Origin of the sequence: Flavobacterium micromati, assembly GCF_900129585.1 — a bacterium.
GTDB classification, from domain to species: Bacteria; Bacteroidota; Bacteroidia; order Flavobacteriales; family Flavobacteriaceae; genus Flavobacterium; species Flavobacterium micromati.
Genome location: NZ_FQWF01000012.1, coordinates 57,672 through 115,342, shown reverse-complemented (window position 1 = coordinate 115,342; position 57,671 = coordinate 57,672). Strand labels below are relative to the sequence as shown.

Here is a 57,671-nt window from a genome sequence, read left to right as displayed (position 1 = left end):
TATTGGCAAGGGATTCTTTTGACTTTGCTAACGCATCATTTGCTAAAGATAAAAAATATAAGGCAATGAAAATGAATGCTTTAAAATATTTCACAATGTCTAGAAAGGAATGATGTTTTGCCGCGGTGCAAGTTAAATGGAGAACTTACTATTAAAAAGAATTGAAATTTATCAGGTTGAGCACGTGATCATGATTGTAATGCAATAGGAAATGTTGTTTTTAAGTCTTTCGTAATCTCGACTGCGCTCGATTTGACACAAACATGACTGTAATTTCAAAGACCGTTAGGTATTATTAAGGAGAGAATAACACCAAGGCTTTCTTTATCACTTAAGGGTTTACGGGTTTTTTTATAACGATTATTTTTACAAATACCTGTTATATTTGGTTCTGTAGTAATCCATTATTTTATGATTTTTAAGTTCGAGACTTTTAATATAATAAAGAGTACGCCGGATCTAACGATCAGGTACATTATTGCTCCTATTAAAGTTAAAATGGACACAATCAAAATAGGAAGAACACCGCCAAAGGTATATATCATGCCAACAACAAATCCTAGAAAGCATTCTGCTCGGTAAATTGGTAAGAAAAGTGAAGTAAGGATAAGGCCAATAATCATGTAAAGTGGCAATTCCTCAAATCCAGCTGTAAAAAATATAGAAAGTAGTATTCCAAAAATTAGAGCACTAAGGAATCCATAAAACACATTTGCTGGAATAGTAGTATCAAAACCGCTATTTTTGCTGATTCTACCTTGAATTCGGGAGAATAGGAACCATGTCAGTAATGGAATTAAAAAACCTCCCCACCAATTAGAAAACGCCGGTAAATCTTCACGATGCAATACGTGGTGGCTGGGCACACCTCCATGAAAATGATCCCAAACTAATAATGACCAGATTACAATTGCTATTATTGCTGTACAATACAATCGTGTTTTTAAAAAGTTTTGTCTCGTCATAAAATATAATTTTAAAAATTGAACTTATCCTTTATTGTATTTGTGGATCGACTTAAATAGGTAATTAATTTTCCATTATTGCCGGTAGTAGCTATTGTACTTACTCGTTTCAATAAAGCACACCATCATAAATTTTTTTATAATAGTTATAACGCAAGTTCTTCTTTTTTTTGTGAATTGTCAATTTTTTTAGTTTTATGAATGTTTCACTTTACATTGCAAAAAGATTTTACTTGTTCAAAATTATATGTTTCAAAAGCATTTTTCGCAACAAACGAAGAATCATCCCCGCACTACAAAGAAACAATCAAATCTTGCGGTATATCACTTTCTGGTTGTGCTAAATTTGTCATTTCTAAAAAATCGTTGGAAAACAATTGCGCCAACTCTGCAGAAAGCAATGAGTTTCTGTAGTTTTTCCATATTTTCATTTTGTTTCCAAACATGTGCTCAACAAGCCCAGGAAAGGCCCAATCTGAATTTTTCCCCCAGTGTATGGTAAATAAGATCCCATTTTGCATTAAAACTTCTATGATCCGTTTAGAAAATTCGGTTAAGCTTATTATGTTATTTGTTTTTTCCCATAATACACCATCCATTTCGAGCATGCATGTTATCGTAAACTTAGTAAAAGCTAAAGTAGCCTGTGATTGTTTTACAAAACGCATGGCAAAAATTCCAGGAATTGGCCCTTCGTCATTGACAAGTTTGGATAATAATTCTAGCGCTTTCGGTGAATCTTTATGATCAATACCAACCGAACAAGCAAATGCTGGCCCTTGATGTGGCGCATCCCAAAATATTTCTGCCAGAGTACCAGTGACTTCTTCATCGACTTGAGGCATTATTGTGTTTCTAAGTTGGTCTACTAGCCAAGGAATATTTTTTGGAAATTTCTCTGCTATTTTAGTAAATAATGTAATAAGATCCTTATAAATTGCTGTTTTTATTCTTGGAAATGGATCTGGATAGGGTAGTTTATATTCTTTTTTATACATCAGTTCTACTACATATTCATTGTCATTTCGATAAGGATTTACAAATATTTTGTAATGATAAGGCCGCAAGCCTTTGCCACTAGAATCTACCTCTTGTGGAATTGTAAAAGATGAATTTTCAAAATCCAATGTCTTAGCTAATTCTAAAGCGATGTTCTTATCAATTTTTTTAACATAACGTTTTAGCAAAAATCGATCTTCTGCTTCTATAACAACGCCGTGGATAAATCCGAAGCCTCCTAAACCAACTAAAGCCGCATTAAATAAATCATCATTTCTAATAATTCTGGTATTTATTTTCTGTAAGAATAACTGATTAAGTGCAGGTTTTGAGTGGCGTTCTAAATATACAATATCGTTTTTATTTGGACCAATTATGAGATTAATACCAACAACAAAATCCTGCACTGCTCCTGCATCTAGACCAGCACCATGAACTCCTGTGGAGATGCATCCACCAATGGTTTGACCGTTGCTGGCTCCACTGGCTTTTAATGATTTTCCATGCGCCGATAAAAAATTAGAAATTTCTTTAATTGTATTGCCACATTCTATAAAAAATAGGTTTTTGTGATGATAGTTAGTGTTTGCATGGAGGTCATCTGCATCGATCGTCATTTTTAAATTCATGTTACCATTGTAATGCATTCTGTCTTTATGGTGCGCAATGGCCGATAGAGACCAAGCGGAACCGTAAGCTCTAAATCCCTCATTATTATTGAGCGCTTCTTGAATTAAGCGTTGTATTTCTTGTGCACAATCATTGTAACGATCTGTGCTTGAAGGCATGTTTCCCTTGCCTTCTAACTCGGTAATATGTAGCATTTTTGTTGGAAACGGACCGTTATTATGAAAGGTATCCCACTCACCGATTGTAAACGTTTTTGTACTTGCCATAACATATTATTTAATTGGACTCTTTTAAACACACATATTTTATTTGTACTGTCTTTTTTTTTCCAAACGAAAAAACACTTCTTAATAAACCTCCAAAAGTGTTCCTGTATTCTACCGAGTGAAAACCGCGATCACCGCATTTTTCAAGTAAGGTGAATTCTTTTTCAAGTGTTTTTAATTTAATAACGGTGTCTATTTTAGTTACCGCTTTATGCCGATAAAAGCCTGCTACATTATTCATAGGATCGGGTTGTGGGACACCGCTAGTGTTGACCATTCGAACAGAATAACACGATTGTAAAAATGTTAACAGTAACAAAATGCAGCAAAGTTTAAGATTGTTTTGTATCAATTTCATAGCTAGCGTTTGTTAGTTTCTATTGAGATAATAAATATATTAATTAATCACGCGTGTAGTAAACTACTAAATATAATGTCTTAATATGTTTTTTTTAGATTGGTGATTGCTCTATTTATTGGCCAAAATTATTTTGTTTGTGATCATACTTAGTAATTTGATAACAAGTGAATGCAACTAAACGTATCTTATCAGTAAAAGTGTTGTTTACGCACAACCTAATTCTCAATTTCAAAGTCATTTATCCTTTCAAAATCTTTGGTATTTTCAGTAACTACTTTTAATTTTTTTTAGAGGCGGCAATACCAATTAATACATCAGATTCGTCATTTCAGCGTTGACCAAGATTATTAAGAAGAACTTTTTCTTCAGCGTACTTTTTTTTGGATTTAAAGATTGGAATTGTTACAATTCCTTTTAAGAAAACATCCACAGATTTATATGATTTTACGTTGTCATAATTGTTTCAGCACCAAACCTTTATTTTAAAACTGTTATTTCTAAAATAAAACCGTATTCTGAAGTCTTTTAATTTAAGTGTTTTGTCAACTTCAAATTTTCCATGCAAAATGGATTTAGATATTAGTATCAAATAAATAATATTAGAATTTTAATTTCTTTGTTTCTAAATTTTCTGCTTGATTTGACCTCTTTGTTTATTTCATCAGAACTTTTTTTTCGTTGAGAATTTAATAAAACACTTATAAAATTTATTTTCTTTTCTTTTTGTTTCCGCTTTTAATGATTTTTAAACTAGTTCTAGTTTGCTCATTATGTTCAAGCTTTCGAACAATCCGAAATAATTTTCTATTAAATTTTTATAGTAAAAGGGATCTTGAGTTGTTTGATTCAAATATATGAAATATTTGTTATTTTTCAATTTACTATAAATTTGTAAATGATAAGAATCTAAATATCAAATATTTATCGTTTTATTACTGATAAGTTAGCAGAATGGGAAGCACTACAGCAATATATAAAAGTTTGTTTTTTTGGAACTTTTCGAAAACGGATGATTTCGAAGTACTAAACCTTTAGCCAACATCGAATTTACCACGAAGCACAATCCCGAGTCTCATCGGGATCATTCAACCACTGAATCGCCAATTTTTTCTAGGTAGTTTTAGTGGTTCCGTTGATTTTCATTTTGACCGCTTTTGACAATTAACCAAATAGCAAAAGTTATTTCCCATGACCCTGCATGTCTAAAAAGATTGCTGCTCCATGCTTGTTAAATAGCTCCATCAAAAAACCAAATACAAAAATTGTATAACCGATAATTCCCCAAAGATGTTAAACGATTTTTACAATTCTATTGCTATCAGCGTTGTATTGCCAAAACAACCTGTAATGCTCCATTTGCTGTGACAAATACCACTAATTTTAACTACTTTTGTTAACTTTTAATTTAAGTATTGAAAGGTGTCTACCATTTTAAATTTAGGACTTCTCTGGATAAAATCTTTGAAATATGCGGTATGACTAGCTCCTAAAATAATAAAAACCCTATCATTTTCATTAAGTGGAATCCTATTTAAATTGGAATACATTCTGATATTTCTTTGATAATATTTTGTTGCCTCGTCAGCGCCTTCAAATCCTTTTTCACTACCTACATGTGCAAGCATTTCTGCGTTTACTTCTATCAAAAAGTCTAGAAAAGACTGCTGATTTGTTATTTTTAATTTTTCTAATAAATTCAACTTACTCTGATCGATATTAACATCAGGATAATATTGTAAGGGATTTTTATAATATTTATTGTGCCAAGTAGAGTCAATTGAATTTGTCATTTCGCTGCCAATATTATAATTGTAACTCATTTTATGATCAACCCCATAAATTCTTTTAGTGCCACTAATGCGTCCTAATTCATAAGCTAACAATTCAATTTCCGATGGATCTTTGAATTTCATTTTAGGATTAGAAACATATTCACTGTACTCGGCTTGGAGTCTATTGTCAAAGCTTGGAGGTCTTTCTACAATAATTACTGTTGGACGAAATTCAGATAATTTTTTTGCAATTTCTTTTATAGCCAGTTGATTTTTTCTATCATTTTCATCAAATTCTGTTGTGGTCGCATCATTAGTTAATCCCATGTGAAAAGTCCCAAAATTAAGAACAGGTATTTTTTTTAGGTCTTGATCTTCTTTGTTATTTAAAACAATATTTTGCGTATTTTTTTTCTCATTTAAGACACTTTGTGAATTCTTGCAAGAATAAATTGCAAGAATACTAGTTATTAAAATTGTTTTTTGTGCAGTTGTCATAATTGTAAATCAATATTAGTTGGTAGAGGTTTCGTTTTTAAATGGTCAGTTAATTTAATTGATTTTAAAAATCAAAAAGGTTTATTCAAACCTTTTTGGAGTAAATATAGTTGATTTATTGGTTGTTAAAAAGTAAAAAACACGCTACAAATGACTTTTGTTTCGCTTAAATAAAAAAGAGGCGTACTTGCCTCTTAAAATTCTCTCGCAATACTTTACGATAACTCCAAAGTGTTGACTGCATGTAAGCGGTTCCAGCTTGTCCGCCGCGGAGGATTCAACCGCGGGTTCATTGTTGGTTCGTCGCGGCGAACCCAACAAACGTCTCGCTGTTGTAGGCTGAGTTTATTATTCGTATTTGTATATTTTAGTACTTAGCATATTTTTTTCAAGTGTTAATCCATATGACCTTAAATCAATATTTAATTTTTCAAGTGATTCCTTACTTAAAATTAAATCGTAATTTTCATTAAGTCCAGTTTTGTTTACAATAACAATTTTAAAAGTAGAACTTACTTGTCTTATCAAATTATTAATATTGGAGCCTGATGAAATTAAATGACTTTCACTTTCGCTATTATGTCCTGTATTTTTTTCTGTTTTCCTTGAGATTTTAAGTTTAGATTTATTTGAAATTTTTAAACTGTAAACTGGCTCTTCTTTTCTGTAAATTTTCTCTTTTAGATTTAATCGGTTTAAAATTTTTATTTTTAATTCTTTTGGCAATTCTTTATTAGTTGTATTTTTATAAATTAAATTATAAGTTAAGTCATTAAACTTTTCTGAAATTTTAATTTGTTCTTCGGGAATATCCGTGAAATTAGAAATTATGTTAGAAAGTTTTTTGTTTTGGACAATATATTTTCCATTTGTTAAGCCATTTACAATCATTGATGAATTTTCATTTTTTGCTTTAACCAAGTAAAAAGTTGTGTCAATTTTTTTATTTTTTATAATTGTTATTGCTTTCTCAAAAAAGTCGTTTTTTAACGATATGTTCTTAGTATTAATTTTTGTTTTATTTACATTCAATTTTCCTCCTTTTAAAAATAGGTCAATTTTTTGTTCATTCAAATCTTCGGGTAACCCTTTCCATTTAATTACACCTTTATTATCTATTAGAACTGTTAATGGAATTGCCATTATTCCATTTTTTTCAACTTCTAAATCTCTATGTGTTTTTTTGGTTTGATCGCTTACAACTATCGTTTTGAACTCTATTCTATTTAATGTTGCTAGAACTTTTTCTGCTTTTTCGTCAGTCATTGAAATAAAAACTAGTTCTTTATTTGATTTATATTTTTCTTGTAACTTGTTTATGTGAGGAACTGCACTCAAACATGGACCACACCATGTTGCCCAAAACTCAATGATGATATACTTATCCTCAAAATTTTTGTTTTCCGGAATATTTAGAATGTAATCCGTAATATTTATTTTATGCTTTTTTTCTGAATTATTACAGGAATTTAAAAACATGAAGGCTGATAAAGAAAAAAGGACTATTTTTTTTTTCATTTTTAATTGTTTGGTGTTATTTTGCGACAAGGTCTACAACGTCAGTCTGTGAAAAACTTCCGTTTTGTTTGCATCAAATATAGTATTTTATTTTAGATATAAGCGAGAAAATTTTTACATTAAAAGATGCAACATATATCGGGAACAATTGTCAACAGTTACAAATAAGTAGTTTAGAAGATATAATTGCCGCAGATAATTTCGTGCGTTTTATTAAAGCTTTTGTAGAACACATCTCACTCGAAGCACTTGGTTTTACGGTACAAACTATAAAATCCGAAAGTTGACCCAGTTTTGACACTAAGTTGTTTCTTTGAATCTATTTACACGGTTACTTAAATGGACTTGAAGTTCTAGAAAGTTAGAAAAAGAGTGCGTTCGCATTATTGAATTACAATGGCTCTTAACAGATATTGAGCCGAATTATAACATCATTAACGATTTTAGAAATCAAGGCCTCGCAGTTAGTGAAATCGCTTTAAAAAATCAAGTTTATTGAACTGAAAAAAAAGAGGCATTTTTGCCTCTTATAATCTTTCAAATAATTTTTACGATAACTCCATAGTGTTGACGGAATGTAATCGGTTCCAGCTTGCCCGCCGCGGAGGATTCAACCGCGGGTTCATTGTTCATCTGTCAGACGCAGTGAGTATTTGCTGTTAGCAGATGCTTTTATAGTTCGATAAAGTCATTTGGAATACAGGCATTAGCAAACAGTTCCCCAAATTCCATTAATCTTCTTTCACTATTTATAAATACTCCTATTTGTCTTTTTGTAGCTTTGTCATAAATCACTTCTTGTTGACCAACTTGCCAAGTTCCAGCGAGATTTAAACTATTTAAATGATTCATATTCATCCAAATATTTTGAGGAAAGTCGAGTTTTTCCATGGGGAATTCTTCGCAGAGAGTTTCTTTATTTTTAAATTGATTTTTCTCTTCATTATAATCTGATTTTTGTTTTATTTTATAATTTTTATGTTTAAGATAAAACAAGATTACTGCTTCATCTCTACTTAATTGTTTGATTATACTTGGAAACGCTGGATGAGCCAAATCTTGTTTAGATTTGTCAATAGATATTGCTAAAAGATTTATAAATAATTCACTTAGTAAAGTATTTTCATATGTCAAACTTAAACCTTCTAATGTAGGAATTACAATTTGAGGATGACCTTCGATTAAGTTTTCTTTATCAACTCTTTCTGAAACTTTTTCCAAGTATCTTTCCCATCTGTCGTGCTGTTTTGCTAAGTATTCAAATGGAGCAAGTAAAAATCTAGAAGTTTTCGCAACACTCTCAAGTGATTTACCGATTTGTTTCATTGCAGGACTTAGAGCATCTACATACACTTTGTCAACAGGAATTAAACTTCTTATTTCATCTTTTATCATAATTTTCTGTTTTGTGGGTCAATATATTTGCCAACTTACTTATAGTGCCAATGTCACACAGTTTTGATACCAAAACAAAATGATAAGCGCATACTTTGTTTTTTTTTTCTTCTCCCCAAATATATAATTTAATTCCGAAAAAACTTATATAAGCTTATTTTTCATAAATAAAACCTTTAATTTATAAATGTACGGCAAACCACAAATTCTCTTTTTTCGCACTAATTCCTGAGACCCGCTTGTCTCTAATATTTAAGAGTGAATTCTGCGCGTCGGCGATGGCCACAAACAAAGATTACTTCGTTAGTGTGCTTTGCTCGGGTGTAGCGTTCAGTAGACTCGGGAGCGGGATAAGATTCCATAAAAACTATTCATTTTACTCCAAAAAAAAGACCTACCAGTTTGCACTTGCAGGTCTTAAATTCCCCTTCTGTGCAGGGGTTAGGGTAGAATTATTTAATCCGCTCAAAACTTCTTTCTACAAAAACCTTTACCAATTCTCCTTTTTATTTGGTTTTACAGTAATTTAGCTGAGAATAGTGCTTGTTTAATCGACGTAATTGACAATACTTAGTTTATCCAGCAATTTTTATGATACTATCTAAAATTTCGACCTTAAAATTTACTTTAGCATTTAAAGCACTGAAAACTCTTAAAATTGTTTCAACAGTTACATTAGTTGTATTGTTTTCAAGCTTCGAAATTTGTGCTCGTTGAACACCAATTAACTTTCCGAGTTCTTCTTGGGTCATGTTTCTGTCAAGACGAACTTTTTTTATTAAGTTTCCAAGTATTGCCATTTGAAGTTCTTGCTCGTAAATAGTCCTTTGAGCAGTTCCAGATTCTCCTATAAACTCGTCTTTAATTTGGTCAAAAGAGAACATTTCTAATTCATTTTCTTTATTTTTCATTTCTCTTATTTTTAAGTTCAAAATACCTTAATCTTATGTTATTTGCTTTTTCAATCTCTTTGTCAGGAACTTTGCCAGTTTTTTTAATTATTCCGTGAGTTGCTAAAACTAAAGTTTGCTTTGGCAATTCTTTAATGTTAGATTTAAATTTCTCTGTTTTATCCCAAAATGCAAAAATTCGGTAATGTGTTTTATTATACAATGTTCTAAATTCCCAAATTTATCCACTCAGCTTTTTAAATAACTCATTGTCAATTTTAATTCTCGATTTGTCAATATTGAAAATTATTTTGTTACGACTTTTATCTTCGATTTCTAGAAGAAATTCTCTTGCTTCTGTTAAGAATATTACATCAAACTTATTCATTTGCAATTCCATTTGTTTCCATTCAAAGATACAAGTTAATTTTAAACTTTCGGATACAGATTTATTTATAACATCCATTCTCTAAAGATAAAAATTATGTACTTTAAATTTTATGTGAAATAGGGTGCGGGGAAAAAGTTTGAGCGACTTCTTATTCGGTTTTCTTTTCTTTTAAGTTTTAACAAATTTTAACTTAATTCGTAACATCCTTTCTGATGCACTTATAAAACAAATCGCTCTAAAATAGCCCCGATAGTAGCGGAAATCCTTTGCTTGGGCGATAGCCAAGAGCAAAGATTGCAGCGAATAGCGGGACATAGCGCCTCATGAAAACCAATCATTCTGCTCCAAAAAAAAGACCCGCAAGTTTTCACTTGCAGGTCTTAGTTCCCGAACCATAAAGGGGTTAGGGGAGGACTATTTTATCAGCTCAAAACTTCTTTTTACAAAAGCCGTTAGTGCTTCTCCTTTTAAAAGGTTTTGCGATAATTTAGCTAAGTCAAGCGCTTGTTTGATCAAGCTTTCTTGAGCTGCTGCGTCTTTATTGTTTAAAATGTTAGTCGCTAATTCAGAATTAGTATTCACGACCAAATTGTACATTTCTGGCATATTACCCATTCCAAACATTCCGCCGCCACCGCCAGACTGACTCATTTCTTTCATTCTACGCATGAATTCTGGTTGGGTAATAATGAATGGAGATGCATTGCTGTCTAGCGCTTCTAGTTGGACACTGTATGTTTGTTTAGGAACAATGGCTTCTAGAACGGTTTTCAAGTTGGTTTGCTCTTCTTCGGATAATTTAGAAATCGTAGTTTCGTCTTTCTTAATTAAATTATCAATATGATCTGAATCGACACGTATAAAAGTCATGTTGCTGTTATCGCCTTCAATTTTTTGAATCAGGTGAGAGATAATAGGAGAGTCTAGCAATAAAACTTCATATCCTTTCTCTTTTGCAGTTTCAATGTAAGAGTGTTGCGCTTCCTTATTTCCAGCGTATAAAACGACTAATTTTCCGTCTTTATCAGTTTGATTTGCAGCAAGGTTTTCTTTGATTTCCTCCAGTGTGTAGAATTTGTCATCTACTGTTGGGTATAAAACAAAAGCACCTGCTTTTTCATAGAATTTATCTTCAGATAGCATTCCGTACTCTAGAACGATTTTGATGTCATTCCATTTTTGTTCAAAATCAGCACGATTTTCTGTGAATAATGATTTCAATTTATCCGCTACTTTACGAGTGATATAGTTCGAAATTTTCTTAACCGCAGCATCAGCTTGCAATCCAGAACGAGATACATTTAATGGAATATCTGGAGAATCAACAACACCTTTAAGCATCATTAAAAATTCAGGAACAATTCCCTCTACATTATCCGTTACGTAAACCTGATTTTGATACAACTGGATTTTATCTTTCTGAATTTGTAAGTCGGAACCCAATTTAGGGAAATATAAAATACCGGTTAAGTTGAACGGATAATCAACATTTAAGTGAATATGGAACAATGGCTCCTCAAACTGCATAGGATACAATTCATGGTAGAAATTCTTATAATCTTCTGGAGATAATTCGGTAGGTTGCTTTGTCCAAGCTGGGTTTGGGTTGTTGATGATGTTATCAACTTCTACTTCTGTAAAAGTTTTGTCTTTATCCTCTTCGGCAACTTCTTCGCCCTTTTTTTGTTCAATTTTTTCTGTCTTTGTTCCAAATTTAATTGGAATAGGCATAAACTTATTGTACTTATTCAATAAACCTTTGATTTTAGAATCTTCAAGAAATTCCAAAGAATCTTCGGCTATGTGCAAAATAATTTCGGTTCCACGAGTGGTTTTGTCTGCTGGTTCTAATGTAAATTCTGGGCTTCCATCACAAGTCCAGTGTGCAGCTGGTTCGTCTTTGTAAGATTTAGTGATGATCTCCACTTTTTCAGCAACCATAAAAGCCGAGTAGAAACCAAGTCCAAAATGTCCAATAATTCCAGAATCCTTAGCTGAATCTTTGTATTTGTCTAAGAATTCTTCCGCACCAGAAAAAGCAACTTGGTTGATATATTTCTCTACTTCATCTGCAGTCATTCCTAAACCTTGATCGATTATGTGGAGTTTTTTACCTTCTTTATCGATTTTCACTTCAATCATTGGGTTGCCATATTCTACTTTGGCTTCGCCAATGCTAGTAAGATGCTTTAGTTTTAACGTCGCATCAGTACCATTGGAAATTAACTCTCTCAAGAAAATCTCGTGATCACTGTATAGGAACTTCTTGATTAAGGGAAAGATGTTTTCAACCGAAACATTAATTTTGCCTGTTGTCATATTTTGAATTTTTAAGTTTGTTTTAATGGCTAGTATTCTTTCAAACACAGTACCACTTATATATTAGGTGACAAAATGTCGGAAGTGATAATTTTAATAAAATATAATGTAATTTTGCAACAAAAATCTGTAACCCCCCACTTACCTTTGTGTGAGTATTAATTCATTAAAATTAAGAAAAATGAAAAAAGTTATTCTAATATGTGTAGTAGCCGTATTGATGTTTGCTTGTAAATCACAATCTGCTACAAGCACTAGTACCGACAGAAAAGCACAGATCGCGATCAAAGGAAATTGGGAAATTAGTTCCGTTACTTATCCAGGATCGCAATACATCAAGGTAAATACTTTTCAGTTAGCCGATTCAGAATGTTTTGTAGGAAGTACGTGGAAATTCGTTTCTAATAATAACAAAGGCGTGATGGCGTTGACAAAAGCGGATTGCGCTGCGTTCAGTTCGCCAATCACTTGGTTTGTAAATGACAACGGGCAGTTTGTTCTTAAAGTTTTATCCGCTGGCGAAAAAGCGAAGAAAGTAAGAGATGGATACGTTTTAGGCCTTGCTAATCAAACAGAAACTTCATTCCAATTGATTGATAAAATCGATGTTGGCGGAAAAATGACTGATGTAGTTTACCAGTTTCAAAAAGTTAATTAATAAATAAATTCAGTTATGAAAAAGATTTCAGTAGTTGCGATTGCAACAATAATGGTCATAGGTTCAATATTTACTAGTTGTGAAGCGATAAAAAATACAAATCAAAAACAAAGAGGAGCAGGAATAGGTGCTGTTGCCGGTGCTGTACTTGGTGGAGTTCTTGGAAACAACCTAGGTAAAGGTGGTAAAGGCGCAATGGGAGCTGTGTTAGGTGGAGTCGTAGGTGGAGTTGCCGGTGGCGTGATTGGTAACAAAATGGACAAGCAAGCAAGAGAAATTGATGCGGTGCTTCCTGGTGCTGAAGTTGTACGTGTAGGTGAGGGAATCAAACTTGTTTTAAATGAAAACGCAGTGCGTTTTGATACAAACAAATCCTCTTTGACTGCTGCTGCAAAAGCTAATTTAAATAAATTAGTTCCTGTTTTTGGAGAATATCCTGATACTAATATTACAATCTATGGTTACACTGATAATACTGGTGCGGCAGAATATAATTTGAAACTTTCAGGAGAAAGAGCGTCAGCAGTGAGAAATTATTTAACTGGAAAAGGTGTTTCTTCAAGTAGATTTCAAGTGACTGGTTTAGGAATTGCTGATCCAATTGCATCAAATGAAACACTGCAAGGAAGAAGTCAAAATCGTCGTGTCGAATTTGCTATTACTGCAAATGATAAAATGATCAAAGACTCCGAAGCGGAAAGCAAAAATTAAAAAAAAATATTTTTAAAAAAGAGGTTGTTTCGTCACGAAGCAACCTTTTTTTGTACCCAAATTTTTATGACAGTTTTTTAAAGTGATCTAAGGTAAGAAAGTAGCCTCTAGTTTGTTGCAAAGAATAATTTAAATAAGTTACAATTTCTTTAATTTTGGTACGATCAATCAATTCCATTTATATTTTTAGGAAGGTCTGTTTAATACAATTTGTGTTTTAATTTTACATAAAAAAAGTTTTTATATTTAGCGCTTTATGTGTTGCCTAGTCGAAGGGCGAAACCTAATCTATAATTGATGCGTAATCTCGACTGCGCTCGATTTGACAAAAATAAAATAGTAAGCAAATTAAGGAAAGTTAAGCTTTATGGTAACTTATTAATTTTTGCTGCAAAAAAACTATTCTATATTCATAATTCGGATGCTTATTAAAGTACATTTTTATAACCCTAAAGAGCACGATTTGCGACTCGGAGCCTTGGTGGAAAATGACTCACAAACCCACATAAATCGTGGTGTAAATAAATTAAACATTGTAAATTTGCACTTTTAAATATTGATGATGCTTGAGATAAAAGACATAACGTTTACTTACATTGACAAACCGGTTATTGAAAATATCAGTTTTACAATTACAAAAGGTCAAAACACGGCACTTATTGGCGAAAGCGGTTGCGGTAAAAGCACTTTGCTAAAACTCATATACGGATTGTACAATTTAGACAGCGGTGAAATCACATATAATGGAAATCCTATATTAGGACCAAAATTTAATTTAGTTGCAGGAGAAGATTACATAAAATATTTAGCGCAAGATTTTGATTTGATGCCATACATTACTGTGGAGGAAAATGTGGGTAAGTTTTTGTCTAATATGTATCCTGAAGAAAAAAGTGCTCGTGTGCACGAACTATTAGACATGGTTGAAATGACTGCTTTCGCAAAAGTAAAGGCAAGATTCCTAAGTGGCGGTCAGCAGCAAAGAGTGGCGCTAGCGAGAGTTTTAGCATTAGAACCAGAAATTTTATTGCTTGACGAACCTTTTAGCCAAATTGATTCTTTTAGAAAGAATTCTTTACGTCGTAATTTATTTCGCTACTTGAAAGATAAACGAGTGACTTGCATTATTGCAACGCACGACAGCACAGACGCATTGGCTTTTTCTGATGAAACGATAGTGATTCAAGACGGAAAATTAATGGCAAAAGCCAATTCAAAGACGTTGTATGAAAATCCAGCAAACAAATATATTGCATCACTTTTTGGTGAAGTGAATGAATTAAAATTATCGCAGTTAATTCCTCTTGAAGACGAAGAAGATCAATTACTATTATTGTACCCGCATCAATTAATAGTAGTGGATAACGGGATGATGCACGTAGTTGTAAAACAATGTTATTTTAAAGGAAGTCATTATTTAATCAAAGCAGCTTTTGAAAGAAGAGCTATTTTCTTCGAACATGATTCTGAGTTAGAAGTGAATCAAGAAGTTACTTTGATGATGTCATGAAAAAAGGTTTTTTATAATATTTAAGTAGGCTTTATTATTATTTTAGAAGCTGGATCCGCTAATAGCTTAATTTAAAATATTGATTGTTAGAACATACTTTATTTGCCGTTTTCCTGCAAGGTCTTTTTTTGACCTTGTAGGTATAATTTTATAGATTTTTAGACCATAAATGTTTTTAAAACCTTTTTGTAACAAATAAACTGATCAGCACTAAAAAAACTTATAATCCAATTTCTATCATATTAAAAGCCCTGAAAATCAGTAATTTCAGAGTTTCAATTTATTTTAGTAAGCCTTTCAACTCCATAGGATTTTTCTGTGGCGATAAAAATTTTTTTCGCCACAGATTCACAGATTTTGAATTTGTGATAGTAACACAGAAGTTACTGCACTTTACTTGATCTTTTAAAGCATTTGCCATGAAGACTCTAAGACACCAATTTCATTTAGCTTAGTAGTAAATTCACTTTTGCAAAAATTTTGTGGCTTCGTGACTTTGTGGCAATAAATCCTTTTTTTATTCCTTAGCAGTATATAGCTTACTTAACTTGATTTTGTAAAGCATTTGCCACGAAGACTCTAGGGCACCAATTTCATTTAGCTAGGTAGTAAATCCACTTTTGTTAAAACTTTGTGCCTTCATGACTTTGTGGCAATAAATCCTTTTTTTATTCCTTAGCAGTAAATCGCTTATTTTAAATTTTTTTTAATTAGTTCTTCAAATACTTCTCTAAAAACTGATCTTGTTCCCAAAGCAAATGAAGTATGTTTTCCTTCCCAACATATCCATGAGATTCTTTTGGTAAAATTACCATTCTAGCGGGAGCACCTAATCCTTTCAAAGCTTGGAAATAACGCTCTGTTTGCAATGTAAAAGTCCCAGGATTGTTATCAGCTTCGCCGTGAACTAAAAGCATTGGTGTTTTCATTTTGCCAGCATTCATAAACGGAGACATCGCATTATAGACGTCTGGACTTTCCCAATAGTTACGCTGCTCACTTTGAAAACCAAAAGGAGTTAATGTTCTATTATAAGCACCACTTCTAGCAATTCCGCACGCAAAAAGATTAGAGTGGGTTAATAAATTAGCAGTCATAAAAGCACCATAAGAATGACCGCCAACTGCTACTTTTTTTCTGTCAATGTAACCCAAAGCATCTACAGCATTGATCGCTGCTTCGGCATTATCAACTAACTGCGTGATAAAATTATCATTTGGTTCCGTTGTTCCTTCGCCAATAATGGGGAAAGCAGCGTCATCAAGAACGACATAGCCTTTAGTTACCCAATAAACGAATGAACCATAACTAGGAAATGTAAACTCATTTGGATTTTGGGTTACTTGTCCTGCTGAATTTTTGTCCTTGTATTCTGCTGGGTAAGCCCAAATTAACAAAGGCATTTTCTCTTTTTTTGCTTTGTCATAACCAACTGGCATATACAAAGTACCAGATAATTCAACGCCATCTTTACGCTTGTATTTAATCACTTCTTTACTGACGTTTTTGATGCTTTCAAACGGATTTTTAAAATCAGTAATTGGTGTTAACTTGTCTTTTTGTTTGATATTTCTTAGGTAATAATTTGGATACTCATTTTTAGATTGAATTTGCACTAAAACAGTTCCTTTCTTGAAATCCTCAATTTCGATTATGTCTTCTTTTTTATCAGTGAAAGTTGAGGTGTAAAGTCGGTTTGATTTTAAAGTTTTTAAGTTAAATTCAGTAATAAACGGGAACTGACCATTTTTAGTAAATCCATCACCAATAAGAAAAGTATTTTCATTTTCTATTGCCAAAACATATCGATTGTACTGATTTTTTCTTGTTTCGAAATTTCCTGGATCAGAATATACGTCTTGTGAATTTCTATCAAATATTACTTTTGGAGCTTGACTTGGATCAGACGGATTGATTAAATACGTTTTTGTATTTCGACTATCATACCATTCATCAGAAACGATAGCAATGTTATTATTGCCCCAAATCATTCGGTCATAACGTTGAGGAGTTTTAACTAATGAGGTAGGAGCAGTAGTAAAAGGAGCATTCCACAAGAAAACTTCGTCTCTAAAAGCTACATCGTTTGCAGGATCTCCGCCATCTAATGCTTCCGTAAAAACTAAAGTCGCAGGTTTATCTGCTCTCCAACTCATGTTTCTTTTTCCTTTGCGAACTGCCATAAACCCTTTTGGAATAATTTCGGTCAACGGAACTTCATTAACAACTTTCACTTCTTTTCCAGCACTGTCGTAAATAGCTGATTTAGATGGAAATCGACTAAGTGGAACAATGTATGAAAATGGTTTTTGAATTGTGGTTACCATCAAATAATTACCGTCTGGCGAAAAACTTTCTCCGGCATACATTGCTGCTTTCATAAATAGAGTTGCCGTTCCATTTAGTTTTACTTTGTACAATTCAGATGTCATGATGTTCTCAAAATTGATTTCATCGTTCTTGTTTTTCAACATATCTGGATAAGTTCTGTTTTGTGATTTTGCTCCGTCGGCATTAGAAATTATTGGACCTGCAGGCAAATCTTTTTTAGAATCTAATAAGGCCGCTCTATTTTTTGGAAGCATTTTTACTAGAATAGTCTCATTGTCATTCAACCAGCTAAACGGACTCCCGATGTTAGCATTGACAATTGCTTCGGTTAATTTTGTGGCTTTTGCCAGAGCGACGTCGATAACCCAAAGTTCAACTCCAGAAGCTGTAGTATGAGAAAAAGAGATTTTTTTATCATTTGGTGACCAAGCGATATTACTTATACGAGGATTTTCAGGTAAACCAGCAACTTGCATTTCGTTTTTGTCATTTACTTTCCTTAATTTAAGATTATTGATGTACGTGACTGTACTCGAGATATTAGTTACAGGATTGATTCGTAAACCTCCTAAACGCAATTCATCTTGGTTTAAATCATCTAAGGTTTTGTATGTATTTCTGTAAGATAATAACAAATATTCTTTTTTAGTATCCATCGATACGGCTGGTGCTCTTTCAAAATCAGCTAATTCCAGAATGGATTTAGATGGTTTTTGGTAACTCAAGTTTTCCTGAGCAAAGGTAGTTAAGCTCAGTCCTAAAAATAAGAAAAATGGAATTTTTGACTTCATAAATTGAATGATTTTAAATTAGCGATAGTAGAATGTATTATGATTCGAAAATAATGCAATATTATTACATTTGAAAGCGTAACACTTTTTTTAACTTTTTTGCAATATCAATTGCTGTTCATTTTTCGAATAAAATAAAAGCGCAAAAATTAAAAAACAATGTTCAAACAATATCACTTTGCATAAATGGAATAGTTCGCCTTAAAATTAATTTATTTTTTAACTCTAAGTATTCTAGTTTTAATTATTAAAAAAGCGGTTCTTTGTAAGTTGAAATTTTGACAATCGTTTTAAATTTACAACAGGTTTATAATAAAAATAATAATATGTATCATTCAAAAATAACAGGTTTAGGATTTTATGTTCCTGACAACGTAGTGACTAATGATGATTTATCAAAAATCATCGAAACTAATGACGAGTGGATTCAGGAAAGAACGGGAATTCAAGAGCGAAGACATATTATTCCAGGAGAAGATACTACAACTTCAATGGGCGTCAAAGCTGCTGAGATTGCAATTGAGCGTTCTGGATTAGATAAACACGATATTGATTTTATTGTTTTTGCAACTTTAAGCCCTGACTATTATTTTCCTGGACCAGGAGTTTTAGTACAGAGAGATTTAGGTTTAAAAACCATTGGCGCATTAGACGTAAGAAATCAGTGTTCTGGTTTTATTTACGCTTTATCAGTTGCCGATCAATATATTAAAACCGGAATGTATAAAAACATTCTAGTTATTGGATCCGAGGTACATTCATCAGGATTAGATATGACTTCTCGTGGTCGCGGAGTTTCGGTAATTTTTGGTGATGGAGCAGGAGCTGCAGTTTTAAGTAGAGAAGAAGATTTGACTAAAGGAATTTTGTCTACACATTTACATTCTGAAGGGCAGCATGCTGAAGAACTGGTTTTGAAAGCACCAGGAATGGGTGGTCGTTGGGTTTCAGATATTCTTGCTGATAATGATCCAGATGATGAAAGTTATTATCCACACATGAATGGACAATTTGTATTTAAAAATGCGGTAGTTCGTTTTAGCGAAGTAATTAATGAAGGTTTACAAGCAAATAATCTGGAGGTTTCCGACATAGATATGTTAATTCCGCATCAAGCCAATTTGAGAATTTCTCAGTTCATTCAAAATAAATTCGAGTTAAGCGACGATCAAGTCTTTAATAATATTCAAAAATATGGAAATACTACGGCAGCGTCTATTCCTATTGCATTGACCGAAGCTTGGGAACAAGGAAAGATTAAATCTGGTGATACAATTGTTTTAGCTGCTTTTGGAAGCGGATTTACTTGGGCCAGCGCAATTATAAAGTGGTAGTGTAAAAATTAATTTTAGTATATTTTAAATTATACTCTTATAATTATTTTAAGCCTACGTAAATTATTGCGTAGGTTTTTTATTTAAAAGTAAAATCGATTGATTAAATTTAAAAAAAAAGTATGACTGTAATATTATTATTAGCCGTTGCAATAATTGTTTTGGGATCTTATTTAAAGAATGATTACTTAATTGTTAGAGAGATAATAATTAAGAAACCAAAACAACAAATTTTTAATTACATAAGACTGCTTAGAAATCAAAACGAGTATAGTTATTACAATCGGAAGGATCCAAATACTGTAAAGTCTTATTCCGGAACTGATGGTGAAGTTGGTTTTACGTATTCATGGAGTAGCAAAGTAAATAGTATTGGCACAGGAACCCAAACCATATCAAAAATAGTTGAAGGAGAGGAAATTTGCTGTGATATCCAATTTACAAAACCTTTACCTCTAAAGTCTGTTGCTATAATTTCACTGACAGCAATTAATGAAAACGAAACCAAAGTCACTTGGACTTTTAGCAGTTTTTATAATTTTCCGCTGAATGCTATTATTTATTTTGTTAATCTTGAAAAATTAATAGGTAATGACATTGCTAGTAGTTTAGTGACTTTGAAGGAGAATCTTGAGCGATAATTTTTATAATTAAGTAATTCAGTTGATTTTTTTACAAAATCAATATTTAAAAAATGGTATCATTTAATTTGTTTACCGCTGAATTTCTTGACACAGAAAAAATTAATGCAATTTCAGTTTTGATTATTAAGGTTTTTTCTTTAGTGATTACTTTTAATTTTTAGAAAAAAAACAATTCATTACTGAAGATAAAGTTCATTTACTAACTACTGTTGTAGTTTTTTGCAAAAGTAAGCCATAATAAACTTCCGCTTGCACCGAATCTTCCCCATTATTAATTGCTATCGATATTCTAATTTAACTACTGATAATTTAATTCAACTATTTCTGTTTAGTTATTTTCAGATCAAAAAAAAATCGAAACTGTTAGTTCCGATTTTTTTAATAATTATTTTTTCTTTGCCTTATTCTTTGATTTTTTCTTTTTGGCAGCTGCTTTTTTCTTAGCTTTTTTTTCTTTTAATTTCTTTTTGACCTTTTCTTTTTTAGCTTTCTCTTTTTTCTTTTTCTGCGCTTTTTTCGCTTTTTCTTTTAGTTTGTTTTTTGCTTTTTTCTCTTTCTCTTTGCTTTTGTCGCTCATCTTTTTTAATTTTTTAAGATTTTTTTTATCTAACTTTTTCGTAGCCTTAAGATCTAACATTTCAGCTTGGATTAGTTCGTCAATGCTGACAATGTCATTTTTCTTTATATTGGTTGCAGTTTCTGCTGATATTTTAGTTACTGTTTCCTTTTTAGCGGCTGGTTTTTTTACAGCAGGATTTTTTACAGCAGGATTTTTTATAGCAGGTTTTTTTACAACCGGATTAGAAACTGCCGTTGTTTTTTTTACTACAGGCGGAACAGTTTTGCTAGTTGCTTTTTCTTCCTCAGTATTGCTTGTGCTCATTTGATTATTTTCTTCCATATTAAAATTTTTATAGTGTTAATTAGCTAATTGTAAATATTTTGTTATGTAAATGTAAAGAAATAGAATCAATTTGCAATGTTAAGTTTTTAATTCGTGTTAAAATTTAACATTGGATTTCATCATTTTTGCATTGGTAATCAAATAGTTGTATAAATTTAGTGAAATAAAGTCAACCGCTAGATTTACCGCGCTGTCAGAACCTTTGACTTTAATGGTAGTTTTGTTCGGACGTCGAAATAAGTGTGGTTTTTTATCCGCCATTTTATAAATAAAATGAAGATTACTATGGTAACAATTAGATTATCCAATAACAATTCAGTTCTTATTTTTCAACTACTTATTTCATTCCCGAAACATTATACTCAACCTCTTTTAAATTAAATTTTCCGTACACAAATTTTCCATCAGGATAATGCCAAATCGTCTCTCCATAGGTCATAATGTTTATGCCGTTTAAGTTTTTATAATTGCTTACTGGAGTAGAAAAAGGATTGTTATTGACATCGCGATCTGTAGAAATAAAATCAATTAATTGTCCTTCTTCATTAAAATACAAAATGGCTGAAATGGTAATTTTGTCATTTGTAAAGATCGCTTTTGCCGAACTGCTATTAATTATCTGCCAAGAAATCCGTTTATCAATTAATGTTGCAGGAGCCATTAAACACATATCGTTAAATAGTGTTACGGTTTCTGCTCGATCCATTTCTTTTCCTGATTTTTTAACTACCGAGAATAGCCCAAAGAGTCTAATATCCATTATTGCATTAGCATTTGAATATTTGTGATAACCCGGAACTGTAAAGCCTTTGATTTTTGCTTTCATAAAAAACAGTCGGGTAGGATTGTCAAAAAAATTATATTGTTCACAAATAAAGGGAAAAAAATCTTTGCCTTTTTCTCTCATTTGGCCTTCAAATGCAATGCGCATATTTTTTACTTTTGGTTTATTTACAACCCCAGCATATTTTAAATATCGTTTTACAGGTTCAGGCAGTGCAGTTAAATCTGTTTCTGTCAACAAATCCATTTCTAATGTATTGGTTCTTTGAAGGTTTACATGGACATCTTTATGGTAACTTTTTTCAAAATGAAAACTTCCATAATTTAGTAACACAGCAACAAGAATAATTATATTAGCAATTGTTCCAAATTTTGCATCTTTCCAAACCGCAAAAATCAATAATTGTGAAATTACAATGGCTGTAATTCCAACGATCATCCAAGCTTCTTTTTTCAGTAAGAATAAAATGGTGACAAATAGAAACAGAAATGCAGTTCCAAGCCAAAGCAGTCCAACAGGTTTTGAAATTTCTTTGCTAATTTGGGATATAGTGCCGAAGTTGAACGCTTTTGCAAACCCAATAAAATGTATCAGTCCGTGGATTACAATAAAAAAGCTTAAAATGTATTTTAACATAATCGATTAAAATTTTTGCTTTATTAAAGCTTTAATAATCTTCATATTCCTCTTATGGTTTTTTCTGGAAATCATTTTTTAGAAATTTTATATATTCTTGCTTGTCTTTCTGATTACTTTTTATCAAAAAAACAATTAATGCAATCGCAGCAATAATTACCGGAATTATAATGTAATAGTTCATAACTTATTATTGTGTTGATGATCTATAAAATGATAGAATTTGAATTTTATTTAAAATTGAAAGGTGTCAAATTATTTTGTTAAAACAGTAAAAAAAAGAGGCTAAAATCGTAAGTATTCATAATGATTGAATCGTATAGATGTGTTTCTGCTTACTTCTTATTCATCAATAAATCTGGATGAAAAACATTCTTAAAATTTTTAAAGAAAGATCATTTGCTTCGGAACTACTAATTTTAAAATTTGCTTGTAGCGGTTTTTTTAATAAAACTCAAGCGGACATGTAATTTATAAGCCTTAAAATCAGCGCCTAGATAGTTAAACATTTTTTTTATATCATTCAAAACAATTACGTTATACAAATGATTTCTACAATCTGTTTGTTTAATTGTAGTTTGGTTCTTAAAAAGAGATGAAAATTTGTTTTTTAACAACAATTATTTACTTTTTTTAGCTTTAGCCTTTCCTTTGGGAACACAATTAGGGACTTTTTTTCCACCTTTAGTTTTTGTTCCAAGTTGATTATAACCCTTCCAGCAAGGGTCATCCTTTTTTTTAGTGCTTTTTTTTGCTTTTGCCATGATAAATAATTTTTTACTTTAACTGCCTTAGAAATCAAGTATAATACATTTTTATGTACTTAAATAAACAATATATTTCGCAATTTCAAATTGCTCATTTTTACAATAAACACCATCATTGTTTATTCAACTTCACTTCTTTATTCCAAAGGTAGAAGCTCGAAGCTTTTAAATATTGAGCGTTGTCTGTGACCAAATCGCGCTATTTAATAGCATTTCCTTATCAGTCAAAAACTTGTTTACGATGATTTTAGAAATATATTGTATTAACCAATTTATGCCGTAACCACAATTTCAGATTCTACCACAATGTTTGATTTTACGGAATTAGAAATCAAACAATTTTTTTCACTCATTTCTAAAACTCGTAGCGCTTTATCAGAATCTTCGGCGTCGGCAATTGTAAGAATTGGTTTTAATTTTATTTCAGTCACCGTATACATTTCATCGATTTTTTCTACGATTCCAATTGCATTGCATTTAATACTTTCATATTCTAATTCTGAATTATCGGCAATAGCAAAAAAAGTATTCATTACGCAACTGCTTATTGCTGCTACAAATAAATGTTCTGATGACCAAATATTGGGCTCGCCTTTCGGGAAGTCAGGAGGTGTTACAATTTCTATTTTTTGGTTTAAAACCGGTGAAGAAATTATTCCTTTTCTGTCTTGTGTCCATTCAAAATTGACTTCATATTGGTGTGTGTTTTCCATTGTTTTAATATTTATTAATTACAAATTAAAATTACTGTCTTATGTATGCAACGGATGCAAACGCCTGACAAAACTTTCATAAATTTGCGATATTTTTTCTTGAGTTAACGATGTTTTGTTTTATTTGACATTCCTATTTTTTAGCGCTTGTTAAAATAATATTAGAAATATTCTATAAGTTTCTATTTTTAGATAACAGAAATAGCCTGAGTATCTGTACAAATTCATTGACTGAATTTTTTTAAATAAGCGCATCTTAAACAGATATTATTGGTAATTTGTTTCGTTTAATGTTTTGATTAATATTGAAGTTATTATTGATTTTTGGGAACTTTAATAAACGAATTTTTATTCTAGAACTAAAAATAAAACCTCACAATCGCAAGGTTTTATTTTCAAAAAATTTAATCTTTTGGCAATAATACTTTGTCAATAACATGAATGATCCCATTTGATGCTATAATGTCAGTAGCTACAACATTTGCGTTTCCCACTTTGACTTTTCCATCTTGTATCATAACTTCTAAATTACCGCCTTCAACTGTAGTTAGCTCTTGACCATCTTCTAAATCGGCCGCTGTCATTTTTCCACTTACTACATGATAAGTTAAAATTTTAGCCAATTTTGACTTGCTTTCGGGCTTTAGTAATTGATCTACATCTGATTGAATGGCCGCAAAGGCAGCATCGGTGGGAGCAAAAACTGTAAAAGGTCCATCTCCCTGTAAAGTTTCAACTAATCCAGCAGCTTGTACTGCTGCAGCTAATGTTTTGGCTGATGTTGTAGCTATTGCTACAATGTCATTTTGCATTTCGTTTTCCATTTTCTATTGTTTTTTTTTAGAAAAATAATTTTTTCTAATTGTAAAATTGGATAAAATCTAAAAAAAAAGTATTGTAAAATAATTATAAAAAGTTGTTTATTTCACAGTATTGTTTAAACAACGAAGTCCTCTGTAATTTTTTTTACCACGATAAATTATTAATTTAGAGCAGTTTAAACAGTAAAAATATCGAAAGTTGTCACTGAAAGTTAAAATACTAAAATATACGATCGTTAAATTTATCATAATCTCTTTTTGCAACAAAATAATTTTAATAGTTAAAAACCGAATCAACAACAAAGCGAAATTTGGGCTGCAACATTATTTACTTATTTTGATAAGCATATTCACTGGAAATGAAAATAAATTTGTTGATCATCGACCGAAAAATTATTATTACCACAGTTTCGGTTAAAAAAATTAGTGCCTTTGCGAAATCTATCTGTATCGTTCATCAACCTTGTAGTTAAAAAGTCTTTATAATTATTGAGCTGACAATCCACCATCTATAATCTGAGTGGTTCCAGTAATAAATTGACTATCATCACTCGCAAGAAATAAAACTAATTTGGCAATTTCCTCAGGTTCCGCATACCGTTTTAATGGTATAATTGCTTCAAATTCCTTTTGTATATCTGCCGCATTACCTGATGACACGCCTTCTTCAATAGATCGCATCATTCTATTGTTAACAGGTGAAGGATTTACCGAATTTACGCGAATTTTTCTTGTTGCTGCTTCAATCGCTGCACTTCGCATGATGCCCACACCGGCATGTTTGCTTATTATGTAAGCACTCATATTAGCCGAACCTAATATTCCTGCAACGGATGAAGTCAGAATTATGCTTCCGCCGTCATTCATTTGGGGTAATGCATATTTATTTCCTAACCACATTCCTTTGACGTTAACCGCGATCACTTTATCAAAAATATCTTCAGGATAATCTACTATTGGTTTTACAGCACCTTCAATTCCAGCATTGTTGAAAAAAATATCAATTTTTCCAAACAGTTTTACCGTTTTATCAATATAATGCCGTACGTCAACAGCTTTTGAAACATCGGCAACACAATGTTGTACTTGTTCACTGTTTAATTCTTCTACAGTTTTTTTTAAAGAATCCTCAGATAAGTCAACCAACATCACTTTAGCTCCTTCATCTAAAAATAGTTGAGCAGTAATTTTTCCAATACTACCAGCTCCGCCAGTTATAACTGCTACTTTATTTTCTAATCTCTTCATTTCGTTTTAATTTATAAATTGTTTGTATGCCTCGCAGTTTGCTTAATCTATAGTAATTCTTTGTATTTATTAGTTTGAATCTCGCATTGTTTTTCAGTTTCAAACCATTTTTTACCGATAAAAAATTCAAAGTTGTTACTTTTTATTACGCTTTATCTTCATCCAAATCATTATGATTATCTCCGCCCAAACTATAATAATTATTTTCTTCGTCTTCACTTCCAATACTTTCTTGCTGGTCATCTAGTTCTGAACCCGGAACATCTAAATCGCTTCCTGTCATCGTGTCCTGAAAATCTTTTTTGTTCGTTCCGTCTACCGTTTCGTATGGCGTTTTGTTTTTAGAAATATTTTCAGGATTTAAATCTGCTTCTTTAGTAAATTGTTGGTAAATATCTTCTTCTGCTGGATAAATTTGAAGGTCTGCGTATTTAGCGTTTTTATTATCACTGAGTTGTATGTTGCCATCATGTGTTTGAGAATACTGATGAACAACGTCCCTTAATGATTGATAGTACTTTTCAAAATTTTCAATTTTTATTTTTTCATCTTCAGAATTATTTGCTGGCATTTCAGAAATATATTTGGAAAGCTCCGGATATTCTTCTAGAATTTTGGCAGTAAAATTGATGATCTTTTGTTCTAATTCTTTTATAGTTTCCATGTTGATTTGAAATTAGTTTGTTAATTTGAAACTGTATTTGTCAGCAAAAATTTGTACTAAATAATATTTTAAGCGTAGCGTTTTTCTAAATAATTAAAGACAGAAATAAAGATCCTAAATTACTGATGAAATAGTGTTACACAATTTTTGAGATTCATTGTTATATTCACACTTTTTTTTATTGGAATATTCATTTTTTTTGTCAGATTTCGCTATTGAGTCCACATTTTGAGGTTTTTTAGAATGAAGTTGTATTTTTATCAAGTACTTCAGGGTTTAACCTCGATCTTAAAAATGGATAAGGATTTAATTCCCCCAGAATAACTATCTTTGCACGCTTTAAAATATTTCATCAAATGACATTACCACAAATTCTTACGCCCGCTATCGAAAAAGCTGTAAAAGCTTTATTTGATGTTACTCTTGATAAAGTTGAATTTCAAACCACACGGAAAGAATTTCAGGGCGATATTACAATGGTTATTTTTCCATTATTAAAACTGATAAAAAGTAATCCAGTCGAATTAGGCAATAAAATAGGAAATTATTTAGTTGAAAATTTGACTGAAGTGAGTCAGTTTAATGTCGTTTCAGGATTTTTAAATATTGTCATCTCTGATGATTACTATTTAGAATTTTTTGCAAGAATAAAAGATGAAGCTAAATTTGGTTTTGTAACTCCATCACCAAATATTGGATCAGATGATAAAGCGGTATTAGTTGAATATTCTTCACCTAATACTAATAAACCGCTACATTTAGGTCATGTTCGAAACAACCTTTTAGGATATTCAGTAGCTGAAATAATAAAAGCGAGTGGAAAAAAAGTGTACAAAACCCAAATCATCAACGATCGAGGAATCCATATTTGTAAATCAATGTTGGCTTGGCAAAAATTTGGAAATGGGCAAACTCCAGAATCTACTGGTCTAAAAGGAGATAAACTTGTGGGAAATTATTATGTAGCTTTTGACAAAGTATATAAAGAAGAAATTGCACAATCAATAATTGCCGGTCACACCGAAGATGAAGCTAAAAAACAAGCTCCAATCATTATAGAAGCGCAGGAAATGCTGCTTAAATGGGAGGCTGGCGATGAAGAGGTGATCAAACTTTGGAAAATGATGAACCAATGGGTTTATGACGGTTTTGCTATCACTTATAAAAACCTAGGAGTCGACTTCGATCAATATTACTATGAAAGTAACACCTATTTACTCGGTAAAGATGTGGTGCAAATTGGTTTAGACAAAGGCGTTTTCGAAAAAGATGCTGACGGTTCCGTTTGGATTGATTTGACTGAGGAAGGTCTAGATCGAAAAATTGTGCTTCGTTCAGATGGAACAGCGGTTTACATGACGCAGGATATAGGAACTGCTATTCAACGTGTGAAAGATTTTCCTGATGTAGGCGGCATGGTTTATACCGTAGGAAACGAACAAGATTATCACTTTAAAGTTTTGTTCCTAATCCTGAAAAAATTAGGTTTTGATTGGTCTAAAAACTTGTTTCACTTATCTTACGGAATGGTAGATTTACCTTCTGGAAAAATGAAAAGCCGTGAGGGAACTGTTGTTGATGCCGATGATTTGATGCAGGAAATGACAGATACTGCTCAAAAAATTGCTGAAGATTTAGGGAAATTAGACAGCTATTCAGTTGAAGATAAGGCAAAGTTATATAACACAATAGGTCTTGGTGCTTTAAAATATTACATTTTGAAAGTAGATCCTAAAAAACGAATCTTGTTTAATCCAGAAGAATCAGTCGATTTTGCAGGAAACACAGGTCCGTTTATTCAATATACGTATGCTAGAATTCAATCCATAATTCGCAAAGCTAATTTTGATTATAGTGTTAAATCTAACGTTTCAGAGTTGCATCAAAAAGAAAAGGAATTAGTGAAGCAACTAGAATTATTTCCAGAAGTGATTCAAAGTGCGGCGCAGCAACACAGTCCAGCTTTAGTGGCAAATTTCACTTATGAATTAGTACGAGAGTACAATTCATTCTATCAAGCAGTTTCTATTTTAGGAGAAGAGGACATTGATAAAAAAATATTCCGAGTGCAACTTTCTAAAAAAGTAGCCGATACAATAGCATTAGCATTTCAATTATTAGGGATTGCTGTTCCTGAAAGAATGTAATTGCATTTTGATATTTGGCGAAAGCCTAATAAAAGTCCTCTACTTTATTGTAAAAGATTTTTGTATGAATTATAAGTTAGTATTTCTAAGGAACTTTAGTTTGTGCAAATTCGAGGTTTTTAATTACCGCTTTGATTATTAAAACTAACATCAAAGCATAATTTTAAATCCAAAAACCTCATTAGTTTCTATGATAGATTCATGGTTAAACTAAAAAAGCGTTATCTACAAATATGCAGATAACGCTTTTTTAATTTTTAATAGTTAATTTATAAACTCGGAATTTCTTTTTTAGCTTTAATTACAAAATACATTCCTACTAAAACAAAAGGAATGCTTAGCCACTGTCCCGTAGAGAATAATCCCAAGGCACTCTCAAAACCACCCTGACTTTCTTTTACAAATTCAACAAAGAAACGCACCGTGAATAAAAGAACTAAAAACATTCCAAAAATATATCCTGTGTAAATTCTTTTTTCTGTTTTCCAATATAAAAAGAACAAGATTGCAAATACAAAAACATAGCAAATTGCCTCATACAATTGTGTAGGATGTCTTGCAGGAACTTGTTCTAGTAAAGTAGCAAACTTTGGATCGGTTGCAATTGCAGTGTATGCCTCTTTTGGATTCGGTATCTGAGTCGCGTTGACAGCATCCATTGCAGTAAAGTGATCCCTTATAAATTTTATTCCAAAAGTCGACGTTGTTTCGTGACCTATAATTTCTGAATTGAAAAAGTTACCCAATCGCACAAAAATTGCACCGCTGGCAACTGGAATTACAATGCGGTCTAAAATCCATAGTTGAGGTCTTCTTAATATATTTTTACTGTAAAAATACATCGCAATTATGATCGAAATAGCAGCACCATGACTGGCTAGTCCTTGATAACCTGTAAATTCAAAACTTGGCGAGAAGCGAAACGGCAATAATATTTCTAAAAGATTATTGCGATAATATTCCCAATCATAAAAGAAAACATGTCCTAAACGCGCTCCAGCTAATGTTGCCAAAACAGTCCAAATAAATAATGAATCCAGCTTTTCTATTGACTCGCCTTCGCGATCAAATATGTTTTTCATTATGTACCAGCCTAATCCAAAAGCAACTACAAACATTAAGCTGTAATATCTAATCATAAAAAAGCCCAAATCAATTCCTTCTGCTGGATTCCAAACTATGTTTAAAGCGTGTGTCATTTAGTGTTAATTTTATTTGTAAATCGTAAAAATAGGATTTTAAAGTAAATTATGTATTCAAAAAAGGTTAATGTTTGTCTTTGCATTTCTTATCCGGAACGGGATCGTATCCACTTCGTCCCCAAGGATGACAGCTCAAGATTCTCTTTATGCCCAAAAATCCGCCGCGTAATAATCCGTGTTTTTGCAAGGCTTCAATCATATAAGAAGAACAAGTAGGCTCAAATCGGCAGGCTGCTGGGGTGAATGGCGAAATTGCAGCTTGATAAAACCGAACTAATAGCACAAAAGGAAATATGAGAATTTTTGAAATCATATTTTAGATATTTACAATTGGAAATGTATCGCAAATCACTCAAAACTGTTTTGTTAAATACTAAAAGTAGTTCCTTCTTTACCATCTTTCAATTGGATTCCCAAAGTAACTAGTTGATCTCTAATTTGATCTGACAAAGCAAAATTCTTATTGTCTCTAGCCTGTTTTCTCATTTCAATCAGCATATTTACAGTACCTTCTAGTTTATCAGAATTTTCATTTGCAACTTTTTCGTTCTCAAGCCCTAGAACATCATAAATAAAAGCGTTCATTGCTTTATCGAAAATTTCCAAATCAACTGCAGTCAAGCTTTCCTTGCCATCGTTCAACAAGTTGATGAACTTGACGCCCTCAAACAACTGCGCAATCAAAATTGGCGTGTTAAAATCGTCATTCATCGCGTCATAACATGATTGCTTCCATGTGGAAATATCGATAGTGCTTTTTGCGGAAACAGTAATTTCTTTTAACAAACTTACAGCTTCCATCAATCGTTTGTATCCTTTTTCTGCAGCCACAATCGCATCATCTGAAAAATCAAGAATACTTCTATAATGCGCTTGTAACATAAAAAAGCGAGCAACCGATGCCGAGAAAGCTTTACTTAAAATAGTATTTTCCCCAGTCAATATTTCTCTTGGTAGAATATTATTTCCAGTTGATTTGGCCATTTTTTTTCCATTCAAAGTCAACATATTGGCGTGGAGCCAGTAATTAACAGGAGTATGGCCAGTGCACGCTTCATTTTGAGCAATTTCACATTCATGATGCGGAAATTTTAAATCCATTCCGCCTCCGTGAATATCAAAATGGTTTCCCAAATATTTAGTGCTCATTGCGGTGCATTCTAAGTGCCAACCCGGAAAACCATCACTCCATGGTGAAGGCCATCTCATGATATGTTGTGCTTCGGCTTTTTTCCAAAGTGCAAAATCTTGCGGATTTCGTTTGTCACTTTGACCGTCAAGATCTCTAGTATTGGTAAGCATATCTTCAATATTTCGACCGCTCAATTTACCATAATGATTGGTTTTATTAAATTTTACCACATCGAAATAAACCGATCCATTGGCTTCGTATCCAATTCCGTTCGCAATAATAGTCTTTATAATTTCTATTTGTTCAATCATATGACCAGTTGCAGTCGGCTCAATGCTAGGTGGTAAAAAGTTAAAAGCTTTCAAAATTTCGTGAAAATCTACAGTATAACGCTGCACCACTTCCATTGGTTCTAGCTGTTCCAATCGCGCTTTCTTGGCAATTTTATCCTCGCCTTCATCCTCATCATCTACAATATGGCCCACGTCGGTAATATTTCGAACGTAACGCACCTTATAATCTAAATGTAAAAAGTATCTGAAAATCACATCAAAAGACATAAATGTTCGCACATTCCCAAGGTGGACATTGCTGTAAACTGTTGGTCCACATACATACATCCCCACATTTCCCTCGTGAATAGGTGTGAATGTTTCTTTCTCTCCCGAAAGTGAATTGTATATTTTTAAAGGCTGACTTTTATATAAGGGCATAGAATTTGTTTTTTCGAGCTTTATCCTGCTTTACGTTTCAATCTTTTTTTATGTCCAAAAAAGGACAAAAAAAAGGATTTCCACTGCAATCAGGGCTAGGATCTTACGATACGGAAGAAATTTATTTTATTATTCAATATCCCTCTTATTCCCCAGCCGCGGCGGGAGTTAGAGGAATTTAGAACTTTGTTTCCATTTTAATATAATCTAAAAATTCTCTTCTAGATTGAGGATCTTTAAATTTCCCACCAAATTCTGAAGTCACAGTGCTGCTTTCAATGTCGCTGATTCCTCTAGAATTCACGCAAAGATGTTTAGCATCAATCACACAAGCTACGTCTTCTGTACCAAGTGCTATTTGCAATTCTTGGACAATTTGCATAGTCAAACGTTCCTGTACTTGAGGTCTTTTAGCATAATATTCAACAATACGGTTCATTTTTGACAAGCCAATAACTCTTCCATTGCTAATATACGCTACATGCGCTCTTCCAATAATAGGTAATAAATGATGTTCACAAGTAGAATATACGATGATATTTTTCTCCACTAACATTTCACCGTACTTGTAGTTATTGTCAAAAGTAGATGCTTTTGGTTTTTTATTTGGGTTTAAACCGCCAAATATTTCCTTCACAAACATTTTTGCCACACGATTAGGCGTGCCTTTTAAACTATCGTCAGTCAAATCCATTCCAAGAGTTAATAGAATGTTCTCAACATCTTTCTTTATTTTTTCAATTTTTTCATCATCAGAAATTGCGAAAGCATCATCTCTTATTGGGTTTTTCGCGGACAAACTAAAATGATTGTCTCCTATTTCGTCTTGAAATTCTTCTTTCTTTATCATTAAAAGCAACTATTATATTAGGTGTATTTATTTGAGGCGTAAAGGTAAATAATAAAAAGTAAAGAATTTCTATAGGTGATACTATTTAATGATAAAGGAATTTACACTTTGAAACCAAATTTAATTTTATAGCTTGTAAATTCAAGTTTAATTTAGGCCACAAAATAATTCTTTTTAGTTTTTCTAAAAATCGTATTTAAAAGTAAAGGCAATAACACTGCTGCTATTGCCTTTACTTTTAAATAAATATAATGATGATTTCGAAAAATCAGGTTTATATTTTAATTACACGTTCGCAAGAACTGAATTATAAACAGGAATAGCTGCTTTTAAAATACGCACCGCGCTAATCAAATCTTCTTTTTTTAGTACGTAAGCAATTCTCACTTGGTTCAAGCCCATTCCAGCAGTGGAGTAGAAGCCAGCCGCAGGAGCTACCATTACAGTTTCTCCATTTAGATCATAACTTTCTAAAAGCCATTGCGCAAAAGCATCAGCATTATCAACAGGAAGTTGTGCAATACAATAAAAAGCACCTTTAGGTTTACTTACAATTACGCCTTCAATTTTATTTAATTCGTCAACAAGAGTATCTCTGCGCTCTCTATATTCTGAAATTACTTCGTCAAAATAACTTTGAGGCGTATCTAGTGCAGCTTCACTGGCAATTTGTTCAATAGTAGGTGGGCTTAGTCTAGCTTGCGCAAATTTCATAGCCGTAGCCATTAATTCCTTATTTTTAGAAACAATACAACCGATACGAGCGCCACACATGCTGTACCTTTTTGATACAGAATCAATCATAATGGCGTACTCTTCAAGTCCAGTAATATTCATCACCGAATAATGAACATCACCGTCATAAGTAAATTCACGATAAACTTCATCAGAAATCAAAAACAAATCATGTTTTTTAACTAAATCGGCAAGTTGCAGGATCTCTTCTTTCGAATATAAGTAACCAGTTGGATTTCCTGGATTGCAAATTAAGATTGCTTTAGTTTTTTCAGTGATTAGTTTTTCAAAATCTGCGATTGCTGGTAACGCAAAACCACTTTCTATCGTGGAAATTACAGGAACCACCACAGCTCCAGAAGCGGTTGAAAAGCCGTTATAATTTGCATAAAATGGTTCTGGAATAATAATTTCATCGCCTTGGTCCATGATACTTCCCATAGCAAACATTAAAGCTTCTGATCCGCCAGTAGTAACTATAATATCTTCAACGTTTACAGGAATACCCTGATTGCTGTAATGAGATGCTAATTTTTTACGGTAACTTTCATTTCCAGCAGAGTGGCTGTATTCTAAAATCGTTAAATCAATATTTTTAACGGCATTCATAGCCACTTCAGGAGTTTTTATATCTGGTTGACCAATGTTCAAATGATATACTTTATTTCCTTTTTTCTTAGCTATTTCCGAGTAAGGAACCAATTTTCTAATTGGCGATTCAGGCATTAATTTTCCCTTGTTTGAGATTGTTGGCATAATATAAATTATTGAATTGCAAATTTGCGAATTTTTTTTCGGATTTATAACAAAAAAATGGTGTATAAACTGTTAAATCTATATTCGAAATTGGATTAATTTGTTATTTTTAGCTAAATTATTAACTATGTTCAAAGCAGTATTTTTTATCTTCATTTCAATATTTTCATTGCCTGCATTTTCTCAACTTGGATTTCAGTTTGACAAGGGCATTAATAAAACCAAATTCCATTTTAAGCTGATTAATAATTTAATTTTTGTGCCAATTAAAGTGAATGGAATCGAATTAAATTTCTTATTAGACACTGGCGTTTCTGAAACTATTTTATTTAGTTTGGAAGATAAAAAAGAAGTTCGCTTTTTTAATACTGAAAAAGTCATTCTAAGAGGTTTAGGTAATGAAACAGCTGTTGAAGGCCTGAAATCTACAAATAATAATTTGGAATTTAGTGGTTTAAAAAGGAGCGATCACATGCTATACATCGTTTTAGACCCTGAGTTTAATTTATCTTCACACATTGGTATTCCCGTTAATGGTATTATTGGTTATCAGTTTTTTAGGGATAATTTAGTTGAAATTAATTATCGAAAAAAAAGAATTACTGTTTATAAAGACAACATAAAAGTCAGAGAAAAGATTGAAGAGAAATTTACTAAAATCCCAATGTCTGTTGAAAAATCAAAACCTTACCTAAATAGTAAAGTGACCCTGAATGATAAAGAAATTCCGGTAAAATTATTAGTAGATATTGGTAACAGTGATGCAGTTTGGTTATTTGAAAATCGCTCCGAATTTATAAAAGTGCCACTGAAAAATTTTGATGATTTTTTAGGTAAAGGCTTTAGTGGTGATATTTATGGAAAGCGTGCAAGAATACAAAAATTGCAAATGGGAGAATTTAATTTTAGTGACCTTGTAGCTGCGTTTCCAGATTCTATTTCAACAAAAAGTGTTACAATGGTTGCAGACCGAATGGGATCAGTGGGAGGTGAAATAATGAAGAGATTTAACGTTGTATTTGATTATCAACATCAGCAATTATATTTAAAAAAGAATAGTAATTATTCGGCGGCTTTTGGATACAATCGAAGCGGTGTCGACATTCAACATAACGGTTTGCAGTGGGTTCAAGAAACAGTGCCAATGCAAACAGTTTCTATGGGATCTGGTTCAGGAGGAACAACTGCATACAACATAAAATCAAATTTTAAATACAAATTTAATCTAAAACCGGTTTACGAAATTGCAAATGTTAGAAAAAACTCTTCAGCGGCAAAAGCAGGTCTTCGTGAAGGTGATATCATTATTACTATTGATAATGTGACCACCCATAGATATTCATTGCAAGATGTCAATGCATTTTTTAGGTCAGAGAATGAAAAATGGATCACTTTAGAAATAGAAAGAGAAAGTCAAATCTTAAAGTTTGCATTTAAACTTGATGATATATTATAAAAAAATGCTTTTGAAGTAACTCAAAAGCATTTTTATATTTTAAAATAGGTGTTAATTGGATACTACTTCCCCTTTTATCTTTAAGGCAACTCGTCCGCCGTCATAATTTACGGCATTTGATTCTACAGTTATAGTTTTTCGTATTGGACCTAAAGCCATGTTGTATTTTATTGTAATTTTCCCTGTTTTCCCTGGCATTATTGGTTCTTCTGGTTTGGTAGGAACCGCACAGCCACAGGTTGAAAGAACATTTGTGATAACGAGCGGGGCGTTTCCTGTGTTAGTAAAAACGAAGTCACGGGTACCGTTTTCAGTTGTATTTACTGTTCCAAAATCAATTGTATTATCCTTTGCAGTGAATACAATTTTAGGGCCGCTTTGAGCAAAACCAAATGTACTAACTAGCGCAAATGCAAATAAAAGTATAGCTTTTTTCATATTTATTTGTTTAAAATCATTTAGTAAAATTAGTTTCTTTTATTTAATGTACAAATTTTTATTTCCCTTTTAATAGTGTATATAATTATTTACTTTTGCTGCCATCTCAATTACAAACATCAGACCAGTTACGTTTTTTGGTCTTAACAGTTGCTTTATATGACTATCCCCGCTCAATTTGACGCTAAAACCATAGAAAATAAATGGTATGATTACTGGATGAAAAATAACTATTTCCATTCAGAGCCAGATCACAGAACGCCTTATACCATTGTGATTCCCCCGCCTAATGTTACGGGAGTTTTACACATGGGACACATGCTAAATAACACGATTCAAGATGTTTTGATAAGAAGAGCGCGACTGAAAGGGTTTAACGCTTGTTGGGTTCCTGGAACAGATCATGCTTCGATTGCTACTGAAGCTAAAGTGGTTGCCAAATTAAAAGCCAAGGGTATCAACAAAAATGATTTAACGCGTGAAGAATTTTTAGCTCACGCTTGGGAATGGACTGATAAATATGGTGGTGTAATTCTAGACCAATTAAAAAAGATAGGTGCTTCGTGCGATTGGGAACGTACAAAATTCACGATGGATCCTGAAATGTCAGCTTCTGTGATTAAATCATTTGTGGATTTATACAATAAAGGACTCATTTATAGAGGATTCCGAATGGTAAACTGGGATCCCGAAGCCAAAACAACTTTGTCTGACGAGGAAGTTATCTATGAAGAACAACAAGGGAAATTATACTTTATAAAATACAAAATCCTCTCCCCTCCCGATAGCTATCGGGATTCCAAAGGAGAGGGAGCCGTTGCCGATAGCTCTCATCCTTCGGAGGGGTTGGGGGAGGAATACCTCACTATAGCAACCACGCGTCCGGAAACTATTTTTGGAGATACCGCTATTTGTATAAATCCTAATGATGAGCGGTTTGCACATTTAAAAGGTAAAAAAGCGATTGTTCCTATTTGCGGAAGAGTAATTCCAATTATCGAAGATGAATATGTAGACGTTGAATTTGGAACCGGTTGCCTAAAAGTGACTCCTGCTCACGATATTAACGACAAAGCTTTAGGCGAAAAACACCATCTCGAAATTGTTGATATTTTTAATGAGGACGCTACTTTAAATAGTTTTGGATTGCATTATCAAGGAAAAGATCGTTTTGTAGTTCGTGCCGAAATTGCGAAAGAATTAGAAACTATGGGAGCTCTTGCAAAAACCGAAATTTACTTGAATAAAGTGGGAACTTCTGAACGAACAAAAGCGGTTATTGAACCTCGCTTGTCTGATCAATGGTTTTTGAAAATGGAAGATTTGGTAAAGCCAGCCATTCAATCTGTTTTAGTTGATGGCGACATTAAATTGCATCCAGCACGATTCAATAATACATACGCACACTGGTTAAACAATATTCGCGACTGGAATATTTCGCGTCAATTGTGGTGGGGACAACAAATCCCAGCTTATTTTTATGGTGATGGAAAAGAAGATTTTGTAGTTGCTGAAAACATAAATGATGCTCTGGCTTTAGCCAAAGAAAAGACCAAGAACCATGGACTAAGTACTGCGGACTTAACTCAAGATGTGGATGCTCTTGATACTTGGTTTTCTTCTTGGTTGTGGCCGATGTCTGTTTTTGGTGGAATTATGGATCCAGAAAGTGAGGATTTTAAATATTATTATCCTACGAATGATTTGGTTACAGGTCCGGATATTTTGTTTTTTTGGGTGGCTAGAATGATTATTGCCGGTTATGAATACACAGGCAAAAAACCATTTACAAATGTGTATTTGACTGGTTTGGTTCGTGACAAACAGCGACGTAAAATGTCTAAATCACTAGGAAATTCTCCTGATCCATTGGATTTAATTGAAAAATTTGGTGCCGATGGAGTTCGAGTAGGCTTGTTATTGAGCGCTTCTGCAGGAAATGACATTATGTTTGACGAAGAATTGTGCAATCAAGGAAAAGCATTTACTAACAAAATTTGGAATGCGTTTAAACTAATAAAAGGTTGGGAAGTTTCAGTTACTATTCCGCAACCAGAATCGTCAAAAGTGGCGATTGAGTGGTACGAAGCTAAACTTCAACAAACACTTTTAGAGATAGAAGATAATTTTGAAAAGTATAGAATTTCCGATGCTTTAATGGCAATTTATAAACTAGTTTGGGATGATTTCTGTTCTTGGTTTCTCGAAATGATTAAACCGGGTTACCAGCAACCAATTGACAGCGTAACTTTTGCGAAGGCGATAGAAATGTTAGAAAACAATATGAAATTACTTCATCCATTTATGCCATTTTTGACAGAGGAAATTTGGCAAATTCTTGCTGAAAGAAATGTTGAAGAGGCCTTAATTGTTTCTACTTGGCCAGAAATAAAACCTTTTAATGCTGGTTTAATTTTAGATTTTGATAACATAATTGACGTAATTTCAGGAATTAGAACTATTCGTAAGGACAAGAATATTCCCTTCAAAGACGCAATCGAATTGAAAGTGATCAATAATGATAAAACTTCGAAGTACTTCGATTCGGTTGTAACCAAATTAGGAAACATCTCTACACTAGAATATGTTTCAGAGAAAGTAGATGGAGCTTTGTCCTACCGTGTGAACTCAAACGAATATTTTATTCCAATAACAGGAAGCATTGACGTTGAAGCAGAGGTCGCTAAATTGACTGCGGAGCTAATTTATACTCAAGGTTTTTTAAAATCAGTTCAAAGCAAACTGGCGAATGAGAAATTTGTGGCAGGTGCTCCAGAGAAAGTTTTGGTAAACGAAAGACAAAAAGAAGCTGATTCATTAGCGAAGATTTTAACAATCGAACAGAGTCTAGCTGGATTGAAGTAGATTTTTGATTTTTAAAATAGAAAATCCCGATGCTGATTCGTTCAGGATTGGGATTTTTTTGTTTTATACAAGAGTTAAATATCACTTACAGTAAATAGTACCATCATTACTGCTTTTATAACCATAGAGCGATGAGCTTCTATTTTTATTTTTACGTCATGTTTTAAAACAGTATAATATGATATTCCAAATGATAAACCGTTTATCCAAATCTAAGCTGAAGCTTCTTATTTTAACTCTTCTTATATTTTTACAACCTTTTTTCGCTGTCGCTCAAAACGACACCGATATTAGTTTTTTTCCTAACAAATCCATAGAATTCATAGACTTGCTCGTCACGGTCGTTTTAATCACTGTTGCTTCTATTGTTGTTTTATTGTTAAAGCTTATTTCCAACACTAATAAGACCGCAAACGACCAAACTGAACATAAAAAAAGTAAGTTTAAAGAATATATTAGTAATCTTAATGCTAATGAAATTGAGCTTATAAAAAGAAAAAGAATCAAAAATAATAATGGGCTTTCTCTTGTAATTTTAGGATTACTTTATTTAGTACCACAAATTATTTTTGCCCAAACTGGGCCTGCAAAAAGAGAAGATATCTTCTCTGAGCCTGGAATTGTAATTACTTTAGTATTGATTTTTATTCCGCTATTTTTTGCTTTGCTTTATTTAGTTTCAAAAGTGACTACTAGCTTTAGAAATTACCACAATTTTCAAAAACTGAAAGAAGCAGAAGCATTTGCTGCATTTATTTCCGATGACGAAAATATGCCCAGTAATACAGAATTAGAAGAAATCAAACAAAAATCAACTTATGAAGTAGTTCCTAACGAAATTTCTGCTGGAAAAGTATCCCATGATTCTAAAGGGTTACTGAAAAATATTACTTCTGAAACTAATTACCGATTTTTTGCTACAAAAAGACCTCCTATAAAAAGACCGAAAATTGACCCTGCATTGACAAAGCTTGTTTTATGGTTTTTAGGAACAGCTGTTTTCTGGCTTTTTGTAGGTAGTTCTGTTGGAGAATACGTCGGAATTAAATTTATAGTCCCCGATGCTGATACCTATAGTTGGTTAAGTATTGGACGACTTCGAGCCGTTCATACTAATTTAGTTTTTTGGGCTTGGGCAACTATAGGAATTATGGGATTGGGTTATTATATAGTTCCTATGGTCAGTAACGCCCCTTTGAATAGTATTAAAAATGGTTGGACAGCACTTATTTGTGTAAATTTTGCGATGTTTGTAGGAGCTATTACCATTATGGTAGGAATCAATAACGGCGGTGGCGAATACCGCGAAATCATCTGGCCTATTATGGCAATCTGGGCTGTTGGATTACTTCTTACTGTGATTAATTTTATAAAAACAATTGCCAAACGAACTACGACCGAAATTTATATTTCCAATTGGTTCATCGTTGCTTCGTATATATTTATTTTAATAGTTGCCTTTATTGCTTATATCCCAATGGGACAAGATGGAATTGGTGAAACTATTGTGCAAGGTTATTATATGCATCAAGCAGTAGGAATGTGGTTTATGTTTTCTATGTTGGGTGTACTGTATTATTTATTGCCGCAACAATTGAACAAACCCATTTATTCCTACAGTTTAGGAGTTTTAGCTTTTTGGTCGCAAATTTTATTTTATACGGTTATTGGTACACATCATTTCGTCTTTAGTGCTTTGCCTTGGTGGTTGCAAACGGTTGCGATTGTAGGAAGTGTGGGAATGTTAATTCCGGTTGTCGCAGGAACAACCAATTATCTAATGACGTTGAGAGGTTCTTGGAGCAAAGTGAGTAACAGTTATTCATTACCTTTCTTTTTTGTGGGGATTATTTATTATTTTACGGGATCTTTTCAAGGAACGGCCGAAGCCTTTCGTTCTACTAATTTAATTTGGCATTTTACTGATTTTACCATTGCACACTCGCACATTACGATGTACGGAATTATAACGTTCTTACTTTTTGGAGGAATTTACGCCATTGTCCCTCGACTTACAGGAAAAGAACCGCCTCAATTGGGTGTTGGAGCGCATTTCTGGTTGGCATTGATTGGATTGCAATTTTACACAATCCCATTGATGATTGGTGGAACTTTAAAAGGATTAATGTGGGCTGAAGGCGCTCCATTTATTGATAGTGTGGTTATGATGGGTCCGTATTGGTTGTGGAGGGCTATCGGAGGAACTTTAATGTGGCTTTCGCATATTGTATTGGTTTATAATATGTATAAAATGATGCAACCCACCGTGGATGTTGATGTTAAGCAAAAAGCATTTGAAATTATCAATCAAAATTTGGAAACAAATTTGGCTGAACCTAAAATTTAATTAAGATGAGTATATTTCACGATCATAAAAAACTATTTACGGCGGCCTCACTTTTATTTGGCACACTCACGCTTTTCGTTGCTGTAATTCCAAGTTTGTACAATCAAAAAAACAGCGTTCCATTGTATGGTGCTATTCCGCTAACGGAAGCTCAAGAAGCGGGAAGACAAATTTATATCAGTAATGGATGTGTAGGCTGTCATACTCAGCAAGTCCGAAATGTGGATATGGATAAAACATGGGGGAAGCGTCCCGGAATTGCTGCCGATTATGCGTTAAGCACTCGGAAAAGTATTTGGCAAAACGCCGGAACTTTAATGGGTACCGAGCGAACAGGTCCCGATTTGACGAATATTGGCGAACGCCAGCCAAGTCAAGATTGGCATTTGGTTCACCTATACAATCCAAGAATTGTTACGCCGCAATCCATTATGGCGCCTTATCCGTGGCTATTTGAAGTCAAAGACAAAGCAGCAAAAGGCGATATCAAAGTTGCAGTTCCTGAAGCTTTTATGAAAGGCCAAAAAGGAATTGTAGTGGCTACACTAGATGGGTTAAATTTAGTTGCCTATTTGCAAAGTTTGAAACAAGTCAAATTACCAGACGGTACGCCTGATCCAAAATTTCTATATAAAAAGGAGAAAAAAGAAGCAATGGCTTCAGCAGCTGGCGTTGAGCCAGAATTGAACGGAAGTGATTTATACGCAGCAAATTGTATGGCGTGTCACCAGCAAAATGGGGAAGGACTTGCGGGCGCATTTCCACCTTTAAAAGGAAGTAAGGTTGTGCTTAATGATGACTCTGAAATTATGGTTGCCATTATCATGAATGGCTACAACGCTCAAGAACAATACGGCGTTATGCCTGCTGTTGGGACAAATGCCGGTCTATCTGCTGAAGAAGTAGCCGCCATTATGAATCACGAGAAAACGAGTTGGGGCAATAATGCCAAGAAAGTGACAGTAGAACAAGTAAAAAAATTAATGGAACTTGCAAAAGCAACTGCACCAGTACAATAAATAGTATGAAAAAATCAATCTTTATAACGCTTTTTAGCCTTTTTTCAATAGGTCTATTTGCTTGTCCTGTATGTGACAAACAGCAACCTAAAATTTTACAAGGTATCGCTCATGGGGCAGGCCCAGACGGTAACGTGGATTATGCAATCGTGATTGGAATGAGTATCATAGTTTTGATAACACTTTTTTATTCAGTGAAATACATTGTTCAACCCAAAGAAACGAACAGCAATCACATTAAACGAACCATCTTAAAATTTGACTAATATGGACAGTAAAACAAAAGTGATTATATTTGTTGATGAGGAGGTTTTGCCGATCGGCGAATTCATAACTCCTGTAAATTTCGATTTGGATACCAGAAAACTAATTGATGGATTACACCATTTAAAAATAGTAAGTAAAGACCCAATTGGCAAAGAAGGGATTAAAATTATTCCATTCATGGTCAGAAACGGGCCTTCAATTACCATTGATGGTTTAGATCCTAATGATGAAGTTGACGGCATTTTGCCTTTAATGATTAATGCTTATGGCAAAGGAAATCAAAAACAGTTTTTAATCGACGGTTCTGAAACGCCAAAAAGTGTTCCCTCCTGGGTTATTGCTGGAATTATCGCTTTTGTTGCTTGGGCTATTTACTATACAATTACTTCTTTAGGATAAAATTATGTGTGAAATAAAAAATATCAAATTTACCGCTATTACCCAAAATAAGTTGAAATTTTCTATTTATAAAACGATTGATTTTCTCCCTTACATGAAAGAATTAGATGTTCCGCACCGTCATAATTATAATATGATTTTGTTAAACGAACGCAATTCAGGTAAGCAACTAGTTGATTTTGAAGAATGTATTATAGAACCTTTTTCTATTACATGTTTGCATTATGGGCAAATTCATCAGTGGCTTGATTACGATAAAATTGAAGGATATATAATTGTATTTGAAAATGATTTCTTTGCACTACGCCATCAAAATTATGAACTTAGTGAGTTTTCATTTTTAACGTATAGGCACAAAATACCTTATGCTAAAGTTTCAAAGGAACAATTTGAAAATGTGAAATCGATTGCGTTATGGATGTTAAAGGAGTTTAGTGGAAAGGGAAATAATTTTGATAAACATTTATATTCACTACTTAATTTAATGTTGCTAGAATTGGACCGCTTATTCGAGCCAAACAACAAAAACACTGAGTTTAGTCAATCACTTCAGCTCATTTATCATTTTGAAGAACTTATTGATAAGTATTTTAGAGAGAAACATTTTGTAAAAGATTATGCTTCAATATTGCATGTACGTCCTAACTATCTTAATGCCGTTTGCAATGAAGTAACGAAGAGTTCAGCAGGGGATTTAATTCGGAATAGAATCATTCTAGAAGCAAAACGATTATTAACCCATGAGAAAAAAACAGCATCGGAGATCGCTTATGAATTAGGATTCACTGATAATTCCTATTTTGGACGATTCTTTAAGAAATATGAAAATAATACTCCTGATGGATTTAAGAAAATGTTTCTTAAAAATTAATCGGAAATTGTTTAAGAAAGCTGTTTTTAGGCCTGTTAAGTAACTTTTATCACATAAAATTTCCTTCTGAAGAAATACCTTTGATAAAAATATAGTCAATGTTTTTCTTTCTTAAAAACCTAGTTTCTTTTAGATCTCCCCGATGCCACAATGGCGAACTTTTCAAATACAAATGGTATAATTTAAGCAAAAACACAAAGATAGTTGACAAATTTTACGTTTGCAAACAGCGAACGGAAATCGAACTTGGTTTTTACCAACGAACTGGTTATGTGAGTTATGGTCTTACTATTGCTTTTTCTATCATCACATTTATTATTTGGAAATTATCCACTGTATACAGTTTTAAAAACATAGAAATCTTGTGGTGGTTTCCCTAAATGTTACTGCTCTAATTCTCTTGCAACCGTGGTTCATGCGATTGTCGCGTGTGATTTGGTTAACACTTTTCTTTCGTGGAGACGACAAACTTCAACACAATTAATTTTAAAATTACAACACAATGGATGTAGAAATTCTTGCTCGAATCCAATTTGCCTTCACTATTGCTTTCCATTATATTTATCCCCCTTTGAGTATTGGTATCGGACTGATTATGGTAATTATGGAAAGCCTTTACATAAAAACAGGTAAAAAAGAATATGAAATTTTAACTCGTTTCTGGATAAAAATATTTGCCCTGACTTTTGGAATTGGCGTTGCAACAGGGATCATTATGGAATTTGAATTCGGTACCAACTGGGCCGTTTATTCTAGATATGTCGGCGATATTTTCGGAAGTGCTTTGGCTGCCGAAGGATTATTCGCTTTTGGTTTAGAAAGTGCTTTTTTAGGTGTACTCCTTTTTGGATGGCACCGCGTAAAGCCTTGGGTGCATTTGGTTTCGACAATTGGTGTGTTCTTGGGTTCTATGTTTTCAGCCGTTTGGATTGTGGTAGCTAATTCTTGGCAACAGACGCCAGCCGGTTATCACATTGTAGGCGAAGGCTTAGCTGCTCGTGCCGAAGTGACTGACTTTTGGGAAATGGTTTTCAATCCGTCAAGCATGGATCGATTGGTACATACTTGGCAAGGCGCTTTATTGGCGGGAGCCTTTTTAGTGTTGAGCGTTCATGCCTATTATTTACGAAAAGGACGGTATGTGGAAATTTCAAAAAAAGCTTTTAAAATTGCCTTGGTCGTCGCTACCGTTTTTTCACTCGGACAATTGGTTTCGGGACACAGTTCTGCAGATGGCGTGGCAGTCAATCAGCCAGCAAAATTGGCCGCATTGGAAGGTCATTTTGAGAAAAATGCTCCCGCAGATTTATATCTTTTTGGTTGGGTCGATAAAGAAAAACAAGAAGTAACGGGACTTGGAATTCCAGGAGGTTTGTCCTTTCTAGTTCATCAAGATTTTGATGCACCAGTAGTTGGATTGAACAGCTTTCCCGAAGTAGACCGACCAGGTCAAATAAATGCAGTTTTTCAATTTTACCACATTATGATTGCCATTGGAATGACTTTAATTGGAATGACTTTATTTGCAAGTTATATGTGGTGGCGTAAAAAATTATTTGAAACCAAATGGTTGTTGTGGATATTTTCTTATGCAGTCATTCTACCGCAAATTGCCAATCAAGTGGGTTGGTTTGCTGCAGAAATGGGTCGACAACCGTGGGTGGTTTATGGACATTTAAGAACGGGCGACGCTTTCTCACAAGAAGTATCAGCCAATCAAATTATGTTCTCCCTAATCATGTTTACCGTTATTTACGCTATTTTATTTGCACTATTTATTTACATGGTCAATAAAAAAATCAAACACGGTCCTTATAATGAACTCAATGAACCCGTAAACTTTCAGTCGTTTTAAAAACTCAAAAATCAATACTCATGGAATATTTTCTAGGAATTGACTATCCTACTTTATGGTATTTGGTCATCGGGCTTTTATTTTCCGGCTATGCCATTTTGGAAGGATTCGACTTTGGTGCGGGAGCTTGGCATTTATTTCTCAAAAAGGATTTAAGTCGTCGGGTTGCAATTAATGCAATCGCTCCCGTTTGGGATGCCAATCAAGTGTGGCTTGTCATTGGCGGTGGCGCTTTATTCGCGGGATTTCCCGTTATGTACGCCACCATGTTGTCTGCAATGTACGTTCCGTTTATGCTATTTTTGATGTTCAATGTAATTCGTGCTGTGGCAATAAAATTTAGAAGCGACGAAGAGATGTTGTGGTGGCGCAAAACTTGGGACATTATTTATAGTGTTTCCAGCATCATGATTGCATTTTTGTTAGGCGTTGTTCTGGGCAATATTTTACAAGGATTTCCTTTAGGGGAAAACCACACGTACCAAGGTGGCGTTTTCTTTTCGTTCCTAAATCCGTATGCTATACTAGTTGGTTTTACTACACTTTCACTTTTTATGACGCAAGGAGCAATTTTTCTTTTGCTAAAAACCGAAGGACGATTGCATGCTCGATTGACTCTTCTACTAAAAAAAGGAATGCTATTTTTCATTATCACATTTGGAATTACAACGCTTTACACGCTGATTTTTATTCCGGAAGTAACCGAAACTTTTAGAAATAATCCGATTTATTTTGGCGTTCCAATTTTGTCCCTTTTGGCTGTAGCCAATGTCCCTCGGTTGGCTTCTAAAAAAAGATACATGTTAGCCTTGGTTTTTTCATCGCTAACCATGGCGTTATTGTTGGGATTGGTAGCTTTACAACTGTATCCTACTTTATTAATTTCTACTATAGATCCTAAATTTAGTGTTACGATTTACAACGCGGCTTCTTCACAGAAATCATTGGGAATTATGCTTACCATCGTTTTAATTGGAACTCCTTTACTTGCCGGATACTTCTTCTTTTTGTATAAAACCTTCAATGGAAAAGTAAAATTAGACGATACGAGTTATTAAATATCCGTTTTAACCTATCTAAAAATTGAACTGCAACGGGTCTGAAACTCGCAGAAAACATCAAAGAAATGCACAAATTAATTCAAAATAGTTTTATCTTTTTAATCCTAATTAGCATTCTATGTTTTAATTTGAGAACAACTATTTTGCAATTTGAATATTCTTTTTTTAATGAAAGTTTCACAGAACAATTTTGCCAGAATAAAGCAAAACCAGAACTTAAATGCAATGGTAAATGTCATTTGAAAAAGATAAATAAGGAACAAAATAATCAAGATTCTTCAAAAAAAATAGTAGCTGGTAATGAAATTTTATTTTTTATTTCATCTTTTAATTACAGCTTTTCTTATTCAACTCCTTCAAAGAAAAAAAAGATTTATTCTAAACAAGATTTATTTCAGTCTAAAATTATTTATCCATTAGATCATCCTCCGCAAAGTTTTGTTTAACATCGCCACAGCTTATTAGCTATAATGTTTAATCAAAATTATCAGAATGAAAAAAATTATTTGTGCCTTAACAATATTAGGCGCTTTAGGGGGTTATGCTCAAGAATCAACTAAAAAAATAGACACAACCAAAGTGACCCTTTTAAATGAAGTAATCGTCACAGGATCAGTAATAAAAAATCCCGCTCAAGTTATCGTTAAACAAGATTTTACCGAAAAAGTAGTGCAACCAAAAAACTCTGGTGAATTATTTGAAGATATCAATGGTTTTCATCTCATAAAAAGAGGGAATTATGCCGTTGACCCTGCTTTTAGAGCTTCTCAATACGAACAGTTAAATGTTCAAATAGATGGAGGAACCAAAGCGTTTCATGCTTGTCCAAATAGAATGGATCCTGTTACGACATTAATAAATCCTGAAGAAATAATCAAAATTGAAATCATAAAAGGCCCTTTTTCAGTTCGATATGGAAACACTTTTGCTGGGCTTATTAATTTAGTTTCGAAATCTCCGGCTAACAATACCAAACTTATTGGCGGAAGCTTCTCCTCTGGTTATGAAAGCAACGGAAATTCAGTGGTCAATATGTTTACTTTAGACAGTAAAATAAAAAAGTTTGACTTTTCTGGAAACTTCAGTTATCGCGATTATGGAAACTATAAAGACGGAAACCAAAACGAAATTCCTTCTTCTTTTAGAAGTATTAGTTACGGCTTAAAAACAGGATATCAAATTTCAGACAACCAACGCGTACAAGCTACTTTTCGTCAAAATTTTGGCAGAGATGTGCTTCATGCAGGTTTACCGATGGATACTGACGAAGACAATAGTGCTCTGGCTAATTTAGATTATAAGTTAGAGAAAAACGGAAATTATTTTAAAGGATTAACTTCTAAGGTTTACTACTCCTATGTAGATCACATTATGAGCAATTCACGAAGAGCTTCTTTTGCAATCTCGCAAGCAGTTTCAAAAGTAAATGCTTTAACTTATGGTGGGAAAATTGAAACTGAATGGAGTTTGGGCTCTAAAGTGAATCTATTTACAGGATTTGACATAGTAAATTTATCCAGAGAAGGTGGAAGAGATCGATTAGTAAAAGTTAATATGATGGGAAATCCACTGCCAGTTCCTGCAGCCTTCTTTGATAGGGTTTGGCAAGATAGTTACTCCAATGACTTTGGTTATTTTGCTGAAACCAAAATTAAAGCTTCTGATAAAGCGTGGGTAACTATTGGTTCTCGTTTGGATTTTATTACTTCTGACGCAAATGATTTAGATCGAACCTACGCTGCTTTATATCCAGATTTAGAAAAGAGAAATGAAACCCTTTACAGTGGAACGGCTTCATATCAATACCTTTTTAATCCCAATTACAAAATGGAAGCTTCTTTTGGTCGAGGAACTAGAGCTGCCAATATTGAGGAACGATATATCGCCTTTTTCAACATTGGAAGAGATCCTTACGAATATGTTGGAAATCCAAATTTAAAACCTGAAGTGAACAATCAATTTGAATTGAGTTTTGATGGAAAAAAGAGTTTAATAGGATTTTTCAATTCGGTTCAATATGGTACCTCAATCTTTTATTCTATTTATGAAAACTACATTTTAGGTGTTGTAGATGGCTCTTTAACTCGAAAATACAATTCAACCTCACTGCCAGTTCACCCAAAAGTTTTTAGAAATATTGACAAGGCGCTAAAGACAGGTTTTGAAGCGTACGGAAACATTAATTTCTATGATAAATTCAATTTTGGAATAGAGGTTTCTTATATCTATACAGAAAATAAAGATTTCAAAGAAAGCCTGCCATTAACTCCGCCATTAGTAACGAGACTAAAATTGAGTTATGAATACAAGAAATTTTGGGCCAAAGCGTTGTACACAATGACAGCCAAACAAAACAAAATTTCGACTAGTTATGATGAAATTATTACCGCAGGCTATGAAGTGATGGATTTAAACATTGGTTACAAACCTACAAAATCAGTCTCTATTGGAATGGGGCTTTTAAATGTGTTTGATCAATACTACAACAACCATTTAACCTTTGCTTTTAACAATGTAGCCGGTTTTGGAAGAGTTCCTATCACCGAACCAGGTCGGAACTTTACGCTATTTGTAAACTATAAATTTTAAAACTCAAAAAAGCCTCAAGTTATTCTTGAGGCTTTTTGATTTTAGGGAAAAATCGGTTTATTTTTTTCTTGTACTCCTTATAGTCAGTAAATTTTTGAAGTAATTGTTGTTCTTCATAATTTGTTTTAAAATAAAATAAGAGGAATAAACTTAAGGAAATTACTAATTTTAACCATGAAACTTTATAAAAGGCATATCCAAAAGTAAACAAGATTAGTCCTGTATAAATGGGATGTCTACTGAATTTGTACATTCCAAAAGTTATTAGCTCGGAATCTGATTTGGGTGTTGGAAAAACAGTTAAATTTTTGTTGAGTTGCAAAACTGAAAGTGCTAAGATAATAAAACCTGTAATCGAAACAATCAGTCCAATATATTTTATAATTTGCGGAAGTTCAAAATGTGGTAAAAAATCGAAAGCATACAATCCAAATAATAGAAACTGTATGCTTACAAATAGATAATCTTTCCAAGATTTTGTCATTTTTTCTTTCCTGTAAATCGAACAACTGATCCTTTACCTTGATGAAAAGGGCCTTCACTTAATTCTATAATTTCTGTTTTTACGAAGTCAAATTCGATGTTTTGAAATTGCTCTGTTACTTCTTCTTCTGAAAAAAGCATTTCAATATTTTTTGGTCCACCGGAAGGATATTGTAACTGCTCTTTACTAAATGCTTCAAAAATTATAACCCCATTTGGTTTTAATAATTGTTCAATTTGTTGGTGAATTGTTGCACGAATGGCCTTTGGAAAATGAGAATAAATAAAGACAACTCCATCAAAGGAAGCTGCTGTAAAATTTAAATTATCCAATATTCCAACTCGATAATCTATTTTTATATTGTTATCATCGGCTAACTTATCTGCCTTCTTTTTACCTTCATTACTAGTGTCAAAAGCAAAAACTTCAAATCCATTTTTTGCTGCAAAAACAGCATTTCGACCTTCACCTTCAGCAGGAAATAATATTTTTCCGTTTTTAGGCAATTTAGAAATCGATTCTACTAAAAATTGATTGGGCTGAATTCCGTAAGCATACTCGTTTTTAGCATATCGTTCATTCCAAAAATCACTCATAATATTTCTTTCTTTTTTGGTGAAGTTACGAACATATTAAATAATAATCCTCCCATAAATCCACCGTACAAGATACTGTTTAAAGGCTTTGAAGTGATGGCACATGTTCCTGATGCACAACCTACAAAATGATAATAAGCGTAGCCCGCAATTAGGCCTACCACTATTCCAACTCCTGTAAAAAAATATTGTTTTTTCGTCATTTTATTTACATTTTGATTCGCCTTTACAACATGCTTTTTCTTCTATCGTAGCTTTGCCTTTTATAGGATATCCTTTTTGAATCCATTTTGCAAGTCCTTTTTTCATGTTAATTAAATTAGTAAAACTATATTCACTTAACACATGGACCACTCTCAAGCTTCGTTCTCCGGTTAAACAAGCCACAGTAACTTTCTCCTCTTTCGGGATTTCGTTTAATCGGTCTTCCAGTTGACTTAACGGTATGTGTAATACATGGGGAACATCAAATGAATACTGATTGAATTCCTTTTCTTCGCGGACGTCGAGTACTAAATAATTACGTTTTATTAACTCTAATGTACTTGTTGGGCAAACTTCTTTTATTTTTAAATCTTCCATAATTTATTTTTTATTAAATATAATACTCCACATTCCTCTTACTTCATTTTCACTATACCCTGTTGCTAAATCTTTTGGATACAACGCTTTTATTTTCAGCTGCACATCTGGTTTAATATTTTCAGCTTTACCATGACATTGTAAACACATTGCATTGGTTGGTATTGGGTAGTAAAAGTGTACTTTGTTGCCTTTTTCTACAATGACTGGTTTAGGGTCCTTATTAGCTGCCAAATCTTCCTTAAATTTCTCGATATAAATCAATTCTTCGGCATTTGCTTGATTGTTTTGATTTCTATTTTTATCAGAAACACGTTTAATTTTTGCATTGTATATTGCAGACATACTATCCGTTAATGGAATGGCCTGAATATTACAAAAAGCCATTGCTTCTATAGTTCCCTTCTTTTGGATAGTTCCCATTAGATTTTTACCTAAAACCTTTTGGGTTCCCAATGCATATTCTAAACCTATATCTGCAAACGTCTTTTCTTTTGCGACAGCAACAAACGTTTTACCAGATTGTTCCCAACCGGTATTTCCGTGACCTTGCCAATGCTCCTTGAACCATGCTGGCGCATCCACTTTATAATCATACATAAATGCGGCAATTTTTACAGCAGCACTATCAGGGAAAGCCTGTTTTGGCATTACACCAAATTTTCTAACTGCTCCATATAGTAACGCATTATCATCTGTAGGATTTGCTACAAATTCAGAAATTGCTTTTATAAATTCGACTCTATTATAGCCTTCTTTGTCAATATAGCGTGCTTTAATAGCAACAAAAGGTGGCGCAATTCTACCTTCCACCTCATCTGCGACTGGACTATGACAAGTATAACAGTGTTTCTCCATTAATTTTTTGGCTTCCTGAGGTTCGTAACCAAAACTTGGTCTTTTATCAATATCTTGATAAGAATGTATATTTTTATTACAAGAGAAAATAAAAATTACCAAAAAAAGTAGAAAGAATTTATTCATAATATGTTCTAATGTTTCTGTAAAACTATTTATTAATAGCCAGAAGTATTGTAACATTTATCACATAAATGTAATTTTCATTCAAATAATTCGCTACATATTACAATAGTATAAATCTATTATAATTAAAAATATAATAATAATAATCTATAAAACGTGACTAATATCACATCCGTTATCCATCAATAAATTTAACATTTAAAATAACAATATTATGGAAGAAAAAGTAATTTCAATGCTAAGAATTGGTGATTTGGCTCCGGATTTTGAAGCGGTAACCACAACAGGAAAAATAAAATTTTCAGACTATAATAAAGGAAGTTGGGTCGTGTTTTTTTCACATCCTGCTGATTTTACTCCAGTTTGCACAACAGAAATGAGTTTGTTTACCCTTGAAAAGTTTTTTTTGCAAAACACAATACAAAATTAATGGGATTAAGTATTGACAGCATCCACTCTCACATTGCATGGGTTAATGCCGTAAATGAAAAAACAGGCGTTTTATTCGAATTTCCTATAGTTGCTGACATTAGTATGGAAGTCTCAAAACTGTACGGAATGCTACAACCAGGCGAAAGCGAAACAGCTGCATTAAGAGCTGTTTTTATTATGGATCCAAAAGGAAAAGTGCGTTTAATAATGTATTATCCTTTAAATGTAGGTAGAAATATGGCAGAGATCAAACGTTCTTTACTTGCTTTACAAACATCCGATGAATACAGTGTGGCTATGCCTCTTGACTGGCAACCTGGCGATAAAGTAATTGTTCCAGCTCCAAAAACAGTTAAAGAATTAGCAGAAAGAAAAAACAGTAATTTGGAAATGGTGGATTGGTATTTAGCTAAAAAATCTATTTAAATATTCTGTGTTAATAATCCTAAAAACCATTCTTTTTAGGATGGTTTTTTTATAAATTAGACTCAATTAATTAAGTAAATATAAAATAATGTATTTTCAACATATATACGATAAAAGTTTAGCTCAAGGAAGTTATTTTATAGGATGTCAAAAGTCAGGTATAGCAGCAGTTATTGATCCAAAAGAGATGTAGATACTTATATAGAGATAGCAAGGGAAAATAACATGCAAATCACGCATATACTCGAAACTCACATACACGCCGATTTTCTTGCAGGTTCAAGAGAATTAGCAAAACTTACAGGCGCTGAATTATATCTATCGGCAGAGGGGGGTAAGGATTGGCAATATGAGTTTCCACATAATAGTTTAAGACATGGCGATATCATAAAATTAGGTAATTTGAAATTAGAAGTTGTATATACTCCAGGACACACTCCTGAAAGTATTAGTTTCTTGCTTACCGATATTCCTGCAACTAATAAGCCGGTTATGTTTTTTACTGGTGACTTTGTCTTTGTGGGAGATGTAGGTCGTCCAGATTTATTGGAAAAAGCCGCTAATGTAGTAAGTACTGCTAATGCTGGTGCTTTACAAATGTTTAAATCAATTCATTTTTTTTCAGAGTTAGCCGATTATATCCAGGTTTGGCCAGGCCATGGTGCCGGTTCTGCCTGTGGTAAAGCATTAGGTTCTATAGCAAGTACGACAGTAGGATACGAAAAAATTAGAAACTGGGCTTTACAATATGAAAATGATAGAGATGGATTTGTAAAATATTTGTTAGAAGATCAACCGGAGCCGCCTAAGTATTTTGCTATGATGAAAAAGTTGAACAAAGTTGACAGACCACTATTAACTGAAGTGCCTGCGCAAAAATTACTTTCCGCTTCAGAATTAAAAATAGCTATTGAAAATGGTGTGAAAGTAATAGACACTAGAAATAAAGCCGACTTTGCAAAAGGATTTATTCCTCAAACTCTCAATATAAGGGGAAATAATTCATTTGCAACTTGGGCAGGGTGGTTCGTGAATTATAATGAAAATTTTATTTTAGTTGTTGAAAACGTAAACCAAGTAGATGACCTGACCCGTAAATTAATGAGAGTTGGGTTAGACAATGTTTTGGGATATGTTGTAGGAACAAAATCGTGGACTGACAAAGGGGAAAAATTAGTAACAGAAACAGTTATTGATCTTAAGAAATTTAAAGAAGTTATGAACGACAGCATTATAATTGATGTGAGAGGTGTTTCGGAATTTAATAAAGCCCACATAAAAGGGGCCAAAAATGTATTTGTAGGTACTATTTATGATCATCTAAATTTAATTCCTAAAGATAAACAAGTTATTATTCATTGTTAAGGTGGAGAGCGCTCTGCAATTGCATATTCTATTTTAGTAAAAGAAGGATATACAAAAATAGCAAATTACGCAGCTGGAATGGATGAGTGGATTAAAGACAATCCTACAATTTTAAAAAAAAGTAATTAAAATTTGATTTGTAAGTCAATTCGAATGCTGGTGCTATTTATGTTGGTAATGAACAAAAATTAATTGGTCAACTAAATTTGTATTTTAGGAAGAGAACCTACATTGATACAACAATAGTATTGAACTATTGAATCAAATTTTAAAATAAATAAAAATGATTATCCGAAACTAATATTACAAAAAGAGCATTTAAATCAAAGCTACTTTTATGGTTTAAAATAATCCAATAAATAAAATTAAAATGAAAAAAAGAATATTTTCAATACCAAGAAATGGCGAGATGCCTCCGGATTTTGAAGCGGTAACAACGACCGGAAAAATAAAATTTTCAGACTATAATAAAAGGTTGGGAAGTTTCAGTTACTATTCCGCAACCAGAATCGTCAAAAGTGGCGATTGAGTGGTACGAAGCGAAACTACAACAAACACTTTTAGAGATAGAAGATAATTTTGAAAAGTATAGAATTTCCGATGCTTTAATGGCAATTTATAAACTAGTTTGGGATGATTTCTGTTCTTGGTTTCTCGAAATGATTAAACCGGGTTACCAGCAACCAATTGACAGCGTAACTTTTGCGAAGGCGATTGAAATGTTAGAAAACAATATGAAATTATTACATCCGTTTATGCCATTTTTGACAGAGGAAATTTGGCAAATAATCGCAGAAAGAAATGTTGAAGAGGCCTTAATTGTTTCTACTTGGCCAGAAATAAAACCATTTAATGCTGGTTTAATTTCAGATTTTGATAACACAATTGGCGTAATTTCAGGAATCAGAACTATTCGTAAGGACAAGAATATTCCCTTCAAAGACGCAATCGAATTGAAAGTGATCAATAATGATAAAACTTCGAAGTATTTTGATTCGGTTGTAACCAAATTAGGAAACATCTCTACACTAGAATTTGTTTCAGAGAAAGCAGATGGAGCTTTGTCCTACCGTGTGAACTCAAACGAATATTTTATTCCAATAACAGGAAGCATTGACGTCGAAGCAGAGGTCGCTAAATTAACTGCGGAGCTAATTTATACTCAAGGTTTTTTAAAATCAGTTCAAAGCAAACTGGCGAATGAGAAATTTGTGGCAGGTGCGCCAGAGAAAGTTTTGGCAAACGAAATACAAAAAGAAGCTGATTCATTAGCGAAGATTGCAACAATCGAACAGAGTCTAGCTGGATTGAAGTAAATTTTAGATTTTTAAAATATAAAATCCCAATGCTGATTCGTTCAGGATTGGGATTTTTTTGTTTATCAGAATAATGACCGATTGCTGAAATAACAAAAACCATTACCTCATCATTATTAACTTTATAAATAAGTCTATCTTTCTTGTTTATTTCCCTTGACCAAAAACCTAGTAAATGATATTTTAAAGCTTCTGGTTTTCCACTGCCTTCATAGGGTGTTTCAGTTAACTCTTGTAATATTTTAGAAATTTTCTTTATACTAGCTTTATTTCCTGATTTGTGGTGATATTGTAAATGCTCTTCAGCTAATTCTTCTATTTTAATCCTAAACTTCCCCATACGTCATTTGGATCAATCGTTTTATAATTCCCTCTTTTCTCAGCATCAATTATTTTTTTTACAAATTCAGGATTATATGGACTTTCCTCGATTATTTCAACCCCCTTGTTGTTTAAAGATAATAGTTTTGCCAATTCTAATAAAGCTTTCCCAGCTTTTGTACGTTTATTGACTGTTATTGTTGTCATAAGAATTAATTTTACTTTAAGCAAATATACAAAAAAAGGAAACTTTAAATAGTGCTAATAGCTCAAGACTCCTATTCCAATAAGTTATAAAAAAATTGAAGACAAAAAGAAGCCGATTATTTATAAAAATCGCGACAATCGAGCATCACTCAGCTAGGTTAAAATAGATTTTAGATATGTTTTAAAATATAAAATCCCAAAACTGATTACTGCAGGATTGGGATTTTTATATTTGCAATAGGTAATTTTAACCTTTGCTTTTTAACTATTTAGTTTGTGAATTTTACCCCAACAAAAACAAGAAAATCAACGGAAATATAATACCAGCTAAAGCTAATTTCCAACCGCGTTCTTTAAAACTGAATTTACCTCCTTTTATCATTACTGTTCCCGTAAGTGCAATGATTATTAAACTCAACGCAAAAACATCAGAATAATAAATCCAAAAATTAGAAGTGCTTTTATGCAATTTCATCGTTTGGCTGATGATTGGTGTTTTTAAAAAAGTTACCACTTCACCTTTTCCGGTTGCAACATCAATCTCGACATCGTGATTTTCATACGAAATTTTTAGCGTTCCTTTTTTTATATTGTGGCGGCGGAATTTATCTTCAATTCCTAACTTTTTGCCTAAGGATTCGGCAAATTTTTCGTTGATTTTTTCTTCTGCTGGGAGCTTAACTTGGATCGCTTTAGTTTCTGTGGTGTACTTTTCAGGATGCCAAGAATCTCTATGATTCATCAGTAATCCCGAAGCAGCAAAGGAAATAATAAGTCCAATATAGAAATATCCTAAATCTCGGTGTAGATTGCGAAACGTTTTCTTTTTCATTATTAATTTAGGTTTTTGAGTTGGCAAAAATAATCTATTATTTAAAAAATAGTAGCACCTTTTTTCCTCTTTTTAGTGGTTGTAAAAAGATGCTTAATGTTTTAACAAATTTTAAAATTTATATCTTAAAGAAGTCATAACCTGACGCGGTGCAATTGGATTTACACTGTAATTTTCATGTACATTATAATTCAATTCATTAGTAACATTCGATAATTTACATAGAATAGAGAATTTACTCCACTCGTAACCAGCAGAAATATCTATGGTTGTATAATCATTAAGCGGAATTTCTCTATCAAAAACACCGTTCGGCTCAATAGCTTTAAACTGGTTGTTCCATCCGCCTAAACGTTGTCCAATATAATTAGTCGATGATCCTATTGCTATTCCCTCAAAAATTCCTGTTGGCACCGTATAGAAAAAGCTTAAATTAGCAGTGTTGGCCGGTGTTCTGGCTAATCGATCTCCTTCTATAAAACTACCCTCTAATCCTGATGTTTCTGTAAATCGCATATCATTATAACTGTAGCCCGCAATTATATTTAATCCTTCTGTAGGTCTGGCAGTTATGTCTATTTCGACACCTTTACTTTTTGTTGATCCGCTAAGGACTTTTATGCTAGAATCAATATTAGGTAAACCATTTGAATTGAATTCAGCAGTTTGCGCTAGATTGCTATTCTCAATTTGGTACAAAGTAATATTTGTTGTTAACATTCCTCTCCAAAAATCTTTCTTGATTCCCACTTCGTACTGATCAATTAACGATGGTTTAATAACTTTTAAGTCGACTGTTGTTCCTGTATTTGGCGTGAAAGAATTTGCATAACTCGCAAATACTGATAGGTCTTTTGTTGGTTGGTACACTAAACCTAATCTTGGCGTAAAAGCCTGATCGATT

Annotated in this window: 53 protein-coding genes and 3 pseudogenes (1 of these 56 only partly in view); 22 read left to right on the top strand and 34 right to left on the bottom strand. The window is 32.9% G+C overall.

The window, feature by feature from the left end; all coding sequences use genetic code 11:
* Positions 1 to 404: 404 nt before the first annotated feature.
* The 10 genes from BUB42_RS13330 to htpG form a co-directional block, all read right to left on the bottom strand.
* Positions 405 to 965 (bottom strand): hypothetical protein, encoded by a 561-nt coding sequence (locus tag BUB42_RS13330; protein WP_073021241.1) that lies wholly within the window; start codon positions 963 to 965, stop codon positions 405 to 407.
* Between the two features lie 293 nt (positions 966 to 1,258).
* On the bottom strand, positions 1,259 to 2,860 hold the full coding sequence (locus BUB42_RS13325) for an FAD-binding protein (RefSeq protein ID WP_073021240.1): 1,602 nt from the start codon (positions 2,858 to 2,860) through the stop codon (positions 1,259 to 1,261).
* Positions 2,861 to 2,870: 10 nt separating this feature from the next.
* The gene (locus tag BUB42_RS13320; RefSeq protein ID WP_139257389.1) at positions 2,871 to 3,218 is read right to left on the bottom strand and encodes a hypothetical protein; all 348 of its coding nucleotides are present in this window, start codon (positions 3,216 to 3,218) and stop codon (positions 2,871 to 2,873) included.
* Positions 3,219 to 4,621: 1,403 nt separating this feature from the next.
* On the bottom strand, positions 4,622 to 5,491 hold the full coding sequence (locus BUB42_RS13315) for a DUF5694 domain-containing protein (RefSeq protein ID WP_084118350.1): 870 nt from the start codon (positions 5,489 to 5,491) through the stop codon (positions 4,622 to 4,624).
* Positions 5,492 to 5,839: 348 nt separating this feature from the next.
* Positions 5,840 to 7,009, bottom strand: coding sequence for a TlpA family protein disulfide reductase (locus tag BUB42_RS13310; protein ID WP_139257388.1), 1,170 nt, complete (start codon positions 7,007 to 7,009; stop codon positions 5,840 to 5,842).
* A 672-nt stretch (positions 7,010 to 7,681) separates the two neighbouring features.
* On the bottom strand, positions 7,682 to 8,404 hold the full coding sequence (locus BUB42_RS13305) for an Abi-alpha family protein (protein ID WP_073021234.1): 723 nt from the start codon (positions 8,402 to 8,404) through the stop codon (positions 7,682 to 7,684).
* Positions 8,405 to 8,979: 575 nt separating this feature from the next.
* Positions 8,980 to 9,315 (bottom strand): helix-turn-helix transcriptional regulator, encoded by a 336-nt coding sequence (locus BUB42_RS13300; RefSeq protein ID WP_073021232.1) that lies wholly within the window; start codon positions 9,313 to 9,315, stop codon positions 8,980 to 8,982.
* Positions 9,305 to 9,535 (bottom strand): type II toxin-antitoxin system RelE/ParE family toxin, encoded by a 231-nt coding sequence (locus tag BUB42_RS16975; RefSeq protein ID WP_396178051.1) that lies wholly within the window; start codon positions 9,533 to 9,535, stop codon positions 9,305 to 9,307. The genes BUB42_RS13300 and BUB42_RS16975 overlap by 11 nt, the downstream gene beginning before the upstream one ends.
* On the bottom strand, positions 9,536 to 9,760 hold the full coding sequence (locus BUB42_RS16970) for a hypothetical protein (RefSeq protein ID WP_396178032.1): 225 nt from the start codon (positions 9,758 to 9,760) through the stop codon (positions 9,536 to 9,538). It lies immediately after the preceding gene.
* A 339-nt stretch (positions 9,761 to 10,099) separates the two neighbouring features.
* Complete coding sequence (gene htpG, locus BUB42_RS13290) at positions 10,100 to 12,004, bottom strand: molecular chaperone HtpG (RefSeq protein WP_073021363.1); 1,905 nt, start codon at positions 12,002 to 12,004, stop codon at positions 10,100 to 10,102.
* Between the two features lie 181 nt (positions 12,005 to 12,185).
* On the opposite strand from htpG, the gene BUB42_RS13285 reads away from it, so the two are divergent.
* The 3 genes from BUB42_RS13285 (at position 12,186) to BUB42_RS13275 (ending at position 14,883) form a co-directional block, all read left to right on the top strand.
* Positions 12,186 to 12,662: a lipocalin family protein gene (locus BUB42_RS13285; RefSeq protein WP_073021230.1), complete on the top strand. Its 477-nt coding sequence runs from the start codon at positions 12,186 to 12,188 to the stop codon at positions 12,660 to 12,662.
* A 15-nt stretch (positions 12,663 to 12,677) separates the two neighbouring features.
* Positions 12,678 to 13,373 carry a YiaD family glycine zipper/OmpA-like lipoprotein gene (locus tag BUB42_RS13280; protein WP_073021228.1) on the top strand — a complete coding sequence of 232 codons (696 nt, stop codon included), beginning with the start codon at positions 12,678 to 12,680 and terminating at the stop codon, positions 13,371 to 13,373.
* A gap of 562 nt (positions 13,374 to 13,935) precedes the next feature.
* Positions 13,936 to 14,883, top strand: a complete 948-nt coding sequence (locus tag BUB42_RS13275) for an ABC transporter ATP-binding protein (RefSeq protein WP_073021361.1) — start codon at positions 13,936 to 13,938, stop codon at positions 14,881 to 14,883.
* A 710-nt stretch (positions 14,884 to 15,593) separates the two neighbouring features.
* Here BUB42_RS13275 and BUB42_RS13270 read toward each other — a convergent pair.
* Positions 15,594 to 18,005 (bottom strand): S9 family peptidase, encoded by a 2,412-nt coding sequence (locus BUB42_RS13270; protein WP_073021226.1) that lies wholly within the window; start codon positions 18,003 to 18,005, stop codon positions 15,594 to 15,596.
* Between the two features lie 326 nt (positions 18,006 to 18,331).
* Between BUB42_RS13270 and BUB42_RS13265 the strand changes: the two genes are divergently transcribed.
* Both BUB42_RS13265 and BUB42_RS13260 read left to right on the top strand, forming a co-directional pair.
* Entirely contained in the window at positions 18,332 to 19,339 is a 1,008-nt protein-coding gene (locus BUB42_RS13265; protein ID WP_073021224.1) for a 3-oxoacyl-ACP synthase III family protein, read from the top strand.
* 122 nt (positions 19,340 to 19,461) lie between these two features.
* Positions 19,462 to 19,980, top strand: a complete 519-nt coding sequence (locus BUB42_RS13260) for an SRPBCC family protein (protein ID WP_073021222.1) — start codon at positions 19,462 to 19,464, stop codon at positions 19,978 to 19,980.
* A gap of 388 nt (positions 19,981 to 20,368) precedes the next feature.
* On the opposite strand, the gene BUB42_RS16595 is transcribed toward BUB42_RS13260, so the two are convergent.
* From BUB42_RS16595 to BUB42_RS16770, 8 genes are all read right to left on the bottom strand, one after another.
* Positions 20,369 to 20,884 carry a hypothetical protein gene (locus BUB42_RS16595; RefSeq protein ID WP_073021220.1) on the bottom strand — a complete coding sequence of 172 codons (516 nt, stop codon included), beginning with the start codon at positions 20,882 to 20,884 and terminating at the stop codon, positions 20,369 to 20,371.
* Between the two features lie 340 nt (positions 20,885 to 21,224).
* Positions 21,225 to 22,307, bottom strand: coding sequence for a DUF6544 family protein (locus BUB42_RS13250; protein ID WP_084118349.1), 1,083 nt, complete (start codon positions 22,305 to 22,307; stop codon positions 21,225 to 21,227).
* Between the two features lie 52 nt (positions 22,308 to 22,359).
* A complete protein-coding gene (locus BUB42_RS16835) occupies positions 22,360 to 22,491 on the bottom strand; it encodes a hypothetical protein (RefSeq protein WP_262987408.1) in 132 nt (43 codons plus the stop codon).
* A 436-nt stretch (positions 22,492 to 22,927) separates the two neighbouring features.
* A complete protein-coding gene (locus BUB42_RS16495; protein WP_170857235.1) occupies positions 22,928 to 23,071 on the bottom strand; it encodes a hypothetical protein in 144 nt (47 codons plus the stop codon).
* A 275-nt stretch (positions 23,072 to 23,346) separates the two neighbouring features.
* Complete coding sequence (locus BUB42_RS13245; RefSeq protein ID WP_073021218.1) at positions 23,347 to 23,787, bottom strand: OsmC family protein; 441 nt, start codon at positions 23,785 to 23,787, stop codon at positions 23,347 to 23,349.
* A gap of 404 nt (positions 23,788 to 24,191) precedes the next feature.
* Positions 24,192 to 24,611: a fasciclin domain-containing protein gene (locus tag BUB42_RS13240; protein WP_073021216.1), complete on the bottom strand. Its 420-nt coding sequence runs from the start codon at positions 24,609 to 24,611 to the stop codon at positions 24,192 to 24,194.
* 483 nt (positions 24,612 to 25,094) lie between these two features.
* A complete protein-coding gene (locus BUB42_RS13235; protein WP_073021214.1) occupies positions 25,095 to 25,856 on the bottom strand; it encodes an SDR family NAD(P)-dependent oxidoreductase in 762 nt (253 codons plus the stop codon).
* Positions 25,857 to 26,001: 145 nt separating this feature from the next.
* On the bottom strand, positions 26,002 to 26,520 hold the full coding sequence (locus tag BUB42_RS16770) for a hypothetical protein (protein WP_244533935.1): 519 nt from the start codon (positions 26,518 to 26,520) through the stop codon (positions 26,002 to 26,004).
* A 356-nt stretch (positions 26,521 to 26,876) separates the two neighbouring features.
* On the opposite strand from BUB42_RS16770, the gene argS reads away from it, so the two are divergent.
* A complete protein-coding gene (argS, locus tag BUB42_RS13225) occupies positions 26,877 to 28,667 on the top strand; it encodes an arginine--tRNA ligase (protein ID WP_073021212.1) in 1,791 nt (596 codons plus the stop codon).
* Between the two features lie 269 nt (positions 28,668 to 28,936).
* On the opposite strand, the gene lgt is transcribed toward argS, so the two are convergent.
* The 3 genes from lgt to cysS all read right to left on the bottom strand — a co-directional run bounded on the left by lgt (position 28,937) and on the right by cysS (position 31,714).
* Positions 28,937 to 29,866, bottom strand: coding sequence for a prolipoprotein diacylglyceryl transferase (lgt, locus tag BUB42_RS13220; protein WP_073021210.1), 930 nt, complete (start codon positions 29,864 to 29,866; stop codon positions 28,937 to 28,939).
* 67 nt (positions 29,867 to 29,933) lie between these two features.
* A complete protein-coding gene (yidD, locus tag BUB42_RS13215; RefSeq protein ID WP_073021209.1) occupies positions 29,934 to 30,182 on the bottom strand; it encodes a membrane protein insertion efficiency factor YidD in 249 nt (82 codons plus the stop codon).
* 53 nt (positions 30,183 to 30,235) lie between these two features.
* Positions 30,236 to 31,714: a cysteine--tRNA ligase gene (gene cysS / locus BUB42_RS13210; RefSeq protein ID WP_073021207.1), complete on the bottom strand. Its 1,479-nt coding sequence runs from the start codon at positions 31,712 to 31,714 to the stop codon at positions 30,236 to 30,238.
* A gap of 50 nt (positions 31,715 to 31,764) precedes the next feature.
* On the opposite strand from cysS, the gene BUB42_RS16830 reads away from it, so the two are divergent.
* Positions 31,765 to 31,896 carry a hypothetical protein gene (locus BUB42_RS16830; RefSeq protein ID WP_262987407.1) on the top strand — a complete coding sequence of 44 codons (132 nt, stop codon included), beginning with the start codon at positions 31,765 to 31,767 and terminating at the stop codon, positions 31,894 to 31,896.
* On the opposite strand, the gene folE is transcribed toward BUB42_RS16830, so the two are convergent.
* Together folE and BUB42_RS13200 are read right to left on the bottom strand one after the other, a co-directional pair.
* Entirely contained in the window at positions 31,893 to 32,564 is a 672-nt protein-coding gene (gene folE / locus BUB42_RS13205; protein ID WP_073021205.1) for a GTP cyclohydrolase I FolE, read from the bottom strand. The two genes, BUB42_RS16830 and folE, sit on opposite strands and share 4 nt — an antisense overlap.
* Positions 32,565 to 32,849: 285 nt before the next feature.
* Positions 32,850 to 34,055 carry a pyridoxal phosphate-dependent aminotransferase gene (locus BUB42_RS13200; protein ID WP_073021203.1) on the bottom strand — a complete coding sequence of 402 codons (1,206 nt, stop codon included), beginning with the start codon at positions 34,053 to 34,055 and terminating at the stop codon, positions 32,850 to 32,852.
* 127 nt (positions 34,056 to 34,182) lie between these two features.
* Between BUB42_RS13200 and BUB42_RS13195 the strand changes: the two genes are divergently transcribed.
* The gene (locus BUB42_RS13195) at positions 34,183 to 35,511 is read left to right on the top strand and encodes an aspartyl protease family protein (protein WP_073021201.1); all 1,329 of its coding nucleotides are present in this window, start codon (positions 34,183 to 34,185) and stop codon (positions 35,509 to 35,511) included.
* Positions 35,512 to 35,562: 51 nt separating this feature from the next.
* Here BUB42_RS13195 and BUB42_RS13190 read toward each other — a convergent pair whose 3' ends face one another.
* Positions 35,563 to 35,949 (bottom strand): DUF1573 domain-containing protein, encoded by a 387-nt coding sequence (locus tag BUB42_RS13190; protein ID WP_073021199.1) that lies wholly within the window; start codon positions 35,947 to 35,949, stop codon positions 35,563 to 35,565.
* A 159-nt stretch (positions 35,950 to 36,108) separates the two neighbouring features.
* Between BUB42_RS13190 and BUB42_RS13185 the strand changes: the two genes are divergently transcribed.
* The 10 genes from BUB42_RS13185 to BUB42_RS13140 all read left to right on the top strand — a co-directional run bounded on the left by BUB42_RS13185 (position 36,109) and on the right by BUB42_RS13140 (position 49,222).
* Positions 36,109 to 38,814, top strand: a complete 2,706-nt coding sequence (locus tag BUB42_RS13185) for a valine--tRNA ligase (protein WP_073021197.1) — start codon at positions 36,109 to 36,111, stop codon at positions 38,812 to 38,814.
* Between the two features lie 178 nt (positions 38,815 to 38,992).
* Positions 38,993 to 41,161: a cbb3-type cytochrome c oxidase subunit I gene (locus tag BUB42_RS13180; protein WP_073021195.1), complete on the top strand. Its 2,169-nt coding sequence runs from the start codon at positions 38,993 to 38,995 to the stop codon at positions 41,159 to 41,161.
* A gap of 5 nt (positions 41,162 to 41,166) precedes the next feature.
* Positions 41,167 to 42,180: a cytochrome c gene (locus BUB42_RS13175; RefSeq protein WP_073021194.1), complete on the top strand. Its 1,014-nt coding sequence runs from the start codon at positions 41,167 to 41,169 to the stop codon at positions 42,178 to 42,180.
* A gap of 5 nt (positions 42,181 to 42,185) precedes the next feature.
* Positions 42,186 to 42,446, top strand: a complete 261-nt coding sequence (locus BUB42_RS13170) for a hypothetical protein (protein ID WP_066082542.1) — start codon at positions 42,186 to 42,188, stop codon at positions 42,444 to 42,446.
* A 1-nt stretch (position 42,447) separates the two neighbouring features.
* Positions 42,448 to 42,846 (top strand): cytochrome C, encoded by a 399-nt coding sequence (locus BUB42_RS13165; protein WP_066082540.1) that lies wholly within the window; start codon positions 42,448 to 42,450, stop codon positions 42,844 to 42,846.
* A gap of 4 nt (positions 42,847 to 42,850) precedes the next feature.
* The gene (locus BUB42_RS13160) at positions 42,851 to 43,717 is read left to right on the top strand and encodes a helix-turn-helix domain-containing protein (RefSeq protein ID WP_073021192.1); all 867 of its coding nucleotides are present in this window, start codon (positions 42,851 to 42,853) and stop codon (positions 43,715 to 43,717) included.
* A 502-nt stretch (positions 43,718 to 44,219) separates the two neighbouring features.
* Positions 44,220 to 45,572 (top strand): cytochrome ubiquinol oxidase subunit I, encoded by a 1,353-nt coding sequence (locus tag BUB42_RS13155; protein ID WP_073021190.1) that lies wholly within the window; start codon positions 44,220 to 44,222, stop codon positions 45,570 to 45,572.
* Between the two features lie 20 nt (positions 45,573 to 45,592).
* On the top strand, positions 45,593 to 46,630 hold the full coding sequence (cydB, locus tag BUB42_RS13150; protein WP_073021188.1) for a cytochrome d ubiquinol oxidase subunit II: 1,038 nt from the start codon (positions 45,593 to 45,595) through the stop codon (positions 46,628 to 46,630).
* Between the two features lie 146 nt (positions 46,631 to 46,776).
* Positions 46,777 to 47,079, top strand: a complete 303-nt coding sequence (locus BUB42_RS13145; protein ID WP_139257386.1) for a hypothetical protein — start codon at positions 46,777 to 46,779, stop codon at positions 47,077 to 47,079.
* A gap of 46 nt (positions 47,080 to 47,125) precedes the next feature.
* Positions 47,126 to 49,222, top strand: coding sequence for a TonB-dependent receptor domain-containing protein (locus BUB42_RS13140; RefSeq protein WP_073021185.1), 2,097 nt, complete (start codon positions 47,126 to 47,128; stop codon positions 49,220 to 49,222).
* Positions 49,223 to 49,241: 19 nt separating this feature from the next.
* Here the strand turns inward: BUB42_RS13140 and BUB42_RS13135 are convergent, their stop codons facing one another.
* Genes BUB42_RS13135 through BUB42_RS13115 form a run of 5 tightly spaced genes read right to left on the bottom strand, consistent with a single transcriptional unit; the run spans position 49,242 to position 51,925 of the window.
* Positions 49,242 to 49,706, bottom strand: a complete 465-nt coding sequence (locus BUB42_RS13135) for a methyltransferase family protein (protein WP_073021183.1) — start codon at positions 49,704 to 49,706, stop codon at positions 49,242 to 49,244.
* The gene (locus BUB42_RS13130) at positions 49,703 to 50,302 is read right to left on the bottom strand and encodes a class I SAM-dependent methyltransferase (protein ID WP_073021181.1); all 600 of its coding nucleotides are present in this window, start codon (positions 50,300 to 50,302) and stop codon (positions 49,703 to 49,705) included. Before BUB42_RS13130 ends, BUB42_RS13135 begins: the two co-directional genes overlap by 4 nt.
* The gene (locus tag BUB42_RS13125) at positions 50,299 to 50,505 is read right to left on the bottom strand and encodes a DUF6132 family protein (protein ID WP_073021179.1); all 207 of its coding nucleotides are present in this window, start codon (positions 50,503 to 50,505) and stop codon (positions 50,299 to 50,301) included. Before BUB42_RS13125 ends, BUB42_RS13130 begins: the two co-directional genes overlap by 4 nt.
* Position 50,506: 1 nt before the next feature.
* Positions 50,507 to 50,884 carry a rhodanese-like domain-containing protein gene (locus BUB42_RS13120; RefSeq protein WP_073021177.1) on the bottom strand — a complete coding sequence of 126 codons (378 nt, stop codon included), beginning with the start codon at positions 50,882 to 50,884 and terminating at the stop codon, positions 50,507 to 50,509.
* A gap of 3 nt (positions 50,885 to 50,887) precedes the next feature.
* Positions 50,888 to 51,925 carry a c-type heme family protein gene (locus BUB42_RS13115; protein WP_244533934.1) on the bottom strand — a complete coding sequence of 346 codons (1,038 nt, stop codon included), beginning with the start codon at positions 51,923 to 51,925 and terminating at the stop codon, positions 50,888 to 50,890.
* A gap of 157 nt (positions 51,926 to 52,082) precedes the next feature.
* Between BUB42_RS13115 and BUB42_RS13110 the strand changes: the two are divergent.
* From BUB42_RS13110 to BUB42_RS13100, 4 genes and pseudogenes are all read left to right on the top strand, one after another.
* Positions 52,083 to 52,726 (top strand): annotated as a pseudogene (locus BUB42_RS13110) (peroxiredoxin).
* 225 nt (positions 52,727 to 52,951) lie between these two features.
* Positions 52,952 to 54,091 carry an MBL fold metallo-hydrolase gene (locus BUB42_RS13105; RefSeq protein WP_244533933.1) on the top strand — a complete coding sequence of 380 codons (1,140 nt, stop codon included), beginning with the start codon at positions 52,952 to 52,954 and terminating at the stop codon, positions 54,089 to 54,091.
* Between the two features lie 370 nt (positions 54,092 to 54,461).
* Complete coding sequence (locus tag BUB42_RS16490; protein ID WP_170857238.1) at positions 54,462 to 54,620, top strand: hypothetical protein; 159 nt, start codon at positions 54,462 to 54,464, stop codon at positions 54,618 to 54,620.
* Positions 54,556 to 55,407: pseudogene (locus BUB42_RS13100) on the top strand (class I tRNA ligase family protein); the annotation flags it as partial. The gene BUB42_RS16490 and the pseudogene BUB42_RS13100, both read left to right, overlap by 65 nt.
* An 82-nt stretch (positions 55,408 to 55,489) precedes the next feature.
* Here BUB42_RS13100 and BUB42_RS16145 read toward each other — a convergent pair.
* The 4 genes and pseudogenes from BUB42_RS16145 to BUB42_RS13080 form a co-directional block, all read right to left on the bottom strand.
* Positions 55,490 to 55,747 (bottom strand): annotated as a pseudogene (locus tag BUB42_RS16145) (Txe/YoeB family addiction module toxin); the annotation flags it as partial.
* A complete protein-coding gene (locus BUB42_RS13090; protein ID WP_073021171.1) occupies positions 55,723 to 55,935 on the bottom strand; it encodes a DUF2683 family protein in 213 nt (70 codons plus the stop codon). The gene BUB42_RS13090 and the pseudogene BUB42_RS16145, both read right to left, overlap by 25 nt.
* 283 nt (positions 55,936 to 56,218) lie before the next feature.
* Complete coding sequence (locus BUB42_RS13085; RefSeq protein WP_073021169.1) at positions 56,219 to 56,767, bottom strand: PepSY-associated TM helix domain-containing protein; 549 nt, start codon at positions 56,765 to 56,767, stop codon at positions 56,219 to 56,221.
* Between the two features lie 111 nt (positions 56,768 to 56,878).
* Positions 56,879 to 57,671 carry the final stretch of a TonB-dependent receptor gene (locus tag BUB42_RS13080; protein WP_073021168.1) on the bottom strand. It continues 1,598 nt past the right edge of the window, so only the last 793 of its 2,391 coding nucleotides appear in the window; its start codon lies off the right edge, out of view — the gene reads right to left on this strand; its stop codon occupies positions 56,879 to 56,881.

Excerpts from the sequence above, each read along its gene's own strand:
- BUB42_RS13330 (WP_073021241.1), bottom strand. The coding sequence starts at position 965 with ATGACGAGACAAAACTTTTTAAAAACACGATTGTATTGTACAGCAATA.
- BUB42_RS13325 (WP_073021240.1), bottom strand. The coding sequence starts at position 2,860 with ATGGCAAGTACAAAAACGTTTACAATCGGTGAGTGGGATACCTTTCAT.
- BUB42_RS13320 (WP_139257389.1), bottom strand. The coding sequence starts at position 3,218 with ATGAAATTGATACAAAACAATCTTAAACTTTGCTGCATTTTGTTACTG.
- BUB42_RS13315 (WP_084118350.1), bottom strand. The coding sequence starts at position 5,491 with ATGACAACTGCACAAAAAACAATTTTAATAACTAGTATTCTTGCAATT.
- BUB42_RS13310 (WP_139257388.1), bottom strand. The coding sequence starts at position 7,009 with ATGAAAAAAAAAATAGTCCTTTTTTCTTTATCAGCCTTCATGTTTTTA.
- BUB42_RS13305 (WP_073021234.1), bottom strand. The coding sequence starts at position 8,404 with ATGATAAAAGATGAAATAAGAAGTTTAATTCCTGTTGACAAAGTGTAT.
- BUB42_RS13300 (WP_073021232.1), bottom strand. The coding sequence starts at position 9,315 with ATGAAAAATAAAGAAAATGAATTAGAAATGTTCTCTTTTGACCAAATT.
- BUB42_RS16970 (WP_396178032.1), bottom strand. The coding sequence starts at position 9,760 with ATGGATGTTATAAATAAATCTGTATCCGAAAGTTTAAAATTAACTTGT.
- htpG (WP_073021363.1), bottom strand. The coding sequence starts at position 12,004 with ATGACAACAGGCAAAATTAATGTTTCGGTTGAAAACATCTTTCCCTTA.
- BUB42_RS13285 (WP_073021230.1), top strand. The coding sequence starts at position 12,186 with ATGAAAAAAGTTATTCTAATATGTGTAGTAGCCGTATTGATGTTTGCT.
- BUB42_RS13280 (WP_073021228.1), top strand. The coding sequence starts at position 12,678 with ATGAAAAAGATTTCAGTAGTTGCGATTGCAACAATAATGGTCATAGGT.
- BUB42_RS13275 (WP_073021361.1), top strand. The coding sequence starts at position 13,936 with ATGCTTGAGATAAAAGACATAACGTTTACTTACATTGACAAACCGGTT.
- BUB42_RS13270 (WP_073021226.1), bottom strand. The coding sequence starts at position 18,005 with ATGAAGTCAAAAATTCCATTTTTCTTATTTTTAGGACTGAGCTTAACT.
- BUB42_RS13265 (WP_073021224.1), top strand. The coding sequence starts at position 18,332 with ATGTATCATTCAAAAATAACAGGTTTAGGATTTTATGTTCCTGACAAC.
- BUB42_RS13260 (WP_073021222.1), top strand. The coding sequence starts at position 19,462 with ATGACTGTAATATTATTATTAGCCGTTGCAATAATTGTTTTGGGATCT.
- BUB42_RS16595 (WP_073021220.1), bottom strand. The coding sequence starts at position 20,884 with ATGGAAGAAAATAATCAAATGAGCACAAGCAATACTGAGGAAGAAAAA.
- BUB42_RS13250 (WP_084118349.1), bottom strand. The coding sequence starts at position 22,307 with ATGTTAAAATACATTTTAAGCTTTTTTATTGTAATCCACGGACTGATA.
- BUB42_RS16835 (WP_262987408.1), bottom strand. The coding sequence starts at position 22,491 with ATGAACTATTACATTATAATTCCGGTAATTATTGCTGCGATTGCATTA.
- BUB42_RS16495 (WP_170857235.1), bottom strand. The coding sequence starts at position 23,071 with ATGGCAAAAGCAAAAAAAAGCACTAAAAAAAAGGATGACCCTTGCTGG.
- BUB42_RS13245 (WP_073021218.1), bottom strand. The coding sequence starts at position 23,787 with ATGGAAAACACACACCAATATGAAGTCAATTTTGAATGGACACAAGAC.
- BUB42_RS13240 (WP_073021216.1), bottom strand. The coding sequence starts at position 24,611 with ATGGAAAACGAAATGCAAAATGACATTGTAGCAATAGCTACAACATCA.
- BUB42_RS13235 (WP_073021214.1), bottom strand. The coding sequence starts at position 25,856 with ATGAAGAGATTAGAAAATAAAGTAGCAGTTATAACTGGCGGAGCTGGT.
- BUB42_RS16770 (WP_244533935.1), bottom strand. The coding sequence starts at position 26,520 with ATGGAAACTATAAAAGAATTAGAACAAAAGATCATCAATTTTACTGCC.
- argS (WP_073021212.1), top strand. The coding sequence starts at position 26,877 with ATGACATTACCACAAATTCTTACGCCCGCTATCGAAAAAGCTGTAAAA.
- lgt (WP_073021210.1), bottom strand. The coding sequence starts at position 29,866 with ATGACACACGCTTTAAACATAGTTTGGAATCCAGCAGAAGGAATTGAT.
- yidD (WP_073021209.1), bottom strand. The coding sequence starts at position 30,182 with ATGATTTCAAAAATTCTCATATTTCCTTTTGTGCTATTAGTTCGGTTT.
- cysS (WP_073021207.1), bottom strand. The coding sequence starts at position 31,714 with ATGCCCTTATATAAAAGTCAGCCTTTAAAAATATACAATTCACTTTCG.
- BUB42_RS16830 (WP_262987407.1), top strand. The coding sequence starts at position 31,765 with ATGTCCAAAAAAGGACAAAAAAAAGGATTTCCACTGCAATCAGGGCTA.
- folE (WP_073021205.1), bottom strand. The coding sequence starts at position 32,564 with ATGATAAAGAAAGAAGAATTTCAAGACGAAATAGGAGACAATCATTTT.
- BUB42_RS13200 (WP_073021203.1), bottom strand. The coding sequence starts at position 34,055 with ATGCCAACAATCTCAAACAAGGGAAAATTAATGCCTGAATCGCCAATT.
- BUB42_RS13195 (WP_073021201.1), top strand. The coding sequence starts at position 34,183 with ATGTTCAAAGCAGTATTTTTTATCTTCATTTCAATATTTTCATTGCCT.
- BUB42_RS13190 (WP_073021199.1), bottom strand. The coding sequence starts at position 35,949 with ATGAAAAAAGCTATACTTTTATTTGCATTTGCGCTAGTTAGTACATTT.
- BUB42_RS13185 (WP_073021197.1), top strand. The coding sequence starts at position 36,109 with ATGACTATCCCCGCTCAATTTGACGCTAAAACCATAGAAAATAAATGG.
- BUB42_RS13180 (WP_073021195.1), top strand. The coding sequence starts at position 38,993 with ATGATATTCCAAATGATAAACCGTTTATCCAAATCTAAGCTGAAGCTT.
- BUB42_RS13175 (WP_073021194.1), top strand. The coding sequence starts at position 41,167 with ATGAGTATATTTCACGATCATAAAAAACTATTTACGGCGGCCTCACTT.
- BUB42_RS13170 (WP_066082542.1), top strand. The coding sequence starts at position 42,186 with ATGAAAAAATCAATCTTTATAACGCTTTTTAGCCTTTTTTCAATAGGT.
- BUB42_RS13165 (WP_066082540.1), top strand. The coding sequence starts at position 42,448 with ATGGACAGTAAAACAAAAGTGATTATATTTGTTGATGAGGAGGTTTTG.
- BUB42_RS13160 (WP_073021192.1), top strand. The coding sequence starts at position 42,851 with ATGTGTGAAATAAAAAATATCAAATTTACCGCTATTACCCAAAATAAG.
- BUB42_RS13155 (WP_073021190.1), top strand. The coding sequence starts at position 44,220 with ATGGATGTAGAAATTCTTGCTCGAATCCAATTTGCCTTCACTATTGCT.
- cydB (WP_073021188.1), top strand. The coding sequence starts at position 45,593 with ATGGAATATTTTCTAGGAATTGACTATCCTACTTTATGGTATTTGGTC.
- BUB42_RS13140 (WP_073021185.1), top strand. The coding sequence starts at position 47,126 with ATGAAAAAAATTATTTGTGCCTTAACAATATTAGGCGCTTTAGGGGGT.
- BUB42_RS13135 (WP_073021183.1), bottom strand. The coding sequence starts at position 49,706 with ATGACAAAATCTTGGAAAGATTATCTATTTGTAAGCATACAGTTTCTA.
- BUB42_RS13130 (WP_073021181.1), bottom strand. The coding sequence starts at position 50,302 with ATGAGTGATTTTTGGAATGAACGATATGCTAAAAACGAGTATGCTTAC.
- BUB42_RS13125 (WP_073021179.1), bottom strand. The coding sequence starts at position 50,505 with ATGACGAAAAAACAATATTTTTTTACAGGAGTTGGAATAGTGGTAGGC.
- BUB42_RS13120 (WP_073021177.1), bottom strand. The coding sequence starts at position 50,884 with ATGGAAGATTTAAAAATAAAAGAAGTTTGCCCAACAAGTACATTAGAG.
- BUB42_RS13115 (WP_244533934.1), bottom strand. The coding sequence starts at position 51,925 with ATGTTACAATACTTCTGGCTATTAATAAATAGTTTTACAGAAACATTA.
- BUB42_RS13105 (WP_244533933.1), top strand. The coding sequence starts at position 52,952 with ATGCAAATCACGCATATACTCGAAACTCACATACACGCCGATTTTCTT.
- BUB42_RS16490 (WP_170857238.1), top strand. The coding sequence starts at position 54,462 with ATGAAAAAAAGAATATTTTCAATACCAAGAAATGGCGAGATGCCTCCG.
- BUB42_RS13090 (WP_073021171.1), bottom strand. The coding sequence starts at position 55,935 with ATGACAACAATAACAGTCAATAAACGTACAAAAGCTGGGAAAGCTTTA.
- BUB42_RS13085 (WP_073021169.1), bottom strand. The coding sequence starts at position 56,767 with ATGAAAAAGAAAACGTTTCGCAATCTACACCGAGATTTAGGATATTTC.